General features: G+C 60.2%; 47 protein-coding genes (2 of these 47 running past the window's edge). 26 read left to right on the top strand and 21 right to left on the bottom strand.

The window, feature by feature from the left end; all coding sequences use genetic code 11:
* A protein-coding gene (locus J2D73_RS09050; RefSeq protein WP_207881259.1) for a hypothetical protein crosses the window boundary here: on the top strand, positions 1 to 328 show its 3' end. It extends 533 nt beyond the left edge of the window; only the last 328 of its 861 coding nucleotides appear in the window; its start codon lies off the left edge, out of view; it ends in the stop codon at positions 326 to 328.
* A gap of 355 nt (positions 329 to 683) precedes the next feature.
* Here the strand turns inward: J2D73_RS09050 and J2D73_RS09045 are convergent, their stop codons facing one another.
* The 4 genes from J2D73_RS09045 to hutU all read right to left on the bottom strand — a co-directional run bounded on the left by J2D73_RS09045 (position 684) and on the right by hutU (position 6822).
* Complete coding sequence (locus tag J2D73_RS09045) at positions 684 to 1832, bottom strand: alpha-hydroxy acid oxidase (RefSeq protein WP_207881258.1); 1149 nt, start codon at positions 1830 to 1832, stop codon at positions 684 to 686.
* 37 nt (positions 1833 to 1869) lie between these two features.
* Entirely contained in the window at positions 1870 to 3225 is a 1356-nt protein-coding gene (locus J2D73_RS09040; RefSeq protein WP_207881257.1) for a cytochrome P450, read from the bottom strand.
* Between the two features lie 309 nt (positions 3226 to 3534).
* Positions 3535 to 5085, bottom strand: a complete 1551-nt coding sequence (gene hutH / locus J2D73_RS09035) for a histidine ammonia-lyase (RefSeq protein ID WP_207881256.1) — start codon at positions 5083 to 5085, stop codon at positions 3535 to 3537.
* Positions 5086 to 5088: 3 nt separating this feature from the next.
* Entirely contained in the window at positions 5089 to 6822 is a 1734-nt protein-coding gene (gene hutU, locus J2D73_RS09030; protein WP_207881255.1) for a urocanate hydratase, read from the bottom strand.
* A 242-nt stretch (positions 6823 to 7064) separates the two neighbouring features.
* On the opposite strand from hutU, the gene J2D73_RS09025 reads away from it, so the two are divergent.
* Together J2D73_RS09025 and J2D73_RS09020 are read left to right on the top strand one after the other, a co-directional pair.
* The gene (locus J2D73_RS09025; RefSeq protein ID WP_207881254.1) at positions 7065 to 8468 is read left to right on the top strand and encodes a purine-cytosine permease family protein; all 1404 of its coding nucleotides are present in this window, start codon (positions 7065 to 7067) and stop codon (positions 8466 to 8468) included.
* Between the two features lie 370 nt (positions 8469 to 8838).
* Complete coding sequence (locus tag J2D73_RS09020) at positions 8839 to 10209, top strand: NAD-dependent succinate-semialdehyde dehydrogenase (protein WP_207881253.1); 1371 nt, start codon at positions 8839 to 8841, stop codon at positions 10207 to 10209.
* A gap of 78 nt (positions 10210 to 10287) precedes the next feature.
* Here J2D73_RS09020 and J2D73_RS09015 read toward each other — a convergent pair whose 3' ends face one another.
* The 6 genes from J2D73_RS09015 to J2D73_RS08990 form a co-directional block, all read right to left on the bottom strand.
* Positions 10288 to 11547 carry an allantoate amidohydrolase gene (locus J2D73_RS09015; RefSeq protein ID WP_207881252.1) on the bottom strand — a complete coding sequence of 420 codons (1260 nt, stop codon included), beginning with the start codon at positions 11545 to 11547 and terminating at the stop codon, positions 10288 to 10290.
* 90 nt (positions 11548 to 11637) lie between these two features.
* Complete coding sequence (preA, locus tag J2D73_RS09010; RefSeq protein WP_026397695.1) at positions 11638 to 12906, bottom strand: NAD-dependent dihydropyrimidine dehydrogenase subunit PreA; 1269 nt, start codon at positions 12904 to 12906, stop codon at positions 11638 to 11640.
* A 2-nt stretch (positions 12907 to 12908) separates the two neighbouring features.
* A complete protein-coding gene (locus J2D73_RS09005) occupies positions 12909 to 14255 on the bottom strand; it encodes an NAD(P)-dependent oxidoreductase (protein ID WP_207881251.1) in 1347 nt (448 codons plus the stop codon).
* 104 nt (positions 14256 to 14359) lie between these two features.
* Positions 14360 to 15853 carry a CoA-acylating methylmalonate-semialdehyde dehydrogenase gene (locus J2D73_RS09000; RefSeq protein ID WP_207881250.1) on the bottom strand — a complete coding sequence of 498 codons (1494 nt, stop codon included), beginning with the start codon at positions 15851 to 15853 and terminating at the stop codon, positions 14360 to 14362.
* A 202-nt stretch (positions 15854 to 16055) separates the two neighbouring features.
* A complete protein-coding gene (locus J2D73_RS08995; RefSeq protein ID WP_207881249.1) occupies positions 16056 to 17432 on the bottom strand; it encodes an MFS transporter in 1377 nt (458 codons plus the stop codon).
* A 24-nt stretch (positions 17433 to 17456) separates the two neighbouring features.
* A complete protein-coding gene (locus J2D73_RS08990) occupies positions 17457 to 18614 on the bottom strand; it encodes an iron-containing alcohol dehydrogenase (protein WP_207881248.1) in 1158 nt (385 codons plus the stop codon).
* A 280-nt stretch (positions 18615 to 18894) separates the two neighbouring features.
* Here J2D73_RS08990 and J2D73_RS08985 point away from each other — a divergent pair, with 280 nt between their 5' ends.
* Positions 18895 to 19800 (top strand): LysR family transcriptional regulator, encoded by a 906-nt coding sequence (locus J2D73_RS08985; RefSeq protein WP_243429802.1) that lies wholly within the window; start codon positions 18895 to 18897, stop codon positions 19798 to 19800.
* Positions 19801 to 20047: 247 nt separating this feature from the next.
* On the opposite strand, the gene J2D73_RS08980 is transcribed toward J2D73_RS08985, so the two are convergent.
* Genes J2D73_RS08980 through J2D73_RS08970 form a run of 3 tightly spaced genes read right to left on the bottom strand, consistent with a single transcriptional unit; the run spans position 20048 to position 22638 of the window.
* Complete coding sequence (locus J2D73_RS08980; RefSeq protein WP_084440458.1) at positions 20048 to 20194, bottom strand: DUF2474 family protein; 147 nt, start codon at positions 20192 to 20194, stop codon at positions 20048 to 20050.
* A complete protein-coding gene (cydB, locus tag J2D73_RS08975; RefSeq protein ID WP_086642765.1) occupies positions 20181 to 21200 on the bottom strand; it encodes a cytochrome d ubiquinol oxidase subunit II in 1020 nt (339 codons plus the stop codon). Before cydB ends, J2D73_RS08980 begins: the two co-directional genes overlap by 14 nt.
* 4 nt (positions 21201 to 21204) lie before the next feature.
* Complete coding sequence (locus tag J2D73_RS08970) at positions 21205 to 22638, bottom strand: cytochrome ubiquinol oxidase subunit I (protein ID WP_279380914.1); 1434 nt, start codon at positions 22636 to 22638, stop codon at positions 21205 to 21207.
* 464 nt (positions 22639 to 23102) lie between these two features.
* Between J2D73_RS08970 and J2D73_RS08965 the strand changes: the two genes are divergently transcribed.
* The 14 genes from J2D73_RS08965 (at position 23103) to J2D73_RS08900 (ending at position 41712) form a co-directional block, all read left to right on the top strand.
* The gene (locus tag J2D73_RS08965) at positions 23103 to 23870 is read left to right on the top strand and encodes a Rieske 2Fe-2S domain-containing protein (protein WP_341535058.1); all 768 of its coding nucleotides are present in this window, start codon (positions 23103 to 23105) and stop codon (positions 23868 to 23870) included.
* Positions 23863 to 24516: a glutathione S-transferase family protein gene (locus J2D73_RS08960; protein WP_207881246.1), complete on the top strand. Its 654-nt coding sequence runs from the start codon at positions 23863 to 23865 to the stop codon at positions 24514 to 24516. Before J2D73_RS08965 ends, J2D73_RS08960 begins: the two co-directional genes overlap by 8 nt.
* A gap of 31 nt (positions 24517 to 24547) precedes the next feature.
* The gene (locus J2D73_RS08955; RefSeq protein WP_207881245.1) at positions 24548 to 25360 is read left to right on the top strand and encodes an ElyC/SanA/YdcF family protein; all 813 of its coding nucleotides are present in this window, start codon (positions 24548 to 24550) and stop codon (positions 25358 to 25360) included.
* Between the two features lie 199 nt (positions 25361 to 25559).
* Positions 25560 to 26117, top strand: a complete 558-nt coding sequence (locus J2D73_RS08950) for an HdeD family acid-resistance protein (RefSeq protein ID WP_341535061.1) — start codon at positions 25560 to 25562, stop codon at positions 26115 to 26117.
* Positions 26118 to 26312: 195 nt separating this feature from the next.
* Positions 26313 to 27758 (top strand): class II fumarate hydratase, encoded by a 1446-nt coding sequence (gene fumC / locus J2D73_RS08945; protein WP_207881243.1) that lies wholly within the window; start codon positions 26313 to 26315, stop codon positions 27756 to 27758.
* Between the two features lie 691 nt (positions 27759 to 28449).
* The gene (locus tag J2D73_RS08940; protein WP_207881242.1) at positions 28450 to 29700 is read left to right on the top strand and encodes a LysR family transcriptional regulator; all 1251 of its coding nucleotides are present in this window, start codon (positions 28450 to 28452) and stop codon (positions 29698 to 29700) included.
* Positions 29697 to 30998, top strand: a complete 1302-nt coding sequence (locus tag J2D73_RS08935; protein WP_207881241.1) for an MFS transporter — start codon at positions 29697 to 29699, stop codon at positions 30996 to 30998. Before J2D73_RS08940 ends, J2D73_RS08935 begins: the two co-directional genes overlap by 4 nt.
* Positions 30999 to 31029: 31 nt before the next feature.
* The gene (locus tag J2D73_RS08930) at positions 31030 to 33408 is read left to right on the top strand and encodes a TonB-dependent receptor (protein ID WP_207881240.1); all 2379 of its coding nucleotides are present in this window, start codon (positions 31030 to 31032) and stop codon (positions 33406 to 33408) included.
* Positions 33409 to 33423: 15 nt separating this feature from the next.
* Entirely contained in the window at positions 33424 to 34704 is a 1281-nt protein-coding gene (locus J2D73_RS08925) for an MFS transporter (protein WP_207881239.1), read from the top strand.
* Between the two features lie 79 nt (positions 34705 to 34783).
* Positions 34784 to 36322, top strand: coding sequence for an aromatic amino acid lyase (locus J2D73_RS08920; protein WP_207881238.1), 1539 nt, complete (start codon positions 34784 to 34786; stop codon positions 36320 to 36322).
* Complete coding sequence (locus J2D73_RS08915) at positions 36315 to 37679, top strand: dihydroorotase (protein ID WP_207881237.1); 1365 nt, start codon at positions 36315 to 36317, stop codon at positions 37677 to 37679. Before J2D73_RS08920 ends, J2D73_RS08915 begins: the two co-directional genes overlap by 8 nt.
* Positions 37676 to 38929 carry a Zn-dependent hydrolase gene (locus tag J2D73_RS08910; protein WP_207881236.1) on the top strand — a complete coding sequence of 418 codons (1254 nt, stop codon included), beginning with the start codon at positions 37676 to 37678 and terminating at the stop codon, positions 38927 to 38929. The genes J2D73_RS08915 and J2D73_RS08910 overlap by 4 nt, the downstream gene beginning before the upstream one ends.
* Before the next feature lie 26 nt (positions 38930 to 38955).
* Positions 38956 to 40062 (top strand): DUF917 domain-containing protein, encoded by a 1107-nt coding sequence (locus J2D73_RS08905; RefSeq protein ID WP_207881235.1) that lies wholly within the window; start codon positions 38956 to 38958, stop codon positions 40060 to 40062.
* 3 nt (positions 40063 to 40065) lie between these two features.
* Positions 40066 to 41712, top strand: coding sequence for a urocanate hydratase (locus tag J2D73_RS08900; protein ID WP_207881234.1), 1647 nt, complete (start codon positions 40066 to 40068; stop codon positions 41710 to 41712).
* Between the two features lie 105 nt (positions 41713 to 41817).
* Here J2D73_RS08900 and J2D73_RS08895 read toward each other — a convergent pair whose 3' ends face one another.
* Together J2D73_RS08895 and J2D73_RS08890 are read right to left on the bottom strand one after the other, a co-directional pair.
* Positions 41818 to 43179: a cytochrome-c peroxidase gene (locus J2D73_RS08895; RefSeq protein ID WP_341535057.1), complete on the bottom strand. Its 1362-nt coding sequence runs from the start codon at positions 43177 to 43179 to the stop codon at positions 41818 to 41820.
* 14 nt (positions 43180 to 43193) lie between these two features.
* Positions 43194 to 44945: a phospholipase C gene (locus J2D73_RS08890; protein WP_207881233.1), complete on the bottom strand. Its 1752-nt coding sequence runs from the start codon at positions 44943 to 44945 to the stop codon at positions 43194 to 43196.
* A 297-nt stretch (positions 44946 to 45242) separates the two neighbouring features.
* Here J2D73_RS08890 and J2D73_RS21255 point away from each other — a divergent pair, with 297 nt between their 5' ends.
* Positions 45243 to 45887 carry a QcrA and Rieske domain-containing protein gene (locus J2D73_RS21255; protein ID WP_369334003.1) on the top strand — a complete coding sequence of 215 codons (645 nt, stop codon included), beginning with the start codon at positions 45243 to 45245 and terminating at the stop codon, positions 45885 to 45887.
* A gap of 15 nt (positions 45888 to 45902) precedes the next feature.
* Here J2D73_RS21255 and J2D73_RS08880 read toward each other — a convergent pair whose 3' ends face one another.
* Positions 45903 to 46316 carry a lytic transglycosylase domain-containing protein gene (locus tag J2D73_RS08880; protein ID WP_086642749.1) on the bottom strand — a complete coding sequence of 138 codons (414 nt, stop codon included), beginning with the start codon at positions 46314 to 46316 and terminating at the stop codon, positions 45903 to 45905.
* A gap of 146 nt (positions 46317 to 46462) precedes the next feature.
* On the opposite strand from J2D73_RS08880, the gene gspG reads away from it, so the two are divergent.
* A complete protein-coding gene (gspG, locus tag J2D73_RS08875; RefSeq protein ID WP_207881231.1) occupies positions 46463 to 46903 on the top strand; it encodes a type II secretion system major pseudopilin GspG in 441 nt (146 codons plus the stop codon).
* A gap of 7 nt (positions 46904 to 46910) precedes the next feature.
* On the opposite strand, the gene J2D73_RS08870 is transcribed toward gspG, so the two are convergent.
* The 5 genes from J2D73_RS08870 to J2D73_RS08850 all read right to left on the bottom strand — a co-directional run bounded on the left by J2D73_RS08870 (position 46911) and on the right by J2D73_RS08850 (position 52829).
* A complete protein-coding gene (locus J2D73_RS08870; RefSeq protein ID WP_207881230.1) occupies positions 46911 to 47729 on the bottom strand; it encodes a type II secretion system protein GspK in 819 nt (272 codons plus the stop codon).
* Positions 47722 to 50043 carry a type II secretion system secretin GspD gene (gene gspD / locus J2D73_RS08865; RefSeq protein ID WP_207881229.1) on the bottom strand — a complete coding sequence of 774 codons (2322 nt, stop codon included), beginning with the start codon at positions 50041 to 50043 and terminating at the stop codon, positions 47722 to 47724. The genes J2D73_RS08870 and gspD overlap by 8 nt, the downstream gene beginning before the upstream one ends.
* A 49-nt stretch (positions 50044 to 50092) precedes the next feature.
* Positions 50093 to 50728, bottom strand: a complete 636-nt coding sequence (gene gspM / locus J2D73_RS08860) for a type II secretion system protein GspM (RefSeq protein ID WP_207881228.1) — start codon at positions 50726 to 50728, stop codon at positions 50093 to 50095.
* A 7-nt stretch (positions 50729 to 50735) separates the two neighbouring features.
* Entirely contained in the window at positions 50736 to 51743 is a 1008-nt protein-coding gene (locus J2D73_RS08855) for a PilN domain-containing protein (protein ID WP_207881227.1), read from the bottom strand.
* Positions 51744 to 52049: 306 nt separating this feature from the next.
* The gene (locus tag J2D73_RS08850) at positions 52050 to 52829 is read right to left on the bottom strand and encodes a prepilin peptidase (protein WP_207881226.1); all 780 of its coding nucleotides are present in this window, start codon (positions 52827 to 52829) and stop codon (positions 52050 to 52052) included.
* A 53-nt stretch (positions 52830 to 52882) separates the two neighbouring features.
* On the opposite strand from J2D73_RS08850, the gene J2D73_RS08845 reads away from it, so the two are divergent.
* The 6 genes from J2D73_RS08845 to J2D73_RS08820 all read left to right on the top strand — a co-directional run.
* Positions 52883 to 54583, top strand: coding sequence for a GspE/PulE family protein (locus J2D73_RS08845; protein WP_207881225.1), 1701 nt, complete (start codon positions 52883 to 52885; stop codon positions 54581 to 54583).
* Positions 54580 to 55839 carry a type II secretion system F family protein gene (locus J2D73_RS08840; protein WP_207881224.1) on the top strand — a complete coding sequence of 420 codons (1260 nt, stop codon included), beginning with the start codon at positions 54580 to 54582 and terminating at the stop codon, positions 55837 to 55839. The genes J2D73_RS08845 and J2D73_RS08840 overlap by 4 nt, the downstream gene beginning before the upstream one ends.
* A complete protein-coding gene (locus J2D73_RS08835) occupies positions 55823 to 56302 on the top strand; it encodes a prepilin-type N-terminal cleavage/methylation domain-containing protein (RefSeq protein WP_207881223.1) in 480 nt (159 codons plus the stop codon). The genes J2D73_RS08840 and J2D73_RS08835 overlap by 17 nt, the downstream gene beginning before the upstream one ends.
* Positions 56292 to 56711, top strand: a complete 420-nt coding sequence (locus J2D73_RS08830) for a type IV pilus modification PilV family protein (protein WP_207881222.1) — start codon at positions 56292 to 56294, stop codon at positions 56709 to 56711. Before J2D73_RS08835 ends, J2D73_RS08830 begins: the two co-directional genes overlap by 11 nt.
* Entirely contained in the window at positions 56708 to 57325 is a 618-nt protein-coding gene (locus J2D73_RS08825) for a prepilin-type N-terminal cleavage/methylation domain-containing protein (protein WP_207881221.1), read from the top strand. Before J2D73_RS08830 ends, J2D73_RS08825 begins: the two co-directional genes overlap by 4 nt.
* Before the next feature lie 246 nt (positions 57326 to 57571).
* Positions 57572 to 57671, top strand: the start of a protein-coding gene (locus tag J2D73_RS08820) for an alkaline phosphatase family protein (RefSeq protein WP_207881220.1). Its footprint extends 2051 nt past the window's final position; the window shows 100 of its 2151 coding nt (coding positions 1-100); it begins with the start codon at positions 57572 to 57574; the stop codon falls past the right edge of the window.

Here is a 57671-nt window from a genome sequence, read left to right as displayed (position 1 = left end):
GCAGCGCGGCCTTGGCCGAATACGGAGGACGATCAAGTCTTTGAAGTTCTACTCTCGAGCGGCGCAGCGGCTACTCGGGATGGTGCGACGTGGACAGGACGCCAATGACGGGCATGATTTCGCCGTAACGCAGACCGCTGTGTTCCTGGACGGCTTCGCGTTCCGCAGCTTTGTCGAGGATTGTTATCGCGAAAATGCCCGCCGAATGGCCGTGTTTGATCCGGATCTGATGCAGCCGCGCCTGCTGCCTGCAATCGCCAATCTGGCGCTGCAGGGGTTGCGGTTGTGGCCGCATAAGCCGGCGCCCCAGACACCCCATCCGGCGTAGGGCGTCACCGTGATGCACATAGAGATGAACTTCTCGTGCGTGCATCATTATATTTTCGAATATCCGAAGTCGACGCTGATATTGCCTCTAGGTGCAAACAATGCACCATCGACGTTCAGAGATTGGAATATCCCTAGTATCAATAATATTTTCAAGAATTGAACATTCTTCGGGAACGCCACACAACGGACTTCAGAAGCTCAGTTACGCGAAAGACTACCCCTCGCGAAACCTTGCCCTCACATTACGGACGGGTCCCAACCAATCCCCACAGAGGGAGTGGCTCGATCTGTGCATGGCGTCCTCAAGCGCGGCGAGGGCCGTATCCACGATCCCTGAATGACCGGATGGCGCGTCAGTTTGTTCGCGCTCGCAATATCGCTGCCCCTCGATCCCGCAAAGCCGCAATCGAGGTCAATCCGGCCAACGCCATAACGTCGCGAATTTCCTTCGCCAGACCTTCAAGGGTCGCCATGACTCCCGCATGACCACCTGCGGCGAGCCCCCAGGCCCACGGCCGCCCGATCGCAACGGCTGTCGCGCCCAGCGCCAAAGCGGTGACGACATCGCCACCGCACCGGACGCCACTATCGAGAATGACGTCCCCCCTCCCCGCCACGGCTGCGACGACGTCTTGCAGGACGTCAAGGGTGGCTGGCGCGGGGTCCATCTGCCTGCCGCCATGATTGGATACGACCACGCCATCCGCGCCCGCCGACATGCAGGCGCGAGCGTCGTCGCTCTCCATCACGCCCTTGACGACCAGCTTTCCCGCCCACTCCGCACGCAGCCAGTCGAGATCGCGCCAGGTCAGCGTCGGATCAATCTGTCCCGCCGCATTCCCTGCCTGCTCCAGCAAGGTCGCGCCCATATCGTAAGGCTCAAGATTGCCAATCCTCGGCTTTCCGCCACGCGCCATCCCAAGGCTCCAACGCGGATGCAACGCCATGGACGCCAACAGTGCAGGCGACGGGCGCGTCAGACGTCGGAATCCGTTACGTGCGTCCCGGCGCCGCAACGGGGTGATCGGCGTATCGACGGTAAGGATGATCGTCCTGAAGCCGCATGCTCTCGCACGCGCCAGCATGTCCTGCGTCAAACCCCGATCCCGGAAAACGTATATCTGCGAATAAAGCTTCGCATCATTTGTGCGAGATAACTCTTCCATGGAAGTTATGGAGAATGTCGACACGCCCATCGGGACGCCGATCCTCGCCGCGGCCGAAGCAGCAAAGCTCTCCCCGCCCGGCCACATCATGCCGCCAAACCCCAGGGGGGCTAGCATAAATGGCGCGCCCCAACGTTCTCCAAGGCAACCCGTTTCAAGATCCACGCGCGAAACATCGCTCAGGCATCGGGGCGTTATGGTCCAACGACCAAACGCCGCCCGGTTAGCCTCCAGCGTCTTCTCCTGAAATGAACCGCCATCGACATAATCGCGAAAAAGCCTGGGAAGGCGGCGGTTAGCTAAACGCCGCATATCGTCGATACCAGAGAATTCCATGACCTGACTTTCTGATTTCCTGTTTTTCATGAAGCTGCTATCGGCTCACACGTCGTCGCGTCAGCCTGAACGCGGGCGCTCGCGAGGGGCGCGTCGAAAGCACGCCTACAGGCAGGACGGGGCGGTCGTCGCAGACTGCCACATGATAACGCTGCAGCAGGCGCGCCAGAACGAAGACCGCTTCGGCCATGGCCAATTGCGCCCCGATACAAACATGCGGCCCGACGCCAAATGGTAGATACGCGAATCTGTCCGGTTCGGGGCCGCGCAGAAAACGCCCCGGGTCGAATGCGTTCGGCTGCGACCAGAGCGTCGGAGAGCGATGCAGCATCCAGAACGGCGTAAGCACTATTGCACCGCGCTTGATTACCTGTCCGCACAGTTCCGCGTCTTCCACCGCTTCCCTTCCGGTCATGAAAGCAGGAGGGAACAGCCGCAAGGCTTCGCGCACAATCGCCGTTACTACAGGAAGATTCTCCAGATTTGCGGCAGCGTTGTCAGGAGAGAGATCAACGTTGAGGACCTCGTCCGCCGCCATCTTCCGCCAATCCTCAGCATGAGCCAGAAGCCATACGGACCAGAACAACGCGGTCGCGGTCGTTTCATGCCCCGCAACAATCATCGTCCCGACTTCGTCGATGACTTCTGGGCGTTGCGACGCACCGTTGACGCCAAGCGCCGCAACCAGCAGATCAAAAAGATCTCGTGGTTTTCCGACCGCAGCAGCAGGCGGTCGTTCCGCGATAATGGCTTCGACCAGCCGAACCCACCGTTTGCGAAAGCGCGCACGGCGCCAGTCGGTGACGGTCGGCGCCGACTGCGGCAACAGAAAATCGGCCGGACGGGGGCGACCAATTCCCGCCATGAAAGACGTCACCATCTCGCGAAGGGACGCATTGAATCTCTCACTCGCCATGGAGAACATGGTGACCGCAGCAATATCCAATGCAAGAATCTGCATGAATGCGAAGATGTCGACTACGCCGTCGTCATGTAGTGTTTGCAAGGCCTTTTCGGTAGATGCCGCGATATGCGGCGTCAGCGCGGCGACCGCCCGTGGTGTGAACGCCGGAGCCATGGCCTTGCGACGCTCACGCCAGACAACGCCTTCACTAACCAGAATGCCATCGCCGACAATCGGACCAAGCACGCGTCGTCCCATCCGCAAGCGCCGAAACGTCGTAGCCTGCCCGATGAAAAGGGCCTTCATCGCCTCAGGGCCAGAGGCCAGCACCAGCGACTTTCCAGGAACGCGCAATGACACCACCGGCTCACGGAAACAACGCTCCGGGAACGCCGAAAAACCGTTGCGGCGCAATCGGGTCAGAACGCCAAAACCACTGATGGAATCAGGCGGCAACGATGGCATCGGCGGAGTGAATGGCGTGGACATGGCGCATTACAATGCACGGAATTTCTCATTCCGGCCAGAGAACGTCAAACGGAAAATAAGCCCCCTCGTCCGCCACGCGCGCCCGCGGTTTAGATGCTGCCTGACCGAGAGGGCTGCGAATGACTGTCGTTCGTCAGCGAAAGCGGCACACGCAGTATGTTCATGAACTCTCACGTCGTTCGGGCGACTTACCGAGCCGACGCTGCATAGCGAAAGCACGGCATAACGCCGGGCTGTAATCTCACGGACATCACCAATTTCGGGGACTTTTCAAAGCACTGAAATGCGCCGGAAAACTGTAATCCCCTTTTATCCCGCCATATCGACAGTCGGCAACGCGACGCCCGCAACCGCCTTCGGCAACGCCCGCTGACCAAGCAGAGCGACTGCCGCTTCGATATCTGGCGTGAACAGCCGATCCTTTTCATAGAAGGACACCGACCTCCGCAGCGTAGCCACAGCGCGGACCAGCGGTTCAGACGACGCAAGCGGCGCAAGAAAATCGATCCCCTGGGCGCTTGCAAGGTATTCGATAGCTAGAATGACGCGCACGTTATCGGCCATATCGCCCAGACGGCGCGCCGCAAACGTCGCCATGCTTACGTGATCTTCCTGATTGGCCGACGTCGGCAGACTGTCCACGCTGGCCGGGTGCGCCAGTGTCTTGTTTTCCGAAGCCAGAGCAGCCGCAGTAACCTGCGCGATCATGAAGCCGGAGTTCAGCCCGCTCTCTTTCACGAGGAACGGAGGAAGCCCGCTCATCTGCGCATCGACCAGCAGCGCCAGACGTCGCTCCGCCAATGCGCCGATCTCCGCGATCGCTACGGCCAAGGCATCCGCGACGAGGGCCACGGGTTCGGCATGAAAATTGCCGCCGGAGATCATCTCGTCAGTGTCAGAAAAGTGCAGCGGATTATCAGAAACCGCGTTCGCTTCGATCAGCAGAACCGAAGCTGCGTGGCGCAGGCTGTCGAGACAGGCGCCCATAACTTGCGGCTGACACCGCAGGCAGTATGGATCCTGCACGCGCTCGTCATCTTCAATGTGGGATGCGCGGATCGCGGAACCGGACAGCAACGCACGGTAGACGGCGGCACATTCGATCTGCCCGCGTTGCCCACGCAATTCGTGCAGGCGCGGATCGAACGGCGCGTCAGTGCCGCGCGCCGCGTCCAGCGTCAACGCGCCGATGACAAGGGCGCTCTGGAGCAACGTCTCCGCCGCGAACAGTCCAACCAGCGCCAGCGCCGTCGAGGCCTGCGTGCCGTTCAGAAGCGCCAGCCCCTCCTTCGGCCCGAGTTCGACCGGCGTCAGACCGGCTTCCGCCAGAGCCTGCGCGCCCGAAAGAACCCGGCCGTTCAACTTGGCCTGCCCTTCTCCGATCATCACGGCTGACATATGGGCAAGCGGAGCAAGATCGCCCGACGCCCCGACCGACCCTTTCTCGGGAATGACCGGCAGGACGCCCGCGTTGAGCATGTCCAGCAACAACGACACAACCACAGGCCTTACGCCGGAAACGCCGCGCGCCAGGCCGTTCGCCTTCAAAAGCATGATCAGTCGCACGGCGTCGTCGGCCATGGGCGCGCCGATTCCCGCCGCATGACTCAACACAAGATTGCGTTGCAGCGCGCTGAGATCAGCGTCGGCAATGCGTGTTTTCGCAAGTTTTCCAAACCCTGTGTTAACGCCGTAAACAGGCTCGCCCCGGGCGACGATGCGGTCCACCGAACGGGCGGCTTCGGCAAGCGTCTCAGCGACGCCATCCGCCAGCACGACATGCGCTGGATTCTGCAGAAACGCGCGAAGGTCGTTCAGGGAGAGACGTCCCGGAACAAGCGTCAGAGAGGTTTTTTCCATAATTCAGACAACCTTCTTCGGAGCGACCATCGGCAGATCGAGGCCTTTTTCTCGAGCGCACTCGACGGCGATGTCGTAACCCGCGTCGGCGTGGCGCATGACGCCCGTCGCCGGATCGTTCCACAGCACACGCTCCAGCCTGCGCGCCGCATCCGGCGTGCCGTCGGCGACGATGACCATGCCCGAATGTTGCGAAAAGCCCATCCCAACGCCGCCGCCATGGTGCAGGGAAACCCACGTCGCGCCCGACGCCGTGTTCAGAAGAGCATTGAGCAGCGGCCAATCGGACACAGCGTCCGAACCATCGCGCATCGCTTCCGTCTCACGGTTGGGGCTGGCGACAGAGCCGCTGTCTAGATGATCGCGTCCGATCACGATCGGCCCTTTGAGTTCCCCCTTGGCGACCATTTCGTTGAAGGCCAGGCCCAGACGATGGCGATCTCCCAGTCCAACCCAGCAAATCCGCGACGGCAGACCCTGAAACTGAATCTTCTCGCGCGCCATATCGAGCCAGTTGTGCAAATGCCTGTCGTCGGGAAGCAGTTCCTTCACCTTGGCGTCGGTCTTGTAGATATCCTCCGGGTCGCCTGACAGCGCGGCCCAGCGGAACGGGCCGACGCCCTTGCAGAACAGCGGACGGATGTAGGCGGGCACGAAGCCCGGGAAAGCGAAAGCGTCCGCGCAGCCGACCTCCAAGGCCATCTGGCGGATATTGTTTCCGTAATCGAAAGTCGGCACGCCCATCTTGTGGAACGCCACCATCGCCTCGACCTGCAGCTTCATGGACTCCTTCGCCGCTTTCTCAACCTCGGCAGGGTTCGTCACGCGCATCTTCGCGGCATGGTCGAGCGTCCACCCGGCCGGCAGATAGCCGTTCAGCGGATCATGGGCGGAGGTCTGGTCAGTCACGCCATCAGGGCGGACGCCACGTCGCACCAGCTCCGGAAAGACTTCGGCCGCGTTGCCCAGCAGACCGACCGACACGGGCTTGCCGCTCTTGCAGGCCGCGTCGATGATTTCCAGCGCTTCATCAAGCGTGTCGACGCGGCGGTCCAGATATCCGGTCTGCAGACGTTTTTCGATGCGCGAAGGCTCACACTCCACTGCAAGCATCGAGGCGCCCGCCATGACCGCCGCCAATGGCTGCGCGCCACTCATGCCACCGAGGCCGCCGGTCAGAATCCACCGTCCTGTCAGGTCGCCGCCGTAATACTGGCGGCCCATCTCGACGAAAGTTTCGTATGTGCCCTGAACGATCCCCTGACTGCCGATATAAATCCAGGATCCCGCCGTCATCTGGCCGTACATCATGAGGCCAAGCCGGTCGAGTTCGTTGAACTTGTCCCAGTTCGCCCAATGCGGGACGATGTTGGAGTTGGCGATCAGCACGCGCGGCGCGTCCGCATGGGTGCGGAAAACGCCGACCGGCTTGCCGGACTGCACCAGCAGCGTCTGGTCGTCCTCAAGCGCCGTCAGACTCTCCACGATCTTGTCGTAGCACGCCCAGTTGCGCGCCGCGCGGCCTATGCCACCATACACAACCAGCTCCGACGGCCTTTCGGCCACGTCCGGATCGAGATTGTTCATCAGCATGCGCAGCGCCGCTTCCGTCTGCCAGGACTTCGCCGTGCAGGTCGGTCCTGTGTCCGCGCGAATCACGCGGTCGTTGGCTATGCGGCCAGCGCCGCCGTCTTCCGGTGCGGTCTGGGGGAATGTGGCGAAACGGGGCTCAGTCATCGGGCGACCTCATTGCTGAGTAGATGAGAGTTTAATTGTATAGACAAGTCAGTAGAAGCATGGTCTTTTCCTGTCAATCCGTTTCGTGTTGGTATGAATCCTGCGGCGCCTGAACAATGGGCGCCGCGCAATTTCAGCCTAGCTCACGCATAGGCAGAATATTGTCTGCGCCGGATCCCCTTCCGGTTACGATACGATTTCTGGGCGTTATGCACCGCGACCGCTCGCCCCAAGGAGGCCAGATGACCGATACGGCGACCGCGATCGAGGCGGAAACGATCTATCCGATCCCTCTCGACAAGCGGCACGGTCATCCTCGCGACCTGTTCACCATCTGGTTCGGCTCGAACATGATGATGCTTACACTGGTCACAGGAGCGCTCGCCACCACAGTCTACGCGCTGCCGCTGCTTCCGGCGCTGGTTTCCATGGTGGTCGGAAGCCTGATCGGCGGTGTGTTCATGGCGCTGCATGCCGCGCAGGGGCCTCGTCTTGGTGTGCCGCAGATGGTGCAGACCCGTGGTCAGTTCGGCTCCATCGGCGCAGCGCCAATCACGGTCCTGATCGTCCTCATGTATATCGGCTTCGCGGCGTCGAATCTTGTGCTTGGGGGCGAAGGGCTGGAGTTCATCCTGCCCGGCGTGGGACGCATGGGCGGAATACTGGTCATCGCGATCGCGACACTGCTGCCGGTCGTGTTCGGCTACCGTATGATTCACATTTCGGCGAAACTGATGAGCCTGTTTTGTGGGCTCGCAGTTCTCTACTGCCTGTTCGCCATCGGTATAAGTGGCTGGGACGTCATCGCCAGCGCACAGGATGGCGTTGTGAGCACACGCGGAGTTCTGGGAACCATATCGACTGCAGCGCTGTGGCAGATCGCTTACGCGCCCTACGTCTCAGATTACTCGCGCTATCTGCCGCCCGACGCAAAAGGCGAGCGAGAGGCGTTCATCGCAAGTTTCTCGGGCTGCGTTCTTGGATCTCTGCTGGTCATGACTGTCGGAGCCATGGTTGGCGTAATCGCGCACGGAGCTTCAGTCGTATCGACACTCGGACTGCAACTCGGACAGGCCGCTGTGCCGATTCTGGTTCTCCTGTCCCTCGGCATTTCTGTCGCCAACGCGATGAACATTTACTGCGGCACGCTATCGACCATCACCGTGGTGCAAACCTTCACGCCCAACCTGCGCCACGCCAGCCGGTCACGCATGGCGACCACATTGATCCTCCTTCTGATCTCTCTCGCAATGGCCCTCTTCATGGCCAAGAGCTTTCTTTCAACGTACAGCGAATTTCTCGAGCTTCTGATGTCGGTCATGGTGCCGTGGACCTCCATCAACCTGACGGATTACTACCTGATCCACCGGGGAGATTATGACGTCGCGTCATTCTTCGAACCCGATGGCGGGCGCTATGGCCATTACAACAAGCCCGCTTTTTTCTGCTATTTTGTCGGGATTCTCGTGCAAGTCCCGTTCCTCGCCAATGGAATGTATATCGGCCCCATGGCGAAGCTGTTCCATGGCGTCGATCTGTCCTGGTGCGTTGGCCTGCTGATCACCACGCCACTCTACTGGTATGTCGCACGGCGCTGGCCTTCCCTTCGTCAGCATCCCTCAAACGAAGTCGCTGCAAAAATCTGAGCAGAACAGGCTTTACCAGAACGAAATCCTGCAACGCAAGCGGCTGACGGAACAAAATACAATTTAGCCGCCATAGACGCCTATCGGAAAAGCCTCTCCGGTCACTCCCGCAACTTCCCGGCGTTCACACGTTATGATTGTGGGCCGTGCGGACACAACCATGTGAACGCAATGGCAGAGTCATTGCCGTAAACAGGCTTACCTCTGCCAGAAGCTCAGGGGTAGCCTGACGTCGCATTGTCGAGCAGTGCAGAGCGACGCCAACGACGCGCCGATAATGCGGCCGTGGCCTTGCACGGGACGTCTATGTCCACCCATATACAGACACTCGAACAAAACGACCGATCAGGCCGTGACGGAGCAATGAGTGATGAGCATGTATCGCACGATCAATCCAGCGACTGGAAAGACGGAAAAAACGTACGAAACCCACAGCGACGCGCAGATGTTCTCGAAGCTCGAGAAAGCCCACGCGCTCTGGGAAAGCTCATGGCGCAAGCTGTCCTTTGGGGAGCGTCGCGCAATCATGCAGAAAGCCGCCGATCTGTTGCGCCAGAACAAGGAAAAGCACGCGCGGCTTATTTCGACGGAAATGGGAAAAATCCTTCCCGAGGCGCTCTGGGAAATCGAAGTTTCCGCCGATATTCTCGCTTACTACGCTGAAAAAGCAGAAACTTTCCTCGCCCCCAAAGAGCTTCCAGTCAAAACCGGGCATGCAACCGTCATCAGCCAGCCGCTCGGCGTAATTTACTGCGTGGAACCCTGGAACTTCCCGTATTATCAACTGGCGCGCGTTGCGGGCCCCAATCTGATGTCCGGCAACGTCGTTATGGTGAAGCACGCCCCCGGCGTCCCGCAATGTGCCGAAGCGTTCGAAACGCTGTTCCGGGAAGCGGGCGCGCCCGAAGGTGCATACACAAATCTGTTCATTACCAACGACCAGTCCGAAGCGCTGATCGCGCGGCCCGAAGTGCGTGGCGTCGCCCTGACCGGCAGTGAGCGCGCAGGAAGCGCCGTTGCGGGCCAAGCCGGGCGCGCGCTTAAGAAAAGCACCATGGAACTTGGCGGCTCCGACGCCTTCATCGTGCTTGACGACGCCAATCTCGACGAAGTAGTCCCCCGCGCCGTCGCAGCCCGAATGAGCAACAACGGACAGGTCTGCACCGCCGCCAAACGGATGTTCGTACATGAAACGCTCGTCGACGAGTTCACCATTCGTCTGGAGCAGGCAATTTCAGAATTCCGCTATGGCGACCCGCTGGAACAAGGCGTCACACACGGGCCGATGAGCAGCGAAGACGCCATGAAGCGTGCGATCTCGCAGGTCGAAAAGGCGGTGGAAAACGGCGCCACACTGGTCACTGGCGGGAAACAGCTTGAACAGGAAGGCTTCTATATGGGAGCCGCGATCCTGAAAGGAATCACCAAGGACAACCCGATCTTCTATGAAGAGATTTTCGGGCCGGTTGCCTCAATTTACCCTGTAAGCGGCGACGACGAAGCCGTTGCGCTCGCCAACGACTCACCTTACGGGCTCGGTGGCTCGGTCCATACCAGCGATGTCGCGCGCGGCAAAAAGATCGCCGAACGCATCGAGACGGGCATGGTGTTCATCAACGACGTGACAGGGACCGCGCCAGATCTGCCGTTCGGCGGCATTGGAAACTCCGGTTACGGACGAGAACTTTCAGAGTTCGGCATTGAAGAGTTCGTCAACCACAAACTGATACGCACCCCCTGACGCGCAGGAGACGCCCCTTCAAGGGCGTCTCCCATGCAAAGCCGGCGCCGCGTTCTTGCGACGTCTTTAAATCCGACGTCAGTTCAGCCTTTCGTCTGCATCCAGCACAGCACGAAGAAGAACGTTGGCTCCCGCCGTGACGTCGTCGGTTTCGGCGCTTTCTTCCTCGTTGTGGCTTACGCCACCCGCGCAGGGGATGAAAATCATCGTCGTGGGCGTAACGCCCGCCATGTACACCGCATCGTGCCCGGCGCCCGAGACGATGTCCCGCGCCGGATAGGCGAAAGAATCCGCAGCGCGGCGCACCGCGTCGATGCAGGTCGGGTCGAAACGCACCGCCGGAGAATCCCAGACAAGCTCGATCGTAATCTCCAACCCGGATTCAGATGCGACTTGAGCCGCAGTCGCCCGAAACGCCTCTTCCATACGCACGATGACCGCATCATCGGGATCGCGAAGATCGACCGAGAAGAATACCTCTCCCGGCACCACGTTACGGCTGTTAGGACGGTTCTCAAGCAGTCCGACGGTCCCCACTGCGCCGGGCGCATGCTTCAACGCGATGGATTGCACCGCCTCGATCAACTTCGCCGTTCCCACCAATGCGTCCGCCCGCAGCGCCATTGGCGTGGCGCCCGCGTGGCCATCGCGCCCGATCACCGTAACCTCGTACCACCGCATGCCTTGCACGCCCGTCACGACGCCTATGGTTTTGCGTTCCGCTTCGAGAATCGGTCCCTGCTCAATATGCAATTCGAAATACGCGGCGACCGGATGATCGCCGCAACGCTCCGCGCCACGGTAGCCGATGCCGACCAGCGCATCCTCAAAGCGGACGCCGTCTCGGTCGGTCTTGGCCAAAGCCTCCTCTTCCGTGAAAACGCCAGCGAACACGCCTGAACTGAGCATTGCAGGCGCGAACCGGGAGCCCTCTTCGTTTGTCCAGTTTATCAACTCGACCGGGTGACGCGTCTCCCGTCCAGACTCGTGCAGCGCGCGCAATACGGCCAGTCCGCCCAATACACCGACAATGCCGTCGAACTTGCCGCCCGTCGGCTGCGTGTCGAGATGGCTGCCCATAGTGATAGGCGGCAAAGACGGATTAGTTCCTGCTCTACGAGCGAACTGGTTGCCCATCGAATCGAACGTCACGACACAGCCCAGAGCCTCGCACGTTCTGACGAACCAGTCGCGAACCTGCCGGTCTTCCTCGGTCAGGGTCAGACGCCTGATGCCGCCCTTCGGGGTCGCGCCGAAGCGAGCTGTCTCCAGAATGTCAGCCCATAATTTTCCGCCGTCCACCGTGACGTTGCCGCCAATGCCGTCAAAACCGCTCACGTCTTTCTCCTTACGGCGTAACAAAGAAAACGCCCCGGGCTAAGCCCGAGGCGCGAGGTCCAGCCAACCCGCCTGCCGGAACATTAAAGCCTAGTGTGCGCCCGACATAGGGTTGTTCGGGTGATTCGGCCACGTCAACACGCCGTCGGTCGGCTGCGGCGCCATGGTGATGCAGTCATCGACCGGGCACACATGGGCGCAAAGGTTGCAGCCCACGCACTCCTCGTCGATGACCTCGTAACGACGCGAGCCATCGACGCGCAGACGGGCGATGGCCTGATGCGACGTATCCTCACAGGCGATGTGGCATAGCCCGCATTGAACGCACAGATCCTGATCAATCCGCGCCAGTGTTTTGAATTTCAGATTCAACTGGTTCCAGTTGACGAAATTCGGAACGGCCCGCCCGACCACATCTGAAAGAGACCCGAATCCCTTCTCGTCCATCCAGTTCGACAGACCGTCTTTCATGTCCTCGACCACACGAAATCCGTAATGCATAGCCGCCGTGCAGACCTGCAGGTTGGACGCGCCCATGACGAGAAATTCGGCTGCGTCACGCCAGGTCGAAATTCCGCCGATGCCCGAAATCGGCAATCCAGCCAGATCGGGACTGCGGGCGACTTCTCCCAGCATCCGCAACGCAATCGGTTTGACGGCGGGACCGCAATACCCGCCGTGCGTGCCCATGCCGTCAACGACCGGGGTCGGCGCCATTGCGTCAAGATCGACGGAAACGACAGACTGGATCGTGTTGATCAGCGACACCGCATCCGCGCCCCCGCGCATGGCCGCACGGGCGGGGGCGAGGATCGACGTTACGTTGGGCGTCAGCTTGACGATGGTCGGCATCCGGCTGTGCTGTTTCACCCAGCGCGTGACCATCTCGACATATTCTGGAACCTGCCCGACGGCGGAGCCCATATTCCGCTCCGACATGCCGTGTGGGCAGCCGAAATTCAGTTCCAGCCCGTCGGCTCCGGTTTCCTCGACCAGAGGCAATATCGCTTTCCAGCTCTCCTCGACACAAGGAACCATCAGGCTGACGATAACCGCGCGGTCAGGGTAATCTCTTTTGACGTCCTTTATTTCCGCAAGATTGACCGCAAGGGGCCTGTCGCTGATCAACTCGATATTGTTCAGGCCGAACATGCGCTCGCCCCGATAGGACAACGCGCCGTAACGGCTGCTGACGTTGACGACCGGCGGGTCTTCGCCAAGCGTCTTCCACACAACGCCGCCCCACCCGGCTTCGAAGGCGCGCCGCACGTTATACGCCTTGTCGGTCGGTGGCGCGGACGCCAGCCAGAACGGATTAGGCGACCGGATTCCGATAAAGTTACTGCGAAGATCGGCCATCTTCAGACCTCCTTCTTCTTCGTAAGGTCCGCATGAATGGCTTCCGCCGCATCCCGTCCGTCCCTGACCGCAGCAACGGTCAGATCCTCGCCTGCCGTGCAATCGCCGCCAGCGTAGACCCGGGGGCGCGAGGTCCGGCCGAATGCATCCACACGTATCCGCCCGCCCTCCGTTTCGACGCCGCTGCCTTCAAGTGGGTCGAATACCACATGCTGGCCGACCGCTTTCAAAATCATGTCGGCCTCAAGAACGAATTCCTCTCCATCGTGAACGGCGCGCCCATCCAGAACACGGCCCCGCGTGAACGCAATGGCGCTCGCAGCACCGCCCACTCCCTCGATCCGCTCGGGAGCCGCCCAGTGGCGAATCGTCACCCCATTGGTCTGCGCCCATGCCTGCTCGACCTCAGTCGCCGACATGGTCTCACGTCCGCGACGATAAACCAGCGTCACCTCTTCCGCTCCAAGACGCTTCGCCTGCACCGCCGCGTCGATTGCAGTGTTGCCGCCACCTACAACGACGACACGACGGCCGACGGCTACATCCTCCTTTGTCCCGGAGGTGCGAATGGACTCGATGAAGTCGACGGCGTTCATAACGCCGGACAAATCTTCGCCAGTCAGACCCGCCTTGCGAGCCCCGGCCTGTCCAAGACTGAGAAAAACCGCCTCATGGTCGTTCAGCAATGTGTCGATCGTGAAGTCGCGCCCGAGCGCCTGATCCGGCGCCAGCGTCACGCCGCCTACGGACAGAACGAAATTCACCTCGTCCTGTGCAAAATCGCCCGGCGTTTTGTAAGCCGCGACGCCATATTCGTTCAGTCCGCCAGGCTTCGGCTTCGCATCGAAGAGCGTCACCTCATGCCCGTGCACCGCAAGGCGATGCGCGCAAGCGAGCCCCGCAGGACCGGCCCCAACGACCGCGACCCGACGCCCCGTCGCGGCTGCGCGCGTAAACGGCTGAACGCCCTTGGCCATTTGCCAGTCGGTCGCGCGACGTTGCAGGGCGCCGATCTGCACCGGCTTTTCTTCCTGCGCGTTACGCACGCATTTTTGTTCACAGAGAATTTCGGTGGGGCAAACCCTCGCGCAGGAACCGCCGAGAATATTGGATTCCAGAATTGTGCGCGCTGCGCCGGCAAGGTTTCCGGTCGCAATGCCTTTGATGAAGGTTGGCACGTCGATGCCGGTCGGACACGCTTCTATGCAGGGCGCATCGTAACAGAAGTAACAGCGGTCAGCCTCTATAACCGCCTGAGCGTCGGTCAGCGGCGGATGTGCATCCGCGAAATTTAGCGCCAGTATTTCCCGCGACACGCGCCCTGCCGCAATATCCGGCCCTCGATCCATGCGCTCTCCGTTTCATCCGTAAAACGACAGCATGGAGGAATTCGACACGCACGCGCAAGGAAAGAAACGCCCGACGGGAGTAACCGCCGAGCGCTTTCATAGAGTCAGCCGTGAGTGGGCATGACGAACTCGGCGCCTGCGCGCACTCCGTCAGGCCAGCGTGTCGTAACCGCCTTCATGCGCGTGAAAAAGCGCACGCCCTCCGGCCCGTGCATGTGATGGTCTCCGAACAGGGAGTCCTTCCAACCGCCGAAAGAATGGAACGCCATTGGAACGGGGATGGGCACATTGACGCCGACCATTCCCGCCCTGACCCGATGGGTGAAGGCGCGGGCCGTATCGCCGTCCCGCGTGAAGATGGCCGCGCCGTTGCCGAACGGACTGTCATTCACCAGCCGCAGCGCCGTCTCGAAATCCGGCGCGCGCATAACGCAGAGAACCGGGCCGAAGATTTCCTCCTGGTAGATCGTCATATCGGCTGTCACGTTGTCGAAGAGAGTGCCTCCAATGAAAAATCCTTTTTCATGGCCATGCATGACATGGTCCCGCCCATCCACGACGACGGTCGCTCCCTGCTCCGCCCCACTGGCGACCAGACCGCTCACGCGCGCTAGATGTTGCCCGGTGACGAGCGGCCCCATTTCGTTGTCGTTGTTCGTCCCTTCGCCGATCCGAAGCGCCCGCACCTTGTCCGCGAGCCCGGCGACCAGGCTATCTGCGACCGGTCCGACCGCCACTGCGACGGAAATCGCCATGCAACGTTCGCCCGCAGACCCGTATGCCGCGCCGATCAGCGCATCGACCGTCTTGTCGAGATCGCAATCAGGCATGACGATCGCATGGTTTTTCGCGCCGCCCAACGCCTGAACCCGCTTTCCGTGCGCTGTTCCGGTCGCATAGACGTGCTTCGCGATCGGCGTCGATCCTACAAAACTGACGGCCTGAATATCAGGGTGAACGAGGATGGCGTTAACCATATCCTTGTCGCCCTGCACCACCTGAAACACGCCGTCGGGAAGACCAGCTTCCTTGAAAACGTCGGCGAGGAGAACCGCCGCTGACGGATCACGTTCGGACGGTTTCAGAATGAAGCAGTTGCCTGTGGCGATAGCCATCGGCGCCATCCACAAAGGCACCATCACCGGAAAATTGAACGGCGTAATTCCCGCAACCACGCCCAGAGGCTGGCGCATGGTATGAGCGTCAATGCCGCGTCCGACCTGTTCCGTGAACTCGCCTTTCAACAACTCCGGCGCTCCAGTCGCGAACTCCACGACTTCGAGGCCGCGCGTGATCTCTCCCTTGGCGTCGGACAGAATCTTCCCGTGTTCGGCGGTGATGATCGCCGCAAATTCGTCCGCGCGAGCCTCCAGCATGTCGCGGACGCGAAAAAGGATGCGCGCGCGCGTAAGCGGAGGCGTCTCAGCCCATTTCGGGAAGGCGGCCTTCGCCGCCGTCACTGCCGCCTCCAGATCCTCCTGCGCGCCCAGCACAACATGCCGCGCGACGACGCCCGTCGCCGGGTTGAAAACGTCGGCCCGCCGCGAGCCAACTCCTTCGGTCTTTCGACCTGCGATCACATGGGGAATTATGCTCATAGGGCCTCTCCTGTGTTTGCATCGACGCCCGAACGCCGTAACAGCAGACGACGTTCGGCGTTTTCGAGATCGGTAATTTTCGCGCATATCAAAACATTATCGCGCCGCACGACGAAATTTCATCTACGTCCACCATATCGTTCCACCTGTTTAGCGTCAGGCTCGATACAGGGGCCTCCCATTGAAACCATCATGCGGGCGTTCAAAAAGACGCTTCGGGGCGGACGGAGGCGGCTGCATCCGATATGGGCGCCGCTACCCTGCGCGCGCCTGCCCCACGCGGCAAGGTCTCCGGCACGAACAGAAGCGTCACGACAAAGCCTATGGCGCACACCGCCATCGGATAGAGCAGTCCGGCATAAAGATTTCCTGTCCGGCTCATGAGACTCAGTGATATCAGCGGAAGAAATCCACCGAAGACGCCATTGCCGATATGGTAGGGAATCGAAATCGAGGTGTAGCGCACGTTGGCGGGGAAGCATTCGACAATGAACGCTCCGTATGGCCCGTAGATCAACGCCGCAATCACGACGAGCACGAAAACGCATGCCGCAGCAGGCACAAAAGCGACGCCGTCGGAAAGGACAGACGACCGCAAACCAGCGAACAGCGGAATGTACAGCACAACTGCCGCAGCCATACCTGCAAGCGAGAGTTTCTTTCGCCCCACCCGGTCAGACAGACGGCCAAAGATTACGAAGAACGGCAACCCGAGCAACGAGCCTGCTGCAATGGCGAGCGTCGCCGGGAGAAAGGCCACGTGCAACGCACTCTGGAGAAAATACAGGGCGTAAAACTGCGCCGTATAGAAGGTCACCGCCTGAGCGCAGGCCACTCCGAAAAGAAAGAAAACGATCCGCCTGGCGTTTCCGGGAATAGTGAATGCATCCCTGACTGGAGATTTCGACAGTTTGTGCGATTTTTGCATCTCCACAAACACTGGAGATTCCGACAGACGCAGGCGTATGCGGACGGAAACCGCCACCAGAACGATCGAAAGGAGAAAAGGAATCCGCCATCCCCAGGCGCCAAAGGCGGCCTCACCCAGACCGATCCGCAACGCCAGCACCATGCCCAGAGACAGGATGAATCCACCGGACGCCATAGCCTGAATATAGCTCGCCCATTTTCCACGCTCTTCGGGCGGCGCGTGCTCGGCGACATATGTCGCGGCGCCGCCGTATTCGCCGCCAAGCGCCAGACCCTGAATGATCCGCAGAAAGATCAGCAGAACGGGCGCCAGATACCCTGCGACGGCGTACGTAGGGAGAAACCCTATCGCTGCGGTCGAACAGCCCATAATCAACAGCGTGGTGAGGAACGTGGCTTTTCGCCCGAGCCGATCACCCATATGTCCAAAGACCAGACTGCCAAGCGGTCGGACCGCAAACCCCGTAGCGAAGGTCGCCACGCTGATCAACGTGGCGGCGACGCCCTCTCCCGGCGGGTAGAACAGTTTTGCGAAAAATATCGCCAGACTGCCGTAAAGAAAGAAATCATACCATTCGATGACCGTGCCGACGCTCGACGCCAGAACAAGTCCGGCCATACTGCGCGACGATTGATCTGCATTTTGCATGACGGCCTCCGTCGCCGATCCGTTTCAACCCCAGACGACGCGATAGAGATCGACGATCTCTTCCGCAGTCGGGACGCGCGGATTGTTGGCGGGAGAACCCGAAGCGAGCGCCTGCTCGGCCATCAGCGGCAGCAGGTTGTCCCAGCGGGCGGCGTCCAGACCGAAAGTTTTCGGACTGGGCACGCCTATTTCCTCGTTTCGCGCACGCAACGCCGCGACAAGAGCTTCGCCCGCCGCGACATCCGGCGCACGCGCCGACGCCACGCCCAAGAGTCGTGCGCAGGCCGCGTAACGCGCCGGAGCTCCCGGCAGAGACCACGCCGTGATCTCCGGCAGCAACATCGCGTTGGAGAGTCCGTGTGCGACATGAAAATGCGCCCCGATCGGGCGACTCATTCCGTGGACAAGCGCAACCGATGCGTTGGAGAACGCCATTCCGGCCTCGAAGGCGCCCTGCATCACCGCGGCGCGCGCCTCCCTGTTCGCAGGCTCCCGGCAGGCGGTGGGAAGATGCTCCCATATGCGCGTCATGGCGGTCAGCGCCAGAGCGTCCGTGAAGGGGTTAGCCCTGCGCGAGACGTAAGCCTCCAGAGCGTGCGTGAACGCGTCAGTACCCGTGTCGGCAGTAAGTCGCAGCGGCATCGATAGCGTCAGCTCATAATCGACGATAGCGATGCGGGGCTGATACGCAGCCCCCATGCAGAGCATCTTCTCGTCCGTCGCCTCGTCAGTGATCACGGTGACGCGCGTGGCCTCGGAGCCCGTTCCCGCCGTGGTCGGGATCGCGATGATGGGAAGACCGGGCTCGTCCTGCACATACGGAGCCTTCAGGGCTGCGGGCGTCGTGTCGTGAACAGCGAGAACCGCCACCATTTTCGCCGTATCTATCGGGCTGCCGCCGCCCAGGCCGATGACACAGTCGTGACGGCCTTCTTTCAGAGCCGCCAATGCAGCGTTGACCGATATGACCGTGGGGTCCGGTACGGCGTCAGCAAAGGCTCGTGCGTCGAAGCCCGCTTCTAGAAGCAGGTCTTTGACCCGCTCAAGCAAACCCGAAGACGCCATGAACCGGTCAGTGACGATAAATGGCGCTTTCAAGCCGGCCAGCGCGAGCGCAGCGGGTAGCTCGTCCAGCGCTCCGCCGCCGAGGCGTGTGAAAGAGGGAAGGTATAACGCCGTCATCGGGCATTCCCTTTCAGGAAAGGGGGCGGGACAGACCCGCCCCTTTCTTCTCGTTATTGTTGCGTCCCGCTTAGCGCCGCAGCGCTCTCGGTAAAATTAGGCGATTTCGCCCATTGACCGTGCAAATCTGCACAGACGTTCCCAAGGTCGAGGGGGCGATATGGCTTTGTCTGCCAAAAACCGGCGACCTGCCGGAAAACCTGCCCCGGACCTTTTCGCGGAGCCCCTGTGTGCGTCGTCGCGGGAAGAAGCATAATGCCGGGGCGCTCGCGGAGCGTTGATGACGATGAAGCGCGGTCTGGACTGGCGAGACCTTCAGTATTTCCATGCGGTCGCCCGTGCGGGTTCGCTTTCTGTCGCGGGCAGAACCCTCGGCGTCGACCACGCTACGGTCGGAAGACACATCCAGTCTCTTGAGCAGGCCATGGGAGTCAGCCTGTTCGAGCGTCATCTACGCGGCTACGCCCTGACGCGGCATGGCGAGCGTCTTTTGGCATCGGTCGAAGCGATGAACCGTGAGGCCGGGCGGTTGGCCGAAAACGCTCCGGCTGGCGGGTTGTCCGGAACAGTCAGAATCAGCGCGCTGGAAGGGATAGGCAATTTCTTTCTCGCCTCCAGAATCGGCACGCTTATCGAAAGCAATCCCAATCTGACCGTTGAAATGGTGACAATCCAGCAGATCGTCACCCTGTCACGACATCAGGCCGACATTCTCATCACCCTGCATGTGCCGCCGGGCGAACGTTTCTCTGCGACGCCGCTCACGGATTACCGGCTCTTTGTTTACGGCTCTCCCGAGTACCTCGCGCGCAACCCGCCGATCCGCACTACGGCGGACCTCGCGCATCACGTGTTCGCCGGATATGTCGATGAACTGCTGTTCACGCGCGGGCTGGATTATCTGGAGGAACTCGGCGTGCCGCTGAAATCGGTGCGTATCCAGAATTCCAGCCTTCATGCACAGATGGAGGCCGCATGTTCGGGGATATGCTTGGCCGTCCTGCCCGCTTTCATCGCGGCGGAACGCCCATCACTGGTCAGAATTTTGCCGAATGAGGCCGCGCTGACCCGAACCTACTGGCTGATCACACGCTCAGGCGAGCAGGAGGCTCCCCGCATCCGCCGTATTTGCGAAGTCTTGCGCGCGGAAGTCGAAGCAGCACGCACAGTGTTTCTCGGTGAGTAGCCCATGTGGTTATTCTGAATGCGTTCAGCGAAGCAGCCCTGCCCATGGTTGTCTCGTTCCAACAGCTATGCCCGACCAAACTATGCGCCGGAGCGTCGGCGCCGAACAATGGCAGTCGACACCGTGCGGTATCCAGCCACAATATTGAGTGCCCCCGCCAGAGCAAACCCTGTTCAAACGAACTCGCCTGAACAGGTGAAAGTGTTCGATAAAATAATAACTTAGAGCATTTCCACTGACTCAGTGTTCAGTGGGGCACCAGCAAGCGCAGCAGCGTCGCAAGACTTATGAACGCAACCGTGCTCGCAGCCCAGATCGCTACGAACCAGCCGAAGCGGCGAATGAAGCCGCGCGGCGCGGCTCCATCCCTGTAATGCAAGTCAGTGATGGACATCTGCTTCCGTCACCTTTCCACGGAACACATGATAGGAATAAACCGAATAGATCAGAATGATCGGCAGAAGCACAGCCGTTCCAACAAGCTGGAACAATTGGCTGGACGGTGGGGAAGACACGCTCCACAGCGTCAGCGTCGGCGGCACGGCGTAGGGCCAAACGGTAATGGCGAGGCCGGAAAGGCAGAGAAAAAACCAGCCGAGCACGCACAGAAACGGCGTCCTAGAGTGCGCGCGGCGCAGACCCAGAAGAAACAGCGCCCCCAGGGCCACGACAAGAACCGGAACAGGCGCGACGTAAAGAACGTTCGGCCAAGCCGTCCACCGCGTGAGGTATGGCGCGTGCAGCATAGGCGTCCAGAAGCTGACCGCCACGATAGCGACGAACAGACTGGCCGCCAGCGCCGGAGCCAGTTTCCGGACAGAGACTTCAAGGTCTCCCGAGGTGCGCCAGATCAGCCAGGTTGCGCCGAGCAGGGTGTAGCCGCACACGACGGACAGGCCACACAACACACTGAACGGCGTCAGCCAGTCCAGCGGACCGCCTGCAAACGCACCATCCGAAACCGTGACGCCCTGTATGACGCCCGCGAGTATGCAGCCCTGGCAAAAAGCGGCGACGCCGGATCCGGCCATGAAGCCGATGTCCCACAGCGCAGCGCGTCCCCCATCTCGCGTCAAAATACGAAACTCGAAGGAAACGCCTCGAAAAATTAATGCAAGAAGCATCAGGACGATCGGCAGGTAAAGCGCAGGCAACAACGTTGCATATGCGCCCGGAAAGACGCCGTAAAGCACGGCGCCACCCAGCACCATCCACGTCTCGTTGCCATCCCATACAGGGGCGATGGTCTGCACCATCACGTCGCGTCGCAGCCGGTCGCGCTCTACGGCAAAAAGAATGCCGATCCCCAAATCGAAGCCATCAAGGATCACGTAGATCATGATGGCGGAACCAAGAATGCAGGCCCAGACAACGGGGAGCCAATATGCGAGTCCTGTCATGACCTTACACTCCGTCGTCGGTAACGGCGCGGACAGCCGCCGATTGTGCCCGTCCACCCAGAATTTCGCCAGCCGACGTCTCGTTGACGTCATGCTCTCCCGTTTCCGGGGCCCTACCGAGTATGCGCATCAGAATTCCAAGACCTGAGCCGAAGACCAGAACATAGACGATCACGAAAGCGGCCAGGGAAAGTTCGATGTTGGACAGGACTATGGGAGACACACTGTCCGTGGTCCGCAGCAAGCCATAGACCGTCCAGGGTTGGCGACCGACCTCCGTCGTCACCCAGCCGCAAAGCAGCGCGATGAATCCTGCCGGGGCCATCGCGACCGCAGCGCGATGGAGCGCGGCGCTCTCATACAGACGCTTGCGCCAACGCATAAACAGCGACCAGAATCCCAGCCCAGCCATCAGCACCGCCAGCGCGATCATGATGCGAAACGAGAAGAAAACGACAGGAGACGGCGGACGCTGGTCCCGCGGAAAATCCTTCATGCCCGGCACCTTGCCGTCGATGCTGTGGGTAAGGATCAGCGAACCGACCAGAGGAATCCCCACCGCATAATCGGTGCGCTCCGTCTTCATGTTGGGAATGCCGAACAGCAACTCTGGCGCCCGGCCTTCAGAAACCCAGTCGCCCTCCATAGCTGCGATCTTCACAGGCTGATATTTCAGCGTGTTCAGTCCATGCGCATCGCCGACCAGCATCTGCACCGGCGCGACGATGGCGGCCATCCACATGGCCATGGAGAACATAACCTTCACCGGCTCTGCGACAGGGGCTCCCTGCCGACGGGCGCGCAGCATGTGCCACGCGCCTGTCGCACCGACGACGAAGGCGACTGACAGAAATGCGGCGAGGCCCATATGCGCCAGCCGAAACGGGAATGACGGATTGAAAATGATCGCCAGCCAGTCAGCAGGCATGAAGCTTCCGGTCGCCGGGTCGATTGCATACCCTTGCGGCGTCTGCATCCAGGAGTTCGACGCCAGAATCCAGGTCATGGAAATCAAGGTGCCAACGGAGACCAGACACGTCGCGGCAAAATGCAATCCCCGCCCGACCTTGTTCATGCCGAACAGCATGACGCCAAGGAACCCCGCCTCCAGGAAGAACGCCGTCATCACTTCGTACGACAGAAGAACGCCGGTGATAGGACCGGCCTTGCGGGAGAATGGCGCCCAGTTGGTTCCGAATTCGTACGCCATGACGAGCCCCGACACGACGCCCATGGCGAAAACGACGGAAAACGCCTTTACCCAATAGCGATAAAGATCAAGATAAACCGAACGGCCGGTTCGCAGCCATAGTCCCTCAAGGACCGCGAGATAAGCCGCCAGTCCGATCGAAAACGCGGGAAAGACGATATGCACGCCGACGGTGAAGGCGAATTGAAATCGAGCCAGCAATAGCGCCAGATCGTGCGAACTTTGCAACATGACTTACTCTCCGCGTCCCAAAGGCGCATACCATGGGATAGCTGTCTGCGCGTTCAACGCACAGACAGCCGCTTACGTTTCACTGCACGGAAGACCGCTGCTATCGGCAGTCCTGTCGGCGCTGAAACTCTCCCAACTCCTAACGAACAAAAGAAAACCTGAGTGAAATCGCCAGAAACGCCTTTCTGGCGATTCTCGGCGCGTGTCACGCATCTTGCCGACCACGACGCACTATCCTGCCGCCGCACCTGAAACAGCGAACCAGACTTGACCCGACGAAGCCAACCCTTACCTGACCAATCACTACTGTTTCGAAAAAACTGTAACTATTAACTAGGTATGTTCTAACAAAAAGACGTCACACTCGCCAGTCAGTATTGAAGTCTTTTTTCTCCCTCCACGCACCTGCGAAACGATGTCAGAATGATAAAGGGAACAATTCGGCCGAGGAGTCGTCCGCCGTGACGGAGCAAGGACAATATGCCCCTGAAGAGGTGGACGCACATGGTTGGCGTCCTGTGGCTTTGGGGCTCGACCTGCCGCCCGCTTCCGTCACTGGAGCACGGATCGGCGAGCAACGACTGGCGATCTGGCGGAATTCACATGGCGACGTGAGGGCCTCCGATGATCGGTGCCCGCATCGCGGCATGAGACTCAGCCTCGGCTTCGTGCGCGACGATATGCTGGCGTGCCTCTATCACGGCTGGTGCTTCGACGCCGAAGGTCGCTGCAGGACCATTCCTGCGCACCCCGGCCTCAAGCCTGCAGCGACAATCCGAACGACAACCTTCCCGACCATTGAAAGCGATGGACTGATCTGGTGCCGGGTCGACGGCGTGGAGCGGCCGGAATCACCACCCGCCCTGACGTCACCCGCACACCGGACAACGCCCGTCCGCACAATCCGCATCGACGCGCCGACACGCAGCGTCTCACGCGCGCTCGGCATAAGCCCAGACGATCGGACCGCTCGGGTGAATCTGCCTCTCCACGATATCGCCGATACGCCGGACGACAACGCCCCCACCCCGAGCGACGCCGCCGCGATGAGCGCGGTAACCGTGGTGGTCGTGCAGCACGCTGTCGGACGAGAAGAAACCCGGCTCTATGTCCTGATAGAAGGAGACGCACCAACGACGACGATTCAGCGTGCGTCCCGATGGGCAAGCTCGCTACGCGACAAGGTGGAGCGGGAACATAAAGACGCTATCGTGGTCGAACATGTCTGATCTTGTCCTGTACGACGACGAACTGGACGAGGATTGCTACCGCGCCCGCCTTGCGCTGGCGTTGTGCGGCGTCGTCGCGCGGCTCCACGCCGTCGACGTGACGATGGCGCGGGAGCAGGACGCCCCGTCCTTTCGGATGCTGAGTCCCTCCGGGCGATTGCCGGCGCTTCAGGGAATGACCGGAACGGGCGATCTTCCCGCCATCTGCGGCGCTACAGCGGTGCTGCGAACCGTGGCGGCGCTCGCAGCATCCGATTCCGGATGGGCGCCGGTCGACGCGGGCGACGTCGCGTGTGTCGCTCACTGGATGAGCTTCGTAGAATGCGAATTGGCCCCGGCGCGACGTTTGCGCAGGCTGGCGTTGTTTGGCCCGTCTGCGGATGACTGCGACACGCAGACGTCAACCCCGGCGCACGCCGCCCTGCGCGTCATGGAAGACCATATGACGTTGCGCAGGATTTCGGGCCGAAGCTGGTTTGTGGGAAACAGGCCGACTATCGCCGATATCGCCCTGTTTCCGTCCTTCGCCCTGTGCCGCGACTACGGGTTGTCCCATGACGATTATCCAGCACTGCGCCGCTGGCAATCTTGCGTGAAGCGGCTTCCCGGGTTCATCGCAATGCCAGGCGTGCCGGAATACGGTTGACGGGGCGCTTTCATCAGGAGGACCCCGTACCGTGTTCACTATCGGCAAAATCCTGACGATCGCCCTCTCCCCAACCGCCCTGCTGGTCGAGGCGTTGCTGCTCGGTCTGCTGCTCCGCGCGACGCGCGCCGGGCGCGCCCTGGTGTGGGCCGCCGCCATCGGTTTCGGGGCGTGCCTCGTATTTCCCGTAGAACAATGGGCGGTCAGGCCACTTGACGACCGCTTTCCGCAAATCGTCGATCCGCCTGCCCACGTGGACGGGGTCATCGTCCTTGGCGGATCGATCGACGACGTGCTCAGTCAGGACCGAGGGACGCCAATCATCGCCAACGCCGCCAACCGTCTGACCGCTTTCGTGGCCTTGAGCCGCCGGTATCCGGATGCGAAGCTGGTTTTCACCGGGGGTTCCGGCGACATCAAGCAGGGCGTCTCGAACGAGGCCAAATGGGCGCGGATGGCTCTCACCGAGCTTGGGCTGCCTCCGGACCGCGTGATCTACGAAGATCGTTCGCGCACCACGCGCGAAAACGCCACCGACAGCTACGCCCTTGTTCATCCGAAGCCTGATGAAGTCTGGGTGCTGATCACCTCCGCCAGTCATATGCCGCGCTCTGTCGGCGTGTTCCGCAAGATCGGGTGGAACGTGCTTCCCTTCCCTGTTGGGTATGTGTCACGCGAACGTTTGAGCGCATGGCCCTTGTCTCTCGGCGGTCGTCTGGCGACGCTGGACTGGGCTGCGCACGAATGGATCGGCCTGACCGCCTATCGGCTCAGAGGCTGGACCGACGCATGGTTCCCCGGTCCGGGAAACTCTGCCTCTGCAGCTTCGACCAGGACAGAATAAAGCACGGGTTCGGGATTACGTCGCCCTCATGACCATCACGCCTTCGGTCAACCTGCCCTTGTCCGCACTCCAGCCATGCTCCGAACGAACGCTTAATCCGCGCGCAGTTCCGCTCCTGCTCATCACCGACCGCGACAGGGGAGCCGGGAAGAGTGTAGGATCGCTCGTCAAGAAAACGAATGGCAAAGGATCAGGATCCGTGACCGCAACTCTCGGCAAAAAACATTGGTTCCTGTTCGTCGCCCTCGGCGTCGTCAGCATCGTTCTCGGCGCAATCGCATGGGTTGACGCAATTTCCGTTACGCTCGCCAGTACGATCGTGCTGGGGGCTCTCCTGATCGTCGCTGGCGTAGCGCAGGTGATCCACGCTTTCGCGGTGAAGGACTGGGGAGGTTTCCTGTTCTCCATTCTCGGAGGCGCGCTGTATGTTGTGGGTGGCGGCCTGCTGATAGAGGAACCGGTCGCGGGCTCGGTCGTCATCACGATCTTCGTGGCTGTCAGTCTGGTCATCAGCGGCGTGACGCGTGCAGTGATCGCAGCACGCCATCGGGAACTCTCCGGCTGGTGGGTCGTCCTGCTCGGCGGACTGTTCAGCTTTGTCGTCGGCGTGACGTTATATGCGACTCTGCCGTGGTCCGGGCTGTGGCTGATCGGCACGATTATCGCTGCGGAGTTGATCTTCGTCGGCGTCGGCTGGATTCAGTTCGGACTGGCGCTGCGGCGCGGCGCGATTGCGACGTTGGGCACCGGCTTCTGATGGGGGGGGCGTTCCGCCGCAGCAGATCGTGATTAGATCAAATCGTCTGGCGATATGAGGATGCTTTAAGCGCGATCAGGACGCGCTCGTAGCCGGAGGAGCCTGAGGCAAGTCGCATTTCAGGCGTTACGCCTCACGGCGTGCGCCCAGGGACACGCCAGCTGGCGCTGCAGTTTCAAAAGTCAGGAGCATGCGATGAGCGACAATCACGAGATACGCGATCTTCCCATCGGGATCGATGCAAGCGGCGTGCGCGTCGAGACGGACTCCATGGGCTCCATCGAAGTGCCCGCCGACCATTACTGGGGCGCGCAGACGCAACGCAGTCTGGTGCATTTCTCGATCGGCCGGGACGTAATGCCGATCGAGCTGTGCCGGGCCTATGGCGTGGTAAAAAAAGCCGCCGCCTTGGTGAACGCGGCCGACGGGCGGCTCCCGCAATGGAAGGCGGACGCGATCATTCGGGCGGCGGACGAAGTGACTGCGGGCAAACTTGACCACGAGTTCCCGCTGTTCGTGTGGCAGACCGGCTCCGGCACCCAGACCAACATGAACGCCAACGAAGTGATTTCAAATCGCGCGATCCAGCTTCTGGGCGGCGAGATCGGTTCGAAGAAACCCGTTCATCCCAATGACGACGTCAATATGGGGCAATCGAGCAATGACTCGTTTCCCACCACCATGCACGTCGTCACGCTCCTGCAGATCGACGACGCGCTCATCCCGCAGGTGGAAGCTCTGATCGCCGCGATTTCCAGCAAAGCGGAACTGTGGGCGAAAGTCGTGAAGATCGGCCGTACGCACCTGCAGGACGCCGTGCCTTTGACTGTCGGGCAGGAATGGTCCGGCTGGGCGCAGCAGCTCGAAGACGCTCTGGATGCGTTGAGAGCCGCCCGGGGCGGCCTGTTGCAGCTTGCCGCCGGAGGGACCGCCGTGGGCACCGGCCTCAACGCGCCCCCGGGTTTCAGCCGGGCCATCGCTGAGCAGATCGCAAGCCTCACCGGACGCGCTTTTGTCACCGCGCCGAACAAATTTGCGGCCCTTGGCGGTCTTGACGCCATGGTGCGCGCGTCGGCAGGCCTGCGCGGCGTCGCCGTCGCACTGATGAAGATAGCAAACGACATGCGCTGGCTGGGCTCCGGTCCTCGTTGTGGACTGGGAGAACTGCGCCTGCCGGAAAACGAACCCGGTTCGTCGATCATGCCGGGCAAGGTGAACCCGACGCAGTGCGAGGCGCTGGTCATGATCGCCACACAGGTGCTGGGCAACGACGCAGCCGTCGCGTTCGCCGGAGCGCAAGGCAATCTGGAACTGAACGTCATGCGCCCGGTCATCGTGGCGAATGTCCTGCACGCAATCCGCATTCTGGCCGACGGCTGTCACAATTTCCGCATTTTCTCGGTCGAGGGCACAACGCTCAACGAGGAACGCATCCGCCGCTACGTCGAAGGTTCGGTCATGCTGGTCACCGCCCTGAGTCCAGTGGTCGGATACGACAAGGCCTCGGCCGTCGCTCATCGCGCAATCGAACACGACGAAACGCTCCGCGAGGCGGCGCTTGCGCTCGGCGTCGACGCGGAGACGTTCGACCGGCATGTAAAGCCGCTCGACATGGTAGGCGACGGCTACGCTGGCGCGTGAGCCTGCCGTTCAGGCAGCGCCGTTTTCGATCATTTTCCCGAATTAGAAACGACAGGGCTTGGTTACGTTTTAGAGCGAACTGAAAGCCATTTTCAGGCCGATGAGTTGTCGGGACGATTCAGATCGGCGCGCGCGTCGCCCCGGAGCGTTCCCCCTTCATCGAGTTTGCCGGACTAAGAGCGTCTGTCGGAACTATCTCTCGTTTTCACCTTGCTAGCCTGCCCTGCTGCTCGCCTGAAGACGCTCGCACGTGGCTTTCAAGAACATTCCAGGCTTTGGTTTTTCGTTCTGATGCGTCTTTATCAAATCTTCCGGTTCGTTGCGGCCTGACACGCCCCAGCCTGCGGCGCTCCGTTTAGGCCGCGAGGCGCGCACTTCGCCCGAACAGTTTCGCACATTCGGCGCATCCGACGATGCGCCAGCCTAGGCTTTTCTCCCCGATTTCTCCCGCCTCCGCGCGAATCATTTCAAAAAATCAATGGTCACTCGATCGTTTCAACATATATGCTTTTTTGTGCATGCCCTATGCCTCTCGCACGATTGCAATTGCGAGATCGTTACAGAAGTGCTGCGATACGATTGTGGGGCGGGGTTTTTATAAATAACAAAAATAATTAGTTATTTATTTCTCGCTCCCGCAAACGTTCACGACAAGACTCTCGTCATCACAGTCTCCGGGGCGCACGCAGGAATGGAACTTCCGGCACTGATCTACTTTACGAACCTTGTAGACGAAGGCTCCGCGGCGCGCGCAGCCCTCGCTCTGGGCGTCAGCGCGTCCGCGATCACTCACAGCGTGTCTGCGCTTGAACAGGCGATGGCGGCGCACCTCCTGTCCCGCACGTCGCTTCGTAAAGGAGGCCGGGCGCTGACGACCGCGTATGGCGAAAGTCTGTATAACTCCGCCCGTCAATTACTGGGCTGGTGCGGCTCTCTGATCTCTAACAACCAGATCATCGGGCAGCCCGAAGAGAACGCACCCGCCCCTTTGTCGACCCACGACATGCGCGCCCTGCTTCAGTCAGGCCTGACTTTGCGCATGATCGGTTATTTCCTCACCGTCTACGAAACGGGGCGTATCGCTGCGGCGGCGCAACGGCTGTCGCTTACGCAACCGACGCTTTCGCGGCAGATCCGCAGGCTTGAGGAAATTCTCGGTCGCACGCTCTTCGTGCGCAGTTCCAATGGGGCCGAACCAACTACCGCCGCGGAACTGCTGAGGCAGGGGTGCCAACTCGTAGACAACACGTACCGACAAATCACCCGAGACGAAAACTTCAGCTATTTCCGGGAATCAAGAACGCTGCGCCTTGCGTCCATGATGCCGACCAGTAGCGAAAGCTCGTTGACAGCAGTGCTGGCCAACCTCGTTCGTCTCTGGCGCCACCGCCGTTATCAACCCTCCCTCACAATTTCGACCATCGCGGCGCCGCAGATGGTGGAAGGACTTCTCGACGGAAGATTCGACGCCGGATTGACCGACCTGATCGATATTCCATCCAGTCTGGATCGTGAGGATCTCGAAAGATCGCCAATTTATCTGGTGTTCGACCGCTCGCATGGCCCCAGAAGCGGACAAACGCCGAAAATGATCATCAGCACGCAGCTTCTTGCCGTGCCCGCTCTGGGGACAGGCCTACGCCGCATCACGGATCGCTACCTCGATCAGGAAGGCGTAACGCCAACCGCAATTTTTGAAACGCAATCGCTGTCGCTGATCCTCCGGCTCGTCGAGGACGGAACATGCTGCGCAATTCTGCCCGCCGGATCGTTTCAGTCTCAGGCTGTCCATGCCTGGCCACTGCCGGATCGTTATCGCATGACGACGCGCCTGATATGGAGGAAGGATCATTCGAATCTCGCGATCATCGAGCGTCTGCGCGCATGTTTCGCCGAAACTCGTATGGAGGGAAACTCCGCGTCGCGAAGGCCTGCGGCATGAACGCGGCGCCTGCGTCCCTCTCTCCTGCCGTCGCACGCCGCCGGACATGGACGGTCGCTTTTCTGGTAGCCGCTGGCTGCATCAGCTACATCGACCGCGCGGCGCTGTCCGTCAGCAGCACCGCAGTTATGGCCGAAATGCACATGTCCTACACCCGGATGGGCCTGCTGTTATCGGTCTTCGCCTGGGCGTATCTCGCCGGGCAAATTCCGATGGGTCTGCTCGCGGATCGCATCAACAGCCGAAGCCTTCTTGGCGCGGGGCTCGCCATATGGTCCTGCGCGCAAATGGCGTTTGGACTTGTGCATGGTTCTGCGGGTCTGTTTCTTGCCCGCATCGGACTGGGATTAGGCGAGACGCCGCTTTTCCTTTCCGGCACGCGCGCGCTTGTCCTGTGGTTTCGCCCGGAAGAGCGCGGACGGCCGATCGGGCTGTTCAACGGTTCGGCCGCTTTGGGGCCAGCCATCGCCCCGCCAGTTCTGCTTGCGATCATGGCGGTGTGGGGCTGGCGCGGCATGTCGGTGACCATCGGCGCCGTCAGCCTCCTTCTTGCACTGGCCTGGGTGATTTTCTATCGCGAACCACAGGAGTTGCCGCTCGCGCCAGATGATCGTCGCGCTCTTCCTCCGCCTTCACCCACGGTTCATTCCGGAATTACTGAAGTCCTGAAAGACGATCTGAGCTATCTGCTGCGCAAACGTTCGAGCTGGGTCATTACCACCGGTTTCGCTGGCGTCATCTACGTAACATGGCTCTATGCGACGTGGATGCCTGCCTGGCTCGAAAAATCTCAGAAACTGACTACCGATCAAGCCGGACTTTTATCGGCCGCGCCTCAGTTCTGCGGCTTCGCCGGAAGCTTACTGGGCGGATTCATCTCGGATCGGCTGGCCGCTCGCGGGATGGATCCACTCAACGCCAGCAGAGCGCCACTTGTGTTGGCTATGCTGATCTCCGCCTGCGCCACTGCGTTGACGACGCTACGCCTTGGCCTCCCTCTCATGGTCGCGTTCATGGCGCTCGCCCTGTTTGCAGGAGGACTGGCCATGACGTGCGGGTGGACGCTCGGAACGATTATCGCATCGGAAAATCGCGTCGCTACGCTGGAAGCCATTCAAAACACAGGGGGCTCTCTCGGAGGAGCCCTGGCGCCAGCGATCACCGGCGCGCTGGCCGATCATTTCTCGAGTTTTACACCGTCAATGCTTGTCGCCAGCGCAATCGGCGTCGGGTGCGCACTCATCTACCAATTCGGGCTGCGTCCGGGCGACGCTGCGCATCGTCCAACGGCCCTATGAAACCCATCTTACAAGCCAGGGAAATACCGCAATGACGTCTCGGCAACTCCTCACACTTTCCAGCATCATCAGCAGCCTTGCAATTATTTCCAGCGCCTACGCAGCCCCGACCTCCTCCAAGCCGAAGACGTTGCGAAAGCCGTTGACGCACCCCTTGGCGGCAGGTGCTGCATCCTCACCCACCAGCCCACAATCCACGCCACGACACGCCAGGGCGATCGCGCAGGGCAACGAAGCCGTGACCGTCTTCGGGCGCGGCTCCACACGGCAAATGACCAGCGTCACTCACACGATGATGCAGCAAAGCGTGCCCGGCACGTCGCCACTGAAGGTGCTGAGCCAATTGCCGGGCGTCGTCTATCAGTCGGCGGATCCATTCGGCGCATATGAGTACTCCAGCCAGATTTTCATGCGCGGGTTCAGCCAGTCTCAACTTGGATTCACGCTCGACGACATTCCGCTCGGCGATCAACAGTTCAACAACTACAATGGCCTCGCCGTGACGCGCGCCATCATCTCTGACAATGTCGGCGGCGTGGACGTATCGCAGGGAGCGGGCGCAATCGACGTCGCCTCCACCAGCAATCTGGGCGGCGCCATCGAGACCCACTCGCTTGATCCGTCGCACAAACGGGGCGGTTCAATTGGTCAGACCTTCGGCAGCAACTCCACGATGCGGACGTTCGTGCGTCTGGAAAGCGGCGACCTGAACCCGACCGGAACACGGTTTTACGTTTCTTACGCGCGCCTGAATGAAAATTTGTGGAAAGGTTCCGGTTACGATCATTCGGATCAGGTCAATGCAAAATTCGTACAACCGCTCGCGCGTGGCTCTTCCGTGAAAGTCTTCTTCGACTGGAGTTCGATCCAGCAGTTCGACTATCAGGACATGACGATGAACTGGCTGCATACGGTCGGCCCCAACCTCGCCAACTATTACCCCGATTACACTGCGGCCTATAACGCGGCCCTCGGCCACTATTCTTCGACCGTGCTCAAGACCAACGATCCTCTCGACGCCGCTTACTACGCGGGCACGGCCAATCGCGTCGACTATCTGGGCGGCGTCACGCTCGACGAAAATCTCACATCGTCGCTGAACTGGAAAACCACGCTATACGCCCATGGCGATAGCGGATACAGCACCTGGACGACACCCTACATGCCTTCGCCCAACGGTGCGCCGCTCTCGCAGCGCGTCCAGACTCCGGGCATCGCGCGAGGCGGTTTCGAAACGGCCCTGACATGGAAAATCGGGCGGCATAAGCTGAACGCGGGTGTCTGGTATGAATACGGCAACTTCACCGAAAGCCGCTATTTCACCGAGGCGCCGCTGCTCGGGCAGGGCACGCTCGGCAACCCGACCACCGGCTTTCCGGGCGACAAAATTTTTGCGACCCCATGGCAGGAAGCGTTCTCCACGAACACGTTCGTGTTCCACCTTCAGGACACCTACAAGATTACCGACACTCTGACGGTGAACGCAGGCTTCAAGTCGATGATCGTCAATTCCGGCAACAGCGTGCTGACGCAGGACGCCGCCATCAACGGCACCCAGGTCGCGCAGGGGCGTCTGGAGGCGTCAAACGCCTTCCTGCCTCAGGTTTCCGCGATATGGCGATTCCTGCCTCGTCACGAATTGTTCTTCGACGTATCGCATAATATGCGTTCCTTCCCTCTCGACGGCTACGGAACCAACGTGTCGGCGACGCCATGGACCGCCTCGCAAGCCAGTTTTCAGGCGACGAAAAACACGCTGAAACCGGAAACGGACTGGGTATACGAAGGCGGCTACCGCTACACCTCTCCGATTGTCAGCGCTCTTGCCTCCCTCTACCGCATCAATTTTTCCAACCGGTTGCAGTTGATCACCAACAATTCGGGTATCAACCCGATCACCGCAGTGCAGAACGTCGGCGGCGTGACGACCAACGGCGCGGAAGCGAGCGTGACCGTTCGGCCTCTGGAAGGCCTTTCAATCTACAACTCCTTCTCCTATGCGCACTCGACGTATGACCAGAACGTCGCGACGTCCTCCGGCGTCGAGCCGACACGTGGCAAACTGGTCCCGAACTATCCACAGTTCATGTATAAAGCGAACGTCACCTACCGTATCGGCGGTTTCGATACGCATGTCGACGGAATCTACATGTCGCATCGGCAACTGACTTATACCAACGACCTGCATGCTCCAGGATATTTCCTGATGAATTTCGGAGCGCGATACAATTTTGGAAATGCAGGGCCTCTGAAGGGCATTACGGCGGCGTTCAACATCTACAACCTGACGAACAAGACCTACATCGCGACGACGAACGAACTGGGAAACAACTTCACGAATACCGGTTACAATTATTTCCTGATGGGCGCGCCACGGCAGTTCTTCGGCACGATCAGCGCAAGTTTCTGATCGCGAGGCGTCGTCATGACAACGGTGCAGCCACGGGCAAAAAAAATGGCGATCGTGGCCGCCTGCGTCGGCAATCTTCTCGAATGGTATGACTTTTCGGTCTACGCGCTCTTTGCACCCTATATCGCGAAAGCATTGCTGCCGCCGTCCGACCCACTGTCCCTTCTGGCCCAGAGCCTGCTGGTGTTCGGACTGGGCGCCGTCGCCCGCCCGCTGGGGGCGTTGCTGCTCGGACATTATGCCGACGCGCGTGGGCGCGGTCCGACGCTGATGCTGACATGCGCATTGATGGGCGTCGGCACAGCTTGCATTCTGTTCGACCCGCCCTACGCGATCGCCGGGCGCGCCTCGATCATCGTTCTGTGCGTCGGGCGTCTATTGCAAGGAATTTCAGCAGGCGGCGAAATCGGAGGGGCTGCTGCTTTCCTTGTGGAGGGGGCCACCGGTGGACGAGCGGGGTTCTCCGCCTCCTTCCTGCAGGCGACCATGGGGTTGTCGAATATGCTCGGCGCTCTCGTGGCCGCCTGCGTCACGGCGTTTCTGAGCGACGCGCAGATCGCCGCGTGGGGATGGCGCGCGCCATTTGCTATCGGTCTTGCAATCATCCCGCTCGGCGTCATCATGCGTCGCAACGTGTCCTCGCCGGCCCGACGAATGGCCGCACGCGAAACGCTCGCCATCGGCGTTTTGGCGAAGCGCCACAAGGGCTCGGTTTTCGCCGCACTTGGGCTATCCCTGTTATGGGGCGCGGCGCCCTACGCCCTGATCATATACCTTCCTCTCTACGTGCAGCGTTTTTTTGGCGTCGCGCCCCACGCCAGCTATGTGGCCTACCTCTTTGGCAACATCGCGCTGGTGGCAGGTTCTCTTACGGCGGGCAAACTGGCTGACCGGTTCGGCGCACGCCACGTCATGCTCGCGTCTGCTTTCCTGCTTCTGCTTCTTCCCGCCCCCATCTTGTCCGTGCTGACTGTCAGCCACGGCGTCATCACCATGATCGTAGTCGCCGCCTTATTGTGTTTTCTGGTTTCCCTGTTTGTCGGCGCAGCGCCTTTGGGAATCGCAGGGCTGTTCCCGAAATCAGTGCGCGCAAGCGGCATCGCATTGTCGTATAATATTGCAGTTTCTCTATTCGGCGGCTTCGCGCCGGCGATTTTGACCGCTCTCGGAAATGTCTGGCGTGGCGTCCCCAGCGCCGCGCTCTATGTGTCGATCGCGGCGCTTCCGGCGTTGGCCGCCCTGCTCTCGCCCACGTTCTCACGACCGTCTTATGACCCGGACGGTCCGGAGGTATAGCCTACGCACCAAAAAGCATAGGGGAGCAGTCTCCTGATGATGAAACACTTTAGTCCACGCCAACGAAAGAAAGGCCGCCGTGACCGCGATCACCCTGACCGGAACAACATTGCCGCTGAGCGACCTGATCGCAGTCGCTGACGGCGCTTATGTCAAGCTCGGTGGAGATGGCGTAGCGCGTCTGCTTGCTGGCCAACGCTCGCTTGAACGCGCTCTCGACAGAGGCGACGGCATCTACGGCACGACCAGCATGGTCGGCGCATTCAAGGACAGCCGGGTGTCGGGTGACGAGCGCCCGAAATATGCGTTGCGGCTCCTGCGTTCCCACTTGCTCGGAACCGGCCCACATATGCCGCGCCGTGTGGTCAGGACGGCCATGACGGCCCGGTTGAATGGCTTGCTGACCGGTCACACTGGCGCCAGCGTGCATCTCGCCCATGCGCTCGCGGCGCTCCTCAACGCGGGGATCACCCCGGTCGTGCCTGAATATGGCTCCATCGGTTGCGCCGACGTCGGGTTGATGAGCCATATCGGCGCCACCCTCCTTGGTGAAGGAGACGCCTACGGCCCCGACCATGAGCAGCCAGAATCTGCCGCCGCGCTGCTCACCCGGTTCAGTCTCGCGCCGATCGATCCGGGGCCAAAGGATGTGATGACAGTTCTCTCCAGCAACGCGCTAGGCGTTGCCGGGGTGGCGATCGCCGTCGCTGACCTCCGCGCGCGGTTGCCCCTGCTGCTGTCGGTTTTTACCCTCAGCGCCGCAGGATTTGGCGCCTTCGGAGCGCCGTGGGAAACGGCGCGGCTCACCGGAACAGAAACGGAAACGCGCGTGGCGTGCTTTCTGCAAAGTCTGTGCTGTGAAAGCGACTGGACGCCGCGCCGAAATCTTCAGGATCCACTGAGTTTCCGCTGCATGCCACAAATCGGCGGTGGCCTGCTCTGCGCGCTGGACCGCGCCGAAGAGACGCTCGCGCACAACCTGTCGCACGCTGACGACAATCCGATACTTCTCGATGGCCGGGCCATGACTTCTGGCGCCTCGCTCCCGCTTGCGCTGGCCCTCGACGCTCAATCGCTCGTCCTCGCGCTTTGCCATTACGTTCGGGGCGCGCTCGGGCGCATTCTCGCCCTCTGTCGCGAGGATCTTTCCGGCCTGCCGCGCAACCTGACCCTCGAACCCGGACGGCAGGTCGCGTTTGGAGCCGCCACTAAACTTGCCGCAGATCTGACGACCTCTATCCTGCGGGAATCCACGCCCACATCGCTGTATCAGATTCCTGTGGCCAACGGGTTTGAGGACGAGGCCAGCTACCTCCCCTCAGTCGCACGCGCACTGACAACACAGATTTCCTTGCTCACCCCGTTACTCGCGCTTGAGGCCATGGCCGCGCGGCAGGCAATCCATCTGTCGGACGCGCGTCCCAGTGGATCGCCCGGAGCGCTTCTCCACGCCCTGAAGCAGGAGACGCCTCTTCTCGACGACAGCGGTCCCGTGTCCGACGCCCTGCGGTCGACGGAGACGGTTCTGGATCGCTTCGCCAGAGCCTACGCCGAGACCCCGCCAGACGCATTTCGCTTTCCTCCTCCTGCAGCCAGGGAATCCTCAACCGATGCATGACCTGCTTCTCAAAGGCGCAGTCGTCACCACCCGGACCGTGTCGCCAGACGCCTGGATTGTGATCGACGACGGCCGCATCAGTCAGATCGGTCAGGGCCCAGCACCCGACGCGCGTGAGATTCAGGATTATGGCGACGCGCTGATCCTGCCCGGCGCGATCGATCCGCAGGTCCACTCACGCTCCCAGAAGGGTCAAGAGGATTTCATCTGGAGCACCCGCGCCGCTGCGGCGGGCGGCGTCACGACAATCGCCGACATGCCTTATGACGACGGCTTTCTGGTCAGCACTGCCGAAAATCTCCGGCAAAAGGCGCGCGAGGCCAGGGAACAGGCGCGCGTCGATTTCGCGCTGTGGGGCACAATCGCACCGGATGACGGTCCTCGCCACATTCCCGCCGTCGCGGAAGCAGGCGCCTGCGGCTTCAAGTTTTCGACGTTTGGCACAGACCCCGTGCGTTTCCCCAGAATTCCGCCGGACCTGCTGGCTTCATGCTTCGAAGCCGTCGCCAAAACCGGCCTTATCGCCGGGGTTCATAACGAAGACGACGAGATGGTCCGCGCACGGATCACCGCTGTCATAAACGCCGGCGTTACGGACTGGCGGGCCCACGGCATGTCGCGCCCGCCACTGGCGGAAACGCTGGCAATGGCGCAGATTTACGAGACGGCCGCGGCAACCGGATGTTCGGCGCACGTCGTGCACTGCTCTGTCGCGCGCGGTTACGCCTTGTGTGAAGCCTACCGCCAGCAGGGATTCGACACGACCGTCGAGGCCTGCATACATTATCTCATTCTAGACGAAGAGAATGACGTAGCCCGCCTGGGCGGTCGCGCGAAGATCAACCCTCCCATCCGTCCGCGCGCAGAGGTCGAAGGTCTGTGGGCGCACCTCGCCGCCGGAAACGTCACTGTCGTCTCCACCGACCATGTATCATGGTCCCTGAACAGAAAATCCGATCCGGAGATGCTGAAAAACGCCTCCGGCGCGCCAGGGCTGGAGGCGCTTTACCCCCTTCTCCTCACAGAACTCACGCGGCGCGGCCTGTCGCTGTCGCATGCGGCCCGATTGCTGGCGGAAAATCCCGCACGATTGTTTCGTCTCAGCGCACAAAAAGGCGGCCTCGCACCGGGACGCGACGCTGACATCACAATCGCAAGAAGACAGAACTGGATCTACGACGCGACGCAAAGCCGCCATTCCATCGCCGGATGGAGCGCCTACGATGGCCGCGCGCTCGACTGGCGTATCGCCGCGACATGGTTGCGAGGAAAGCTGGTTTTCGATGGACAAGATGTTCTTTCTGAGCCGGGAACAGGACGCTTCGTCCGCCCTCCTTCATCGGGAACATCCTCATGAGCATCGTCGGGTTTGTTCAAAGTAGCCGGCTGTGGGCTGACATCGAAGCACTTGCGGCTATAACGGAGCCCGGTCGCCCCTATACACGTCGTTCCTTCTCCGAACGCTTCATGCAGGGGCGCACGTGGCTCGTTGAACGCTTTCAGGACGCAGGCCTTGAAACGCGCATCGACGAAAGCGGCAATCTGATCGGGCGAAGGGCCGGATCCGAGAACGCTGTCGGCGTTCTTATGAGTGGATCGCATTCCGACACCGTGCCGGACGGCGGCCGCTTCGATGGCGTGCTTGGCGTTCTCGCCGCCTTGGAGTGCGCGCGCGCGTTCACCGACGCTGGCGTATCGTTGCGTCACCATCTTGAGATCGTTGATTTCCTTGCCGAAGAGCCTAGTGACTTCGGGATTTCCTGTATCGGAAGCCGAGGAATGACCGGCGCGCTTACTCAGGAGCACCTCGCGCTACGCGCCCCATGGGATGAAAGCCTGAGCGAAGCCATAACGCGCATGGGCGGCGATCCCGCTCAACTCACGGAGCCAAGACGTTCCGATATCCGCGCCTTTTTCGAGTTGCACATCGAACAGGGCGTCGTTCTTGAGCAGGAACGCCTCCAGATCGGAGTTGTCGAGGCCATCGCCGGGGTAACACGACTGGAAATCATATTCTCCGGACGTGCGGACCATGCAGGGACGACGCCGATGGATCGACGACAGGACGCCGCCGTCGCGGCTGCGCATGTGGTCAGCTTCGTCCACTCCGAGGCCCGCGTGCAAGCCGGGTCCGGCGCTGGCCACGTCACCGCAACCTGCGGAGTGATCGACATTTCTCCCAACGCCTCCAACGTCATTCCACGCACGGCGCGAATAATTGTCGATATTCGCGTCTCGGAGCGTCACGTCGCCGAGGCGCTTGTTTCAACAATTCAGGCGGCTTGCCGCGACGCCGCCTCAATCAGCGGAACGACGCTGACGCGTTTCACCATCCAGTCGGACACCTCGCCGACGCCATGCGCGCCGAAATTGATCGGCATTGTAGAAAAGTCTTCTATTGAAAACGGCTTCTCTCAACGCCGCATGGTCTCCGGAGCGGGGCATGACGCGGCGTTTCTCGCGCGGCTGGCGCCATCCGCGATGATCTTCACGCCGTGTCGAGACGGTCGCAGTCATGACCCTGACGAGTGGTGCGCGCCGGAAGACGCTGTACGGGGCGCGCGCGTTCTCGCTGACGCATTACTTGCGCGCGACCTCCTGACCTGAAGCCCTGACAACGAAAGGAGCGCCCGATGGGCCGGATACTGGTTGAAAAAGACGTCGAGGCCGCGATTGCTGGCGGCTCGGTTTTCGCATGTGGCGGCGGGGGCTGGGTTGAACATGGCCGCATGCTCGGAACTGCAGCGGTCAACGCAGGGCAACCTGAGCTGGTCGAAGCCGACGAGATTCCCGACGACGCGTTCATTGCCACCGCAGCCGCGATCGGAGCGCCCGCAAGCACGACGGAATGGCAGATGCTGGGCGTCGATTATGTCAACGCCGTGCGTCTGGTCGAGAAAGAACTGGGCCAACCAATCTACGGACTGATGATCGGACAGAACGGCAAGTCCAGCACGCTCAACGCATGGTTGCCCGGCGCCATTCTCGGCACAAAGGTCATCGACGCCGTTGGGGACATGCGCGCCCACCCCACAGGCGACATGGGCTCCATTGGCATGGCCGGATCGCCTGAAACCATGATTCAGGCCGTCGTAGGCGGCAACCGCGCGAACAACGCATATCTGGAAGTCGTCGCAAAAGGCGCTACGGCGCGTATCTCTCCCATTCTGCGCACGGCTTCGGATATGTCTGGCGGCTTCATCGCATCGTGCCGCAATCCACTGCGCGCCAGCTATGTAAAACGTCACGCCGCATGGGGCGGGATTTCCCGCGCACTGGCGCTCGGAGAAGCCATTATCGACGCCGCCTCCAAAGGAGGTTCGGCCATTATCGACACTATCGTGCGGCAACTGGACGGAGCCATTATCGCGCAGGGGAAAGTATCAAAGAAATCGGTTGTCTACACACCGGAAGCCTTTGACGTCGGCACGATTACTGTCGGCGTGGGAGATCACGCCGTTACGCTTCATGTCATGAATGAATATATGGCGGTGAACGACGCCGCTGGACAACGCATCGCCTCGTTCCCCGATATCATCACAACGCTCTCTCCATCAGGATATCCTCTTAGCGTCGGGGAGATTTCCGAGGGCGACGAAATCCTTGTTCTTCATGTGGAAAAGACAAAATTTCCACTCTCGTCAAGCGTTCTGGACCCTGCAGTCTACCCTCCCGTGGAACGCTCGCTCGGCATCGATCTGGCCAGTTACGCTATTGGTCTTCCTGAAAACCGGAGCTGATTCATGACCGTGAAAGAGTTTGGCGTCACATCTGGCGGTAATTTGCGCTGTCGCGGCTGGCGGCAGGAAGGCCTTCTGCGTCTTCTGGAAAACGTTCTTTCGGTGGGCGAAGATCCAGCGAACCTCGTGGTCTACGCAGCATTGGGGAAAGCCGCACGTGACTGGCCCTCGCATGATGCAATCGTAAGTGCGTTGACAACGATGCATGATGACGAAACGTTGATCGTGCAATCGGGAAAGCCTATCGGCGTCGTAAAAACGCATGAACGTGCGCCGATCGTCATCATGGCGAACTGCAATATCGTGGGTCAGTGGGCGAAAGCTGAAGAGTTTTATCGGCTGGAGCAAGATGGGCTGATCTGCTGGGGCGGTCTGACAGCCGGAGACTGGCAGTATATAGGCTCTCAAGGCGTCATCCAGGGCACTTATGAGATATTCCGTCGTATCGCCGAACAACATTTCAACGGCGCCCTGACCGGCCGCCTGATCTTGACCTCCGGTCTGGGCGGCATGGGCGGCGCGCAACCGTTGGCCGGACGACTTGCTGGCGCGATAATTTTGTGTGTGGAAGTCGATGAAGCACGCATAAGGCGCCGAATTGAAAACGGCTATCTTCAGCATCAGGCGGCGGGCCTCGACGAGGCGCTTCGTTTGGCGGACCAGGCTCGCGCGGCCGGAGAGGCCAGCTCTATCGGACTATGCGGCAACGCCGCCGATATTTTCCCCGAATTACTTCGTCGTGGCGTGACCCCCGATATCGTAACCGACCAGACGTCTGCTCATGACCTCATATACGGATATATTCCTCGCGGCCTTTCTATCGACGAAGCGCGGGCCATGCGTCAGAGCGATCCCGGCGGTTTATCAAAACTGTCTCTGACCTCTATCGCGCAGCATGTGCAGGCGATGCTCGATTTTCGCGCGAAAGGCTCGGTAGTATTCGATAACGGCAATCTTATCAGAACGCAGGCGCAAACTGCGGGGGTGACCAACGCATTCGACATCCCCATTTTCACAGAAGCCTATCTCCGTCCTCTTTTTGCTCGCGGAATCGGTCCTTTTCGTTGGATCGCGCTCTCCAACGACAAAAGCGATCTCAGTCGTATTGACGATTACCTGTTGAAGACATTTTCCGACAATCCATCTGTGGTGAACTGGATTACCCTCGCCCGCCTGCACGTCCCGGTGGAAGGGATGCCCGCACGGATTGCGTGGCTCGGACATGGAGATCGCACCAAAGTCGCACTGTCCGTAAACCGCATGGTGCGTGAGGGCGTTCTGTCAGGCCCTGTCGCCTTCACGCGCGATCATCTGGACGCCGGGGCTATGGCGCATCCCAATATAATGACCGAAAACATGAAGGATGGCTCCGACGCCATTGCCGACTGGCCGCTGCTCAATGCGATGCTGGCGTGCTCTTCGCAGGCCGATCTCGTCGCCATCCACTCCGGTGGAGGTGGATATGCTGGCTACATGACCAGCGCGGGCGTTACAACTATCGCAGATGGTTCGTCGGAGGCGGATGAAAGGTTGCGTCTAACCCTGACCAATGACACCAGCCTTGGCGTGATGCGCTACGCAGATGCGGGATACCCCGAGTCATTCAACGAAATTCAAAAATCGAACATCCCCTATATAAATCTTCGCTGAATCGCGCACTACACGCTGCTGGCGTTCGAATTTATAGAATTTCGAAAACGTCAGCAACGCCATATATTTTCCGAACCTGACCTTCTGCACCGAGGAAAAACGTGATTACGGAGCGCCATGGCCCGTCGTGACATGACGGTCCGTCAGGGTCTTGAGAAATGCGATAATCGCTGCGCGTTCATCTTCGGAAACTCCAGGTTGATCCCCGGGCTTACGATCGAGCGGAGCATCTGTCGTATCCAGATTCGCTCGATATTGTTGAGGCAAATCGTCGTAAGCCCTTACGTTTCCCGATGAATCGCGCCCATAGAATCTCGCGGGGTCGATATCGCGCAATGCGTAAAACTCAAGAACCTTGTCGAGCGAATGGAATACGCCGTTATGAAAAAAAACTTTTCGTGTCGCCGAATTACGAAGGGTTGGAGTTGCGAACATACCGCAATAGGCTGCAAGCGCTTTTCTTCCTGCGCTCTGAGCGTCGCAAACACCCAGATCATAGTGAGACGCATCACGGTTCATCAAAATATCTAAATTTCTCGGCGCGCCCAGAGCTTCGTATTGATGATCGGTGAAGAGCGGCGGCAGTCCATTCGCCTGAGGTGTGTCGACGTGACAGGCGGCGCAATTTCCTTTCTCGGGATCATTGAATAACAAATACCCACGGCGCTCCAGGGAGGTGAACTTCGCGCGCCCCTCAAGCCAGGAGTCAAATTTGCTTGAATACGGATGGAAATCCTTTTCCTCGACCTGATATCGGGACAGCGCGAACATTGCCTCATCAAGCAGAAAATCCGGTGACTTTTCTCCTGAGACCCCCGCCATTTGCATGAGCGCTGCTGTATAAGGGGCGTGATTAAGACGATCGAGCACTTTCTCACGCGTCGACGCCATTTCAACCGGGTCGTAAAGAGGCCCAGTCGCCTGCTGCTGAAAAGTGTCTGCGCGCCCATCCCAGAACAACCCGCCCTGCGGCACAAGGTTGGCAGCCGAAGCCGCCGTGTTCGCTGCGCTCTTCGGTCCATGAGACGTTGTAGCCGACGCCGCCTGTATTTGCGGCGCGGTTTCCGCGAGAGGATCGTCAGGGCCGATGCTGAACGCCGGCTGGCGCTCCAGATACATCAGAGATGGCACCGCGCGGCGTCCCTGGCTCTTCATATCTGTCCCGCCAAGAAACACCGCGGCCGCGCCCGACGGTCCATAATGATTCTCTGGATCATGGCAGGAGGCGCAGGACAGACGTCCAGATCCTGACAGGGCGGTGTCGTAAAACATCGCCCTGCCAATTTGCGCCATCGCAGACAATGGCCGAGAGTCCGGCCTATGCAACGCAACCGGGCACGGATTGGAGCCGTCAGAGCGGGGCTGACACGTCCCCCCCGCCTGAGCATGCGCCCCGGCGATGAAAAACACCGTCAGGGCGGCGACGCACTTCCACAGGAACCGCGTCTGTTTTGAGCAATCTCTCATTCCAGCCTGAAAATTTACTGGAACTGCGGGCCGAACGGAGATTCGTCACCACCGTGACCGAACCAGTGATGGTTGTGGTCGCCGTCGTCGTCATGACCGGAACGAAGCCCATCGTGGCGAATGTCGCCGGTTTCCGGATCCAGCAGCAAGGTGGCTTTCTGCGGTGGCCGGGTGAAGTCGAACATGTCATCCAGCTTGCCAGCCGCCGCATCAAAGGAGCCGCCGCCAAGACGTGCGCCCCCCAGCCAGTTGTCCTCGATGAAGCGGACCACAGAGCTTTGCGTCACCAGATTATGAGCGACATAGTTGATCTTCGCCCACGGAGAAATCACCATCAGCGGAGTGCGCGTTCCGGGGCCGCAGCGGCCATTCACGGTCTTGCCCAGCACGCCCTCAGGAGCGTCTCCAGTTCCGCAGGCTCCGTCGCCATTCAACTGGTCAGCCGAAGCTGCATAGGAGGAATGGGTCGGCTTGACGAAAGCGTGGTCATACCAGCCGTCAGAGTCGTCATACCCTACGACGATAGCGGTATCCCGCCACTCGGGGCGCTTCTGGATGAAGTTCACGAGCTTGACGATGCCCGCCTGTTCATCGAGCGGATCGGAGTAGCCAGCGTGACCATCCTGATATGCAGGCATTTTGATAAACGAAACGGAGGGGAAATTCCCCTTCTTTACGGCCTTGTAGAAGTCTTCAAGATCGTACTCGTGATTGGCGGGCTCTTTTTCCGAACCGCCGGGGATGTATGAATATCCGATGGTGCGATCTGACTTCGGCCGGGCATGGGTCGGATTCGACGTGCTGACGTAATACTGGAACCAGTTATGGTGCGGGATGTAGTCGGCGACATTCTCGGAAACAACTGATGAATAAGTCTGTCGCTTGCATCCGGTGGTGCCATCGCTGTTCGTGGACCCCAGATCGAAGCCGCCCATGAAGCCGCCCCACGTGACACCGCGATCATTCAGCAGATCGCCGATATTTTTGCTGGTCATCTGAACCTGATTCGTCGCAGACGAACAGGTGTCGTAAGCGGGGTCGATGTCGTTGACCATTGTCCAGCCGCCCTGCCCGTCCGCGACATAGGACGACGACTTGGCTTTTGTGCTGGGGCTTTGGGTCGTGGCGACAATTTTCATGCCGTTGGTTTGACCAGAGACGACTTCCAGCGCGCCAGGCGTCGAAGGACCGTATGTATCGGTGTAGGCGTTGTCGCTCATCGCGAAGCGCTGCGCATAATGCCACAAGGCCGTGACGGTGTTGCCGTCATAGTACCCCATGACCTGCCCCTTTGTGCCGAACGCGCCAACGCCTCCGGACGTGCCCGAGCCGGTGTAAAGCGGAAACAGATCAGCCTTTCCTGCGTCATAGGCCATCTGTTCAGCCGTGTACGCATGATTCTGATCGGCCGTGCTGGCCTGAGACCTGTCCAGGCGGAACGGCAACGCGGCGCCTGTCCCGTTTGCGGAGTTGGTGTTCGGGTTTTGCAGAAGCAGGTCATTGTTGCGCAGGTTGTTTACGCTGGGAGTTCCGGGAGCCGCCTTGAAGGACGGCTCGCCCGAAGCGTTCGTCGCGTACGGGTACGTGGCGAAATAGTGATCGAAGGAAACGTTCTCCTGATAGATCACGACGATGTGCTTGATAGGCGTGCGGGTATGCGCGAACGATTCCGGGGAGGGGCGGCCCCACTGACCAGACCAGCCATCATGCGCCAGCGTAATCTGCGGCGTGAAGATCGAGAGTGACAACAGGGCGGACAATGTCATCCGCGCGCGTTTTACGAACACAGTTCGCAACCTTTCATGATGGAGGAACCAGAGCGATCGGCGCACGAACAAGACGCATCATCACTGGCCCCGAAAGATGACCCGGGAGTGGGGGCTCTCCTGATTCCGACATGTCGCGGTCAACATTGAGCTTCTGCCTATATCGCCCGCAAACTGAAGGCACCGGAGCCTGCGGCGTGAATAGGACGAGATCAAAAAAAGCTGTGTGATGATTCTGTTAAAATTCCAAACAATTCATGAAGTTGATAACGATTCTTAAATCAGAATGACTGTGAAATGACATATGACATTTTCATGATGATTTCGAGACGTCCTGTCTCGTCCTTGTTCAGTCCCTATAAGAGACCATACCGAATAACTTGTAGGCGGCGTGGCGCGGTGGATGTTAACGACTCAAACCTTCTATCCCGCCGTCACGTCGCCGGACTGTTAGGTGGGGCCCTTTGCTGCAGCGCACACATCCGGGCGCAAACATTCGGAGCCAGCGCCCGCACGACCTTCGCCACAAAAGATTTTCTGTGCAAAGTGTCGGATAATGCGGAGAAAAGACTGACGCCGCACGATATTCTGAGCGTGCACGCGCCCATCATGTGCTGGCCGATCAATTCCGAAAATGGTGACCCGCGCAAGGAAACAAGTTTCAATCGCTTTTGGATTCTACAAACACCTACCGCGATTGTCGGCTTTTCAGTGATCTGCCCACATGCGGGCTGCTTCGTCTCCGGGTGGAACGTAGAGCGACGCCTTCTCGTGTGTCCGTGTCATGGCTCGGCATATGACGTGGATCACAATGGACAAGTCATGGACGGCCCCGCCCCCTCGCCTCTTCCTTATGTACATATCGAAGAGGAAGAAGGATTTTTGCGAATCGCATCCGCGATATCGCGACCTGTCGGCGCACACGCGTCGCGCGCCGACTAACTGTATTCAGGTGCGCTACTGCGACGGCGGCGTTGGAAAAAGCTTTCGTGCTTGCTCTAATATCTTTTTTTGATAATCCTCGTTCAAACCCTGCGTGTGCGAATGATAATCTCCGATAGCCTGCATAAGGTCGCCGTGGGTCTCATTGAGATACGTGCGCAACACCACCGCCGACGCCGCGACGTTGAAACATCCGTCGGAAACCAGACGCGCCGCAGTCTGGACCGCAGGCATATGTGTTATTTTCGAAATCACCTCGACCCATCGGGTGTTTATCTGCATCAGGCCGAGATCGGACGATCCATCCGCATTCCGATGAACAACGCCATTCGCTCCGCGCTCAACCTCCCATATCGTCGGGAAAACCCGGGGCGGGATGTCATAGCGGATTGCTGCGGCGAGCACGCAGGCGAGTAGAGGCGCGGGCATGGACAGCTCTTATAGAGGCATATCCTTTCAAGTCGAAGGTCGGACATCATGTTTCATAGTTCTTTAACAATTCTACCCTGTCCTGCCACGGTTCGGTCGGTTTACTAACGTATCGGAATCGATATCGCGAAAGTTCTTTTACAGAAATGTCAAACCTCCCCGATCACCGGAACGAAGGCGACGCCGGCTTCACGCTGCTGGAAATTCTCGTCGTGCTCGCTATCCTCGGCCTTCTCGTCGGGTTGGTCGCGCCCGCCGCGCTCCGGCAGTTGGGCGGGGCGCGCGTGTCCGTCGCAAAGCAATCAATCGCGCGAATTGGCTCCGTTCTCGACATGTACAAGCTGGACAACGGCGCCTACCCGACAACCGAAGACGGGCTGGATGCGCTCATTCATCGACCGTCGTCCGCCGAAAGCTGGAACGGCCCTTACCTCAAGGACGCCACCGCTCCACTCGATCCATGGCGGCATCCCTATACCTATCGCTCGCCTTCCGATCGAGAGAATCACGATTACGATCTTTGCTCTCAAGGCCCATCCGGAAGTGCTCGTGATAGCACTGGACATGAAGAAATCTGCAATCCTTGACGCGCATTCAATGAATGTCACTCGTTTCCCAACGCATGACGCGCCAGGGAACGGGGCGCGCATCGGGCAGAAGCACAACCTCCGCATGACGGAGCATCGCACCGCCATCACCTGAAGCCTTCGCGTCGACGACCACCAGCGCCTCTTCGTCCTCAACATCTTCCCTCTGGATAGCTTGCCCCGGAATGACCAACCCTGCCTTGACGAGCGCCGCCCGGACGACGGGATCGCGCGTGAGGGACGATGTCGGCTGCATTTGCGCAAACGACATATGGGGGGCGAGCGCCTGCGCCAATGAGCGCGTCATCCCCGGCACCACAGCAAGATCGTCGAAAGTATGAAACGGCGCGCCGAGCGGAACGCAGCGACTTTCTTCCCGTCCTTGCGACGATGGCGCTTGCTCCTGCAAATCCGGATTTTTCCAGGCGAAGATCGCATTTGCGAGCACCGTCGCCTTGTCCGGCGGCGTGCCGCTCGCCACCAACAACGCCTGCATCAACGTCACGCTGACCGCATTCGGATTGATCTTGTTTCGCTCGATGATGCTGCGAACCTGCACGAGATTCTTCTCGTCACCAGACACCTTCCAGACTCCGCCGGCGCCACTTACGCCTGTTGCGACTGAAAACAGCTCCGTAGTGATCGCGGCGTCCGCCATGGTCTCCAGTCTCGCCCGCTCAAGCGCTGCATCGCCCAGGCGTAACGCGGCGCGGCCTGTCGAAAGAGTCTGGCTCACCAGCAATGCGAGAAAGCCAAGCATCCACAGGACCAGCAGCAGCGCAAACCCTCCCTCCTCCCCACGACGGGTATCACGGGGATCAGTCATTGAGGCCAATGCTATGCAGCACACGGTGCTGCGGGTTATCAGACCCTGTCATCGGCATGACGTTCAAGTCGTGAGGCAACACAGCCGCCCGGGGAAGCTGCTCCCGCAGATCGGCGGTCAGGGCGTATGCGTCTGTCTGATTGTGGATGACGTGCGGCGTGATCAGGACGAGAAGTTCGGTTCGTTCACGAGTATTATTCTGCGTGCCACCCAGCAGTCCGAGAATCGGCACGTCTTTCAGCCACGGAATTCCCTGATTCGCCTTGTTCGATTTGTCCGAGATCAACCCGGCCAATCCGACGGTCTGTCCATCCGAAATGACCACCCGAGACGTGACCATACGCTGGGAGAACGTAGGACTGTTGATCGTGCCGCTACCCGAGGAGGTCGTCGTAGACGCCACAGAACTGACCTGCTGTGAAATGTCGAGCGTGACCACTCCGCCATTGCTGACATGCGGGGTCACCTGCAGAATAACACCGGTCGGCTGGTAGCTGATGGAGTTCGTGATCGTCGAATTGGACGTCAGGACTCCGGTCGTGCTCCCTGTCAGATAGGGAACTTCATCGCCAACCATCAACGACGCCTGCTGGTTGTCTACGACCATCAGCTCCGGCGATGACAGAACCCTCACGGACGTCACTTCCTGCAACGCGTTGATGACGAACGGCGCTCCCGCCGCTCCGTGGCCACCGATCACAAAGCCCGGGAAGCTGCTCGACAGTTCCGATGTCGCAAGATTACCCGAAGTCAGCGTCTGCGTGGCCGTGCTCAGGATGCCGTTGATGCCGCCAGATTTGAAAAAGAACTGCGTTCCATATTGCAAGGTGTCGTTAAGAGTCACTTCGGCCACCGTCGCGTCCACCCTGACCTGCAACGGCATTATGTCCACTTTGCGCAGCATGGACGAAACCGTCTCCGTCTCGTTCGTGGTGCCATAGACAAGGACGGCGTTATTCTGCAGATCCGGGATGATACGGATCTCGCTATCGGTCGAACGGGTATCAGAAGAATTACCAAGACCACCCAAAAGAGGATTATTCGAAATACCGTCTGATCCTTGCCCATTCTGGCCGCTGGCGTCAGATCCGCTGCCCCCCTGCGTCTGCCCCGTGCTCGTAGAGCCCGACGATCCACCCAACAGTGAACTTGACTGAGTGCCGCTGGAAGTGCTCGACGAGCCCAGACCGAGGCCTGTCCCCCCAGACTGGCCCGATGACATGAACTGGTTACTGTTGTTGGCGTTCAGCTTGGACGAAGGCGTCGCCGTCACGTGGTTGGGAGTGAACGCCTGCTGAAGGATATAGGCGATATCGTTCGCTCGCCCATTCTGAAGGTAATAGACGTTCCATTTCCGCACCGTGCGACGACGCTCCGCTTCGATAACGGAAAATACGCGTCGCGCGTTTTCGATCAGCGACGACTGGGTGGCGATCACCATGACGGCCTCAATGCGCGGCATCGGCACGACCCGCAACCTCTCCGCCATCGCCTGCCCCTTCTTGCTGGACAAAGCTGTTTCCAGAGCGGTCGCCAGTTCCTGCGCGTCGCCGCTGGTTGCGGGAAAAAGCGCATAGGACTGCCCCGACAACACGTCCGTATCAAACGCATGAACCAGTTCGACCAACGTCGCGCGCGACGCAGGGTCTCCCGTCACCACCACGGCGTTTCCAGACGGCGCGGCGACGATATGCCCGCCGTTATGCAATATCGGCTGCACCGCTTTGGCCAACGCATCCGCTGAGGTGTATCGCAGCGAGACAACCGTTTCGCCGTCGTTCTGTTCTCCCCCCGGCGTTCCTGCGGCGGTGACGCGATAAACGCCGTTCTCAAACACCAGAGCCGCTCCCGCCCCGGAAAGCGCAGCGCGAAGTACCGGCAGAAGCTGATCCTGCCTTACAGGCGTAGTGGTCTTGAGCGTAATCGACCCATGCACGCTGGAATCGACCAGATAGTTGACATGCAGAAGTTGCCCAAGCACCTGATCGACGACGGCGCGGATATCTGTGTCGGCGAAATTGAGCGTAATATCTCCTGCGCCATCCCCTCCGAGACCACCGCTCGTCCGTCCTTGTCCGCGGCCGTAGCTGACCATGCCTGTGCGCACAGGCGGTTGCGCACCAACAGCCCCGTCGATCCGCGGCGTAGCCCCGTTGTTGGCGCGTGGAGTCGGCAGCGCACCCGGATGAGGCGTCTGATCGGCGCATCCGGCCAGCAATGCGACGGAAAGCAGATATGGCCATCGCGCCCCTGAACGACGACGACGCCCAACCGGCATTTCGAGGGCAACGTGAAGAGAAACCGAGTCGTTCAAGAGATTTCACCGAATCTATGATATACAAACAAAAAACAGAAACTTGCCGTCACGGGTGCGCCTCGGTGCGAGCGGCTGCAGGGCTACGTAACGCGACCACAGTCACGGACGCGTCGATCATGCGTCCATGACTGGCTTCGTCAGCCAGCCGAGAACTGCCCGCCGATTGAATCTGCAGGTCTTCCACAAGCAGCGCCGGGGAATCGGTGCTGCTCACAGTATCGAGAAACCGCACCAATGCAGGCCACGAACCGGTCAGCGACACCCTGACCGCCAGACGCTCAAAAAGGCCCTGCCGAACCAAAGGCAACGGCTCCTGACTGCTCAATTGTATCTGCGCCGCTTGCCCCGCAGCTTCCACCAACTCCTGCAGGCGCGCTTGCGCGGTCGCGTCAGAGTCCTCTCCAAGCAAGACACCGCCCCTGCTTCCTTCCTCCGCCGCTCGGATCGCTTCTTCGTGCAGGCGCGGGATGGACGCGACCAGCGCCCTCGTCCTGAAGAGAATATCCCGCTTACCTTCGGCGTGATCTTTCAGATTGTCGTACAAACCCGTCACAACTGAGGCCAACAGCCAAAGCAACGTCAACGTGATTGCCGCCAGACCTATGGCGGTCAGCTTCCCGGCGCGACCGACCGGCAGACGTGCGCCAGGGAGCGAAGATGACGAGGAAAGAGGAGACGCCATGTTCCGATCAGTTTGGCGCGGTCGCGGTGATCGTAAAAGCATCCGTATTCGTATCGCCCGAATGCGTCACCGGCCCTGAAAACGCGGCGTTCGCGAACCCGGCTCTGTGCTCAAGCAAACCGATAAGCTGTGGCGCTTCGCGAGTCTGCCCCTGGGCCATCACATGACGGTCACGCACGGTCAAGGCGGTCAGAAACGTATCGTCCGGCAATGTCTCTGTCAGAGCCTTCAGGACGCCCATAATGTCGCCGACACTTTTCCGCTCGTGCGTTACTGCAGACTGACCGGCAGTATAGCCGCTGATTTCGCGTCGCAAGGCTTCGGCCCGCGCCCGCTCCGGCGCAAGAGCCGCGATCGCCCCGTCAACGCGCGCCATGGCCACCGCCTGCATGGCGAACGGCGCGGCCAGAAGCGCGCCGCAAAAGACAGGCACACCGATCCGCAACGCCAGACGAGGTCGCGCAGCGGGGCGCTCCAGCGGAATTTCGACAGGTTCGTCACGCTCATCACGCCCCACGAGACCAACCGGAATCAAACCGCGCTCCCTGAGCTGCGACAGAGCATTCTCAAAGACAAAGTTCGGAGCGTAAACTATCGAGAACATGGTTCCAACGCCCGAGGCGACCACCTCCTTCGGGCGAGCGACCCACGCTGTCTCCGCAGCGTTAAACGGAGTCAATCGATCGAATTCATAGGTCAGCAAACCAACAGCATCCGATACTGCGGCTGCAGGGACCAGCACCAGCCTCGACAGAGCGCCGCCCTCCGGCAATGCGAGCCTTACCTCGCACCTCCGCCAATGCCCAACGAATCTTCCGGCTTTCGGCGCCCCGGAAGCGACGATCTCGTCCAGAACGCTTTCTTCCAGACGCCCATTCCGTCCTATTGAGACGATCACGCCTTTATGGCCGCCCCCACGCCACTGCGGCGGAAGACACTCGCGCAACTGGCTGCCCCACCATTCGACGAACCCTTTCAGGCCACTTTTTCCGATAGAGGACGCGCTACTCATCATTGAAAGGACTGACCTCAACCTTTCTTGAGCGAACGCACGCGCAGGGTGTGCCGGAAACATTCTCCCCAACCGCTTCTGGAGACAATGTCGCCGCTGGATACCACCGCCTCACAATCATCGAACAGGCATGATATATGATATATTTATGACACATTAACGAAGAGTCTGGCCCCGCGTCAGGCGCTCTTCTAAATCATTCCACGCATGCGCCCCCTGAATCACCGCCTCACCATAACTAAAGCAGGCGGATCGCCCGTCGTCGTCGCACGGCACATCGGCGAACGATTCCGCGTACCGTCGCGCCCCTCAGAGCGCCAGTCTTACAATCCAGATGGCTGCGGCAAGCGACGGGCCGAAGGGAAGCATCATCGCCGCGCTTACGCGCCCGCCACGAAAGATTGCTCCCAGTGCGGCGAGAAGCCCAAAGCACGATGCGAGCAGAAGAACGAGCGACAGGTGACTGCACCCTACCCACGCCCCAGCCGCCCCCAACAACTTCGCGTCACCGCCTCCCAGACCGATACGGCCACGCAACCGTCGATAAGTCACACCCAGCAACAACAGCCCTGTCCAGCCAAGCCCTGCCGCCAACGCACGATCACCCGCCACATCGACGTCGCCGGAAAGTATCGCCTCGAACAAACCGACGATCAGCAAGGGCAATGTCAGAACGTCTGGCAACCGGAGGCAAATCACGTCGATCCAGGCCAGCGCCAACAGCATCCACCCCAAAACGCATTCGAACCAAAACGTGACCGGATCTATGGACCACTGCCCGAGTGGGTCTGTCCTATGCAACACCGCATATCCAACCAGCGCCGACATGGGAGGAAGAAAAGCGGCAAGTTCTATATGAAGATGTTGCGGATCGACGTTCGCGCCACAATGGCGACAACGCCCCTTCTGGACAAGCCACGACAGGATCGGCGCCAAATCACGCGCGCCAAGCTTCGTCTGGCACGTTTCACAATGGGAACGACTAGCCGCGAACGGTTCGCCACGTGGAATGCGCCGAATCAGCACGCCAAGAAAACTTCCTATGAACGGCGCGATGAGAAACGGAATACAAAGAACTGGATCAGGCATGGCGCGTCGGACACTGCGCCCACCGTTTTCATACGACAAGAGACAATTGTTCGATGAGCATGACCGTATCATCGGGTGACCAGCGCCTTGCCGACGCGCTGCTCTCCACAGGCGCCAGCGATATCCGCGCTCTGGACCGCGCCAGAGGCGTCGCGGCGGATAGCGGGCAACTGCTTCACGCCGTGCTGTTGCAACTCGGCCTCGTCAGCGAAGGCGGACTAGCCTCCGTATATGCCTCCATCCTCGAACGGGCCATAGTTGGCCCATCGGAACTGGAACGGATCGACGAACCGCTCTTTTCCGACCGACTCAGCAGCCGTTTCCTGAAACAGGTCCGTGCGTTACCGATTAATCAAAACGAACACACGCTGCGCCTCGTCATGGCCAATCCTCTCGACGACTACAGTGCGGCCGCGATCCGTCTCGCCACTGGATGCGAGGTCATACGCGACGTTGCGACAGGGGCAGATCTGGAGGCAGCGCTCAACCGCCTTTACCCGGATGACGAGGAGAGCGAAGAAGAAGAAGACGGATCACAGAGGAATCACGACCCAGCTGAGGAAGACGCCGATCGTCTGAAAGACCTCGCCAGCGAAGCGCCTATCATCAGGCTTGTGAACCAGATCATTTTCCGCGCTGTCGAGACGCGGGCTTCGGACATTCATATCGAGCCGTTCGAGGATCGTCTCGTCGTGCGCTATCGCTATGACGGTGTGCTGCATGAAGTAGACAATCAACCGCCGCGCACCACCGCAGCGCTCATTTCACGTATCAAGATCATGGCGAAGCTGGACATCGCCGAACGGCGACTGCCTCAGGATGGACGAATCAAGCTCGCCGTCCGCGGGCACGAGGTCGATTTCCGTGTCTCCACCGTGCCGTGCCTGCACGGAGAAATCGCGGTGCTGCGCGTGCTCGACCGCACCACCGTCAGCTTCGATTACAGCCGTCTCGGCCTCGCCCCGGAAATCGTCGCCTCGTTTCGCGACGCCCTGGAATTACCCAACGGCATCGTGCTGGTGACGGGACCGACCGGCAGCGGCAAGACCACGACGCTTTACACCGGTCTTTCCGGAATCAACGCGGTCGACCGCAACGTGGTGACGATCGAGGATCCGATCGAATATCAACTCGCCGGAATCAACCAGATTCAGGTGAGGCCCGTCATCGGCCTGAACTTCGCCAGTCTTCTGCGCGCGATTCTTCGTCAGGATCCCGACGTGATCATGGTCGGTGAAATCCGCGACATCGAAACCGCGCAAATCGCCGTACAGGCGGCATTGACGGGGCATCTGGTGCTCTCGACGCTGCACACGAACTCTGCAGCCGCCGCCATCACCCGGTTGCGCGACATGGGGTTGGAAGACTATCTGCTGACCGCCGTCCTGCGCGGCATCCTGGCGCAACGGCTGGTGCGGCGACTGTGTCAGACCTGCCGCCATCCGGAGACCGCCCCTCCCGAACTGGTCCATCGCTTCGCGCTGGACGCCACACGCCAGCACACGCTGTGGCGCGCCGTCGGCTGCGCTGAATGTCGTCACACGGGATATCGTGGACGAAGCGCCATCGCCGAGTTCCTTCGCCCCTCCCCCGCGGTCACACGCCTGATCCTTTCCGGCGCCGATCATGAACAGATCGAGAAGGCTGCGGTTTCGGAAGGGATGGTCACGATGTTTCAGGCCGGTCTGCGTGCGGCTCTGGCAGGAGAGACCACGATCGAAGAAGTCAGCCGCATCGTCGGCGGCGGCGAGTGAGCGAAATCGCAGCCACCGTCGACGGGGCGTCGCGCTGGACCTACCGCGCCCTTGGTTCGGATGGCGGCGTCACGACTGGAGAAATCGTCGCTAGCACCGAACAGCAGGCTCTGATGCTGCTGAAGCGGCGAAAGCTGACGCCGCTGCTGGTCATGCCAGCGTCGCGCGGCGGCGCATTGCGGTCGGGGTTGGGCGGATGGCTGGCCCGACGGCGCGACCCGGTGCTGCGCCCAAAAGCGTTGACCGAGTTCACACGGCAACTTGCGACCATGCTCTCCGCCGGCCTTGATCTTGACCGGGGGCTGCGTTTCCTTGCCGAAACGTCGCCGCACCCGCAGGCCGCCCGCGCCATCGGCCTGATCCGCGACAAGGTCCGCGACGGCGGCTCCTTCGCCGAAGCCCTTGAGGCGTCGCCACGCAGTTTTTCACGCCTGTATGTGGGGTTGGTGAAAGCAGGAGAAGCAGGCGGCGCTTTAAAAGATTCTCTTCTGCGCCTCGCCGACCTCCTCGAACGCGAACGCAAGATGGCCGCAACGGTCCAATCGGCCATGATCTACCCGACGGTTTTGATGATCGCGTCGGTGTTCTCCGTGGTCCTCCTTCTCACTCACGTCCTACCGCAGTTCACGCCCCTGTTCGCCGAAAACGGCGCGGCGCTCCCGACGCCGACAAAAATCGTCATCGCGTCGGGTGATTTTCTCAGCGCGTGGGGCGTTTACATGCTCGCCGGACTGGTCGGCGCAATCTTCGCCATGCGCGCCGCCCTGCAACGTCCCGATATCCGCCTCGCCGTCGATCGCGTGTTGCTGCAGGTTCCGATACTTGGAACTCTTACACGCGAAATCATGGCCGCGCGCCTGACCCGTACGCTGGGAGCCCTGATGCGAAACGGGGTGCCGCTGGTCGGCGCCTTGCGCATCACCGAAGGCGTAATCGGCAACCGCGTTGGTGCGGCGGTGATCGCCGACGCCACACGCGCGGTGCGTGAAGGCGGCAGTCTGGCTGCCGCCTTGGAGCGCAGCAGGGTTTATCCAGTCGCCATGACGCATTTCCTTCATGTCGGCGAAGAGACCGCCCAACTCGCGGCGATCTGCCTCAAGGCCGCTGACATTCATGAAGAGGCGAGCCGCGTCACCATCCAGCGTCTTCTTGCAATTCTGGTGCCCGCGATCACCATCATCATGGGCGTCCTTGTCGCAGGGATCGTCTCGGCGCTGCTGCTCGCCATGCTGAGTCTTAATGACCTCGCTCAGTGACTTCCCCAGGTCGCGATCACCTTCTTCGGACAGCGGCTACACCCTGCTGGAGGTCATGGTCGTTCTCGTCATCGCCGGGTTGCTGCTTGGAGTGGCAGTCGAGCGCGGTCCGTTCCATAGCGATGCCGTCACATTCGGCGCTGCAAAAACGCAGGTCCTGTCCATTCTCCAAAACGCAAGGAGCGCCGCCATGACCAGCGGCCTGCCAACTGTCGTCGCGTTCGACGCGAGCCGTCGCGAATTCGTGACACGCACAGGTAAGCGCGAACGGATAGATCGGCTGACCGGCTCCGTCGTCATGACCATTCCGGCTTCACAAGAGGGCGCCGCAGCTCAGGGCGAGATCCTGTTCGACGCAAACGGCGCGACATCAGGCGCCCCGCTTTTGCTCACCCTCGGGCAAAGAGCTGTCCTGTTCACAGTAAGCCCCGCGACCGGGCGGATTCTTGTCGATGCGCCGTGATCCCTCATCCTTCAGACGATCGCTGCCCGACGCAGGCTTCACGCTTCTGGAAGTCATCGTGGCGCTCATGATCGCCAGTATGGCGCTTGCCGTAATGTTCGGCGCCATGGAGACGGGGCTTTCCGGGAACAAGCAGGCCGACATGAGCCTGCGTGCGGTGTCTGTCGCCCGCTCGCAGCTCGACGCCATGCTGGCGTCCCCACGACTGCATCCGGGCACGAATGATTACGTCGTCAACGGTGGATACAGGACATTTGTCGAAATTCGTCAGATATCAACCGGCGGCGGTCGCTCCGTCGAAGAAAAACTTGGCCTCTACACAGTGGATGTTACGGTCGACTGGGGCGCGCTCCACCACTCCGTCAAGCTTTCCGGGCGGGCGGTCCGCCCCGCGACGGCGACAGAATGACAAAAGACCGCACGCACGCCCGATGTTCGGGCGACGCCGGATTCACTTTGCTGGAAATCATCGTCGTCACACTCGTCTTCGCACTTCTTTCAACCGCGTTATGGCAAGGAAGCGCCGTAGGGGTGCGCGGCTGGGCCCTTGAGCAAAAAACGTTCGAACACATGAGCGACCTTCAGGGCATGGATGACACCTTACGCCGTATCGTGACACGCTCGGAACTGTCAGATCCGGGTCTTCCCCCAGCTTTCACAGGCGCGAACGACCGACTCAGCCTGATCTCATGGCTACCGCAACAGGAAGGCTACGCACACGAAATCGAAGCCGGCATCGGCGTGGACGCCAAACATCGCCTAGTGTTGCGCTGGCGCCCCTACCGCCGCGCACGTTGTGCAGGAGCGGAGCAAGCCTTTCACGAGGAAGTTCTGGCGCGAGATATTCAGGCGATCAGTTTTTCCTATTACGGACGAAAAGAGTCCTACCATGGGTGGCAGAGCAATTGGTCTCGCCAGGAGCTTCCATTGCTTGTTCGGATTCATATCGTAACGATGACGCCCGGCGTCCAATGGCCGGATATGTTGATTCATCCGAGTCTATCGGGCGCCGAATCCTCATAAAATATTTAAAATAAATGATATTTGCAAAACAACTTAGAACCATACGTCATAGAACCGTCATAGTTTCTTCATTATCTTCCTGACAAAAATTTAACTAAATGTTTCACGAACAGAAAGGCGCGACGCCGATTCAAAGTCGGACGCGGCTTGAAACATGATGCCTTCACTGGCGGAGCGCGCGCTTTCGTTCGCCGTCCGCATAGGACGTCCTTAATTCAACTGCATGGCAGAACGGAAGGTTCCAAAATGTCTCAACCTGTTTGGAGACGCCTGCGCAAGCCGCTGGGCCGCTCGGTCGCGCATCTGACCGCAGCCTCAATGGTGGTTTCTCCTATCGTGACGACGG

Source organism: Acetobacter sacchari (assembly GCF_017377715.1).
Lineage (GTDB): Bacteria > Pseudomonadota > Alphaproteobacteria > Acetobacterales > Acetobacteraceae > Acetobacter > Acetobacter sacchari.
Note: the sequence above shows the minus strand (reverse complement) of the source record. Positions and strands in the feature narration are given on the sequence as shown.

What these genes read in the sequence shown, in the direction of transcription:
- J2D73_RS08990 (WP_207881248.1), bottom strand. Translation starts at nt 18,614, where the DNA reads ATGACGGCGTTATACCTTCCCTCTTTCACACGCCTCGGCGGCGGAGCG.
- J2D73_RS08850 (WP_207881226.1), bottom strand. Translation starts at nt 52,829, where the DNA reads ATGCCTGATCCAGTTCTTTGTATTCCGTTTCTCATCGCGCCGTTCATA.
- J2D73_RS08895 (WP_341535057.1), bottom strand. Translation starts at nt 43,179, where the DNA reads ATGAGAGATTGCTCAAAACAGACGCGGTTCCTGTGGAAGTGCGTCGCC.
- J2D73_RS08930 (WP_207881240.1), top strand. Translation starts at nt 31,030, where the DNA reads ATGACGTCTCGGCAACTCCTCACACTTTCCAGCATCATCAGCAGCCTT.
- J2D73_RS08925 (WP_207881239.1), top strand. Translation starts at nt 33,424, where the DNA reads ATGACAACGGTGCAGCCACGGGCAAAAAAAATGGCGATCGTGGCCGCC.
- J2D73_RS09025 (WP_207881254.1), top strand. Translation starts at nt 7,065, where the DNA reads ATGACCGATACGGCGACCGCGATCGAGGCGGAAACGATCTATCCGATC.
- J2D73_RS08960 (WP_207881246.1), top strand. Translation starts at nt 23,863, where the DNA reads ATGTCTGATCTTGTCCTGTACGACGACGAACTGGACGAGGATTGCTAC.
- J2D73_RS08835 (WP_207881223.1), top strand. Translation starts at nt 55,823, where the DNA reads ATGACCTCGCTCAGTGACTTCCCCAGGTCGCGATCACCTTCTTCGGAC.
- J2D73_RS09045 (WP_207881258.1), bottom strand. Translation starts at nt 1,832, where the DNA reads ATGGAATTCTCTGGTATCGACGATATGCGGCGTTTAGCTAACCGCCGC.
- J2D73_RS08935 (WP_207881241.1), top strand. Translation starts at nt 29,697, where the DNA reads ATGAACGCGGCGCCTGCGTCCCTCTCTCCTGCCGTCGCACGCCGCCGG.
- gspG (WP_207881231.1), top strand. Translation starts at nt 46,463, where the DNA reads ATGTCAAACCTCCCCGATCACCGGAACGAAGGCGACGCCGGCTTCACG.
- J2D73_RS08905 (WP_207881235.1), top strand. Translation starts at nt 38,956, where the DNA reads ATGGGCCGGATACTGGTTGAAAAAGACGTCGAGGCCGCGATTGCTGGC.
- J2D73_RS08995 (WP_207881249.1), bottom strand. Translation starts at nt 17,432, where the DNA reads ATGCAAAATGCAGATCAATCGTCGCGCAGTATGGCCGGACTTGTTCTG.
- J2D73_RS08910 (WP_207881236.1), top strand. Translation starts at nt 37,676, where the DNA reads ATGAGCATCGTCGGGTTTGTTCAAAGTAGCCGGCTGTGGGCTGACATC.
- preA (WP_026397695.1), bottom strand. Translation starts at nt 12,906, where the DNA reads ATGGCCGATCTTCGCAGTAACTTTATCGGAATCCGGTCGCCTAATCCG.
- hutU (WP_207881255.1), bottom strand. Translation starts at nt 6,822, where the DNA reads ATGACTGAGCCCCGTTTCGCCACATTCCCCCAGACCGCACCGGAAGAC.
- J2D73_RS09040 (WP_207881257.1), bottom strand. Translation starts at nt 3,225, where the DNA reads ATGTCCACGCCATTCACTCCGCCGATGCCATCGTTGCCGCCTGATTCC.
- fumC (WP_207881243.1), top strand. Translation starts at nt 26,313, where the DNA reads ATGAGCGACAATCACGAGATACGCGATCTTCCCATCGGGATCGATGCA.
- J2D73_RS09020 (WP_207881253.1), top strand. Translation starts at nt 8,839, where the DNA reads ATGAGCATGTATCGCACGATCAATCCAGCGACTGGAAAGACGGAAAAA.
- J2D73_RS08890 (WP_207881233.1), bottom strand. Translation starts at nt 44,945, where the DNA reads ATGACATTGTCCGCCCTGTTGTCACTCTCGATCTTCACGCCGCAGATT.
- J2D73_RS08870 (WP_207881230.1), bottom strand. Translation starts at nt 47,729, where the DNA reads ATGACTGATCCCCGTGATACCCGTCGTGGGGAGGAGGGAGGGTTTGCG.
- J2D73_RS09005 (WP_207881251.1), bottom strand. Translation starts at nt 14,255, where the DNA reads ATGGATCGAGGGCCGGATATTGCGGCAGGGCGCGTGTCGCGGGAAATA.
- J2D73_RS08900 (WP_207881234.1), top strand. Translation starts at nt 40,066, where the DNA reads ATGACCGTGAAAGAGTTTGGCGTCACATCTGGCGGTAATTTGCGCTGT.
- J2D73_RS08880 (WP_086642749.1), bottom strand. Translation starts at nt 46,316, where the DNA reads ATGCCCGCGCCTCTACTCGCCTGCGTGCTCGCCGCAGCAATCCGCTAT.
- J2D73_RS08915 (WP_207881237.1), top strand. Translation starts at nt 36,315, where the DNA reads ATGCATGACCTGCTTCTCAAAGGCGCAGTCGTCACCACCCGGACCGTG.
- J2D73_RS08980 (WP_084440458.1), bottom strand. Translation starts at nt 20,194, where the DNA reads ATGTCCATCACTGACTTGCATTACAGGGATGGAGCCGCGCCGCGCGGC.
- J2D73_RS08985 (WP_243429802.1), top strand. Translation starts at nt 18,895, where the DNA reads ATGACGATGAAGCGCGGTCTGGACTGGCGAGACCTTCAGTATTTCCAT.
- cydB (WP_086642765.1), bottom strand. Translation starts at nt 21,200, where the DNA reads ATGACAGGACTCGCATATTGGCTCCCCGTTGTCTGGGCCTGCATTCTT.
- hutH (WP_207881256.1), bottom strand. Translation starts at nt 5,085, where the DNA reads ATGGAAAAAACCTCTCTGACGCTTGTTCCGGGACGTCTCTCCCTGAAC.
- J2D73_RS08845 (WP_207881225.1), top strand. Translation starts at nt 52,883, where the DNA reads ATGAGCATGACCGTATCATCGGGTGACCAGCGCCTTGCCGACGCGCTG.
- J2D73_RS09000 (WP_207881250.1), bottom strand. Translation starts at nt 15,853, where the DNA reads ATGAGCATAATTCCCCATGTGATCGCAGGTCGAAAGACCGAAGGAGTT.
- J2D73_RS21255 (WP_369334003.1), top strand. Translation starts at nt 45,243, where the DNA reads ATGACATATGACATTTTCATGATGATTTCGAGACGTCCTGTCTCGTCC.
- gspM (WP_207881228.1), bottom strand. Translation starts at nt 50,728, where the DNA reads ATGGCGTCTCCTCTTTCCTCGTCATCTTCGCTCCCTGGCGCACGTCTG.
- J2D73_RS08940 (WP_207881242.1), top strand. Translation starts at nt 28,450, where the DNA reads ATGGAACTTCCGGCACTGATCTACTTTACGAACCTTGTAGACGAAGGC.
- J2D73_RS08830 (WP_207881222.1), top strand. Translation starts at nt 56,292, where the DNA reads ATGCGCCGTGATCCCTCATCCTTCAGACGATCGCTGCCCGACGCAGGC.
- J2D73_RS08855 (WP_207881227.1), bottom strand. Translation starts at nt 51,743, where the DNA reads ATGATGAGTAGCGCGTCCTCTATCGGAAAAAGTGGCCTGAAAGGGTTC.
- J2D73_RS08825 (WP_207881221.1), top strand. Translation starts at nt 56,708, where the DNA reads ATGACAAAAGACCGCACGCACGCCCGATGTTCGGGCGACGCCGGATTC.